A 57,671-nucleotide genomic window follows, 5' to 3' on the forward strand; every position below is an offset into this window, starting at 1 on the left:
GGATTCTGGAATTCTTCAAACGGTCGTCGCGAATACACTGGCGCTATCTGGACAGCGATGAAGAGACGGATAAACAACAACGGATAGAAATCTATTAAATACCATATTGTTAACCCTTAATACTAAATTTGATGAAACAGAAACGTGCACCTTAAATCTAAAAAAACCATGCGGAAGATATGGGCGTATCTTCTGCATGGAAAAACGTACTCTTAAGGCTTGTTTCCCGACAAGCCAAGTTAACCTTTTTATTTATCTTAGTCTTTACAAAATTATGCAAAAATCATTTAGCATCCAACTAATCCGGATGATAAACTCATCATGGCTATCGTTTAACAGAACTCCATTGTTTATGAGACTATGTATTTTATTCCTTTTCTGCTCTTTGAGCCTGGCTCATGCAGCGGACACGTATGCACAGAAAACAAGAATCAGCATTGATGCCAACCGTCAAACTGTTGAGAGTGTGCTGAAACAAATCAAAACCAAGACCGGATTTGACTTCTTTTTCAACAACAAGCATGTGGACTTGAACCGCCGCGTGTCGGTTTCTGTCAACGAAGGCAATGTATTCGACGTGTTGTCGAAAGTCTTTGCCGGAACCAATGTAAAGTATTCGGTGCTGGACAAGAAGATTATCCTTACCATCGACGAAGCAGACGGCATACAACAAAATGTGACCGTCAAGGTCAGCGGTAAAGTAGTGGACGCCACCGGCGAGCCCATAATCGGAGCATCGGTCATAGAAAAAGGTACCACCAACGGCATCATGACCGATATTGACGGAAAATTCACACTGACCGTGAATTCGGTCGAATCAGAACTCGTCATTTCGTATATCGGATATAAGACCCAGACCCTGAAACCACAGGCAGGAAAAATGATGGCAATTACCATGAACGAAAATGCCGAACTGCTGGACGAAGTGGTAGTAGTAGGTTATGGCACCATGAAGAAGAAGGATTTGACCGGCGCCGTTGCTTCCATCAAAATGGAAGATGCTCCGGTAGGTACGGTATCTACCATCAGCAATGTGTTGGCAGGTAAGGCAGCCGGACTACAAGTAAGTGCCGTAAGCGCCCAACCGGGTGGCGGTTCCAGTTTCCGCATCCGCGGCGCCGCATCAGTCAAGGCAGGCAATGACCCGCTGATCATTATCGACGGTTTTCCCATCAGCCCCACTGATGAAAATAAGATCAAGACCGGAAAATATGAAACCGGCAGTTCGGACAATATCCTCGCTTCTATCAACCCCAATGACATCGAATCCATCGAGGTGCTGAAAGATGCCAGCTCTACTGCCATTTATGGTGCCCGTGCCGGTAACGGTGTCATCATCATCACCACCAAGAAAGGCGCTACCGGCGCTCCGAAAGTAACCTATTCGGGAACCGCTTCCGTCCAGACGCTGGCAGGTGAATATGACATGTTGAATGCACGCGACTTCATGCTGCAATCCAACCGTTATGCCAAAGAAGAATGGATGCGCTCGCAGAAGATAGGTATCTATGGCGGCAAGACAGAAGCTGACGCTTCCAAGCCATACGCACCTTATTATACCGACGCCCAAATCAATGCACCGGCATACGACACGGATTGGTTCGACGCAATAACCCGTACCGGTTTCCAGACACAGCACAATATTTCTGTAAACGGCGGCACGGAATCCACCAAATACCTGGTTTCTGGAAACTTCTTCAAACAGAATGGGGTAGTGAAGAATAACGACATGGAACGCTATACAGGACGCATCAACTTGGAACAGAAAGTAAGCAAGTATGTAAAAATGGGCGTAAACATGACCATCTCACGCAATCAGACCAACAATGTGCCATTGGGCGCAGGACAGAACCAGGATGCCAGCATCATGGTAGCGGCAGCCCAGTTCAGCCCTATATTGCCTATCAAAGATGAAAACGGCGACTATACATTGAACTCCCAGGCAGCCTTCCTGCCCAATCCCGTTTCATTGCTCGAAATTACCGACAAGACTACCAAAGAAAGACTGCTCGCCACGGCTTTTGTGGAGGTGAAGCCCATCAACGACCTGACTTTGAAAGCTAATTTCGGTATCGACCGCAACTACCAGAAGCGTAGTGTATATATGCCCAAAACCACCTTGTATGGCCAGAAGAAGGGCGGACAGGCAGATGTCGCCCAATATGACAAATCGGATTATCTGATGGAACTTACCGCCAACTATACCAAGAGATGGGGCGAACATAACTTCAGCGCATTGGCAGGTTACTCTTTCCAGCGTTTCACTGACGAATCACTGGGAGCCGGCAACAGCCAGTTCCTCATTGACGGTTTCCTGTTCAACAACTTGGGTGCAGGTGCTTATCCGAAACCCTCAGTAAGCTCTTCGGCTTCCAAGGACGAAATGGCCTCTTTCTTCGGTCGTGTGAACTACTCATTCAAAGACCGCTACTTGTTGACAGCCACGCTGCGTGCCGACGGTGCATCGAACTTTGCGAAAAACAATCGTTGGGGTTACTTCCCCTCAGTGGCCTTGGGATGGAGATTTACCGAGGAAGAATTTATGAAACCACTGGAATCCGTACTTTCCAACGGTAAATTGCGCGTCAGCTATGGCCAGACAGGTAACTCGAACATCGGCAACCGCGCCATCAGTTATTACGAAACCGGTAACAACAATGAATTCGGAGGAACAGAAACCGTAGGTGTTTATCTGAGCCAGCTGGGCAATCCCAACTTGAAGTGGGAAACCACCACCGAATGGAACATCGGTATCGACCTGGGCTTCTTCAACAACCGTGTCAATGTAACGGCTGAATACTTCAATAAAATCGTTTCCGACTTATTGAGCGAACGCACACTGCTTACCTTCAATGAGGTAGATAAGATCTACGCCAACATCGGCAAGACGCAAAGCCAGGGATTTGAACTGACAATCAACACTACCAACTTCAAGACCAAGGACTTCAGCTGGAACACGGACTTCACTTTCTCTTTGTATCGCGACCGTTGGAACACACGTGACGACAGTTGGAAACCTGCGGCTTATTCACAATATAACTCACCCATACGCTATAAATATGGCTATCTGTCGGACGGACTGATCCAGGCAGGCGAAGAAGTACCCTGGATGAAGGGCGCACTTCCCGGACAAGTGAAGATTAAAGACATCGACGGATATGTATATAACGAAGACGGCTCTTACAAGGTGGACGAGCACGGTATTCCTTTGAAATCGGGCAAGCCCGACGGCAAGCTGAACGAGGCCGACCAGGTGATTTACGGCAGTTCCGACCCGGGCTACCTGATGGGCTTGAACAATACTTTGCGTTACAAGAATTTCGATTTCAACATCTACTTCTACGGACAGTTTGATGTATTGAGCAGCGGTTCCTACAAAGACCTTTGGTTGACAGGCTCCGACGGAATGACGGGTATCGTCAACATGTATCGTGGCTACAATATGCCGGTCAGCGCCAAGGATGTATGGACCCACGACAATACAACGGCTTCACGCCCGGGATATTTCCAGGACAAAAGCACATACGGCGTCGGTGACTATTATCTGCAAAAAAGCTGGTTTGTACGTTGCCGCAACATAACGCTGGGCTATACCATCCCGGCAAAGAAGTTGGTTTCGAACATCCGCGTATATGCCGACATCAACAATCCCTTCACCATCACTCCATACAAGGGACTCGACCTTGAAACAGACAACTCGGTTTGGGCTTACCCCAACGTGAGAAGTTTTAGCTTGGGATTGGATATTACATTTTAAAAACCTATTAAAGAAACAATGCAATGAAAAAGATATTTTCTATATTTTCGATAGCGTTAACGACGGCTGCCTGCTGCATCTCGTGCACAAATCTGGAGTCAGAAATGTATGATGTGATTAATCCGGGTATCTTCCCTACCACAGAAGATGATGCAAACTCTTTGGTGACCTCTGCGGCCTACGCTCCTTTCCGGTCCAACTGGTATTCGGGTTTATATGCTTCCTCGCAGGGAGGAATCCATGTAATCAGTGACATGACTACAGATATCGGCTACTGCCAATGGAACGATGTCGTATGGCCGGATATGCTGCAAGTCAACTTCACGGCCAAATCCTTTGGAGTCACGGATACTTATAAAAACTACATCCGCGATATCAGCAAGATGACCTTAACAATGGACCGCATTGCCGGCATCCAGATGAAACAGGAAACTAAAGACCGTCTGAACGCCGAACTGCGTTGCGGACGCGGTTGGCTGGCTTATATATTGTATGACATGTATGGTCCCATCCAGATTGCATCTTTGGAAATGCTGAAAAATCCCACATCGGATGAAGTGGCTCCACGCGTTTCGAAAGAGGAAATGGTGAAATTCATCGAGGATGATTTAACGGCCGCCACTGCCCTGCCCGCTACCTATAAAACGTCCGACACCAATTACGGACGTTTCACCAGGGGATTGGCTTATACCGTACTTATGAAGCTGTATATGCACGAACAGAACTGGGCAAAAGCAGTAGAATGCGGTCGCGAACTGATGAAACCGGAATATGGATATGAACTGATGGATAACTACAAGGATATCTTTACACTGGAAAATGAAGGCAACTCCGAAGCTATCTGGTCCTGTATATGCAGCCGCAGCGTCAATCAGCAGATGTGGCTGGCCCATGTGCTTTCAAGCGAGTATCCTACCAAGAATCCTGCTATCCAGAAGTGGGGCGGCTATCGTGTAATGTGGAACTTCTATCACACCTTTGACGCGAAAGACAAGCGCCTTGAAGTGCTGATAGGTGACTTTATCGGTGAAGACGGCGTACACTATAACGAACAGAATCCGGGTTCGGTACTCATTGAAGGAGCAATGCCCGTGAAATATGGTGAAGACCCCGATGCCACCGGTGAAGAAAGCCAGATAGACTGGATTGTATATCGCTATGCCGATGTGCTGACTCTGTTATCAGAAGCCATCGTCCGTCAAGGAAACGCAGTGACTCAGGAAGCCGTTGATTTATTGAACAAGGTACACACCCGCGCAGGACTGACCGCTTATGCCACTGCCGACTTTGCCAGCCCGGCCGCTTTCCTCGACGCCGTATTGATGGAACGCGGACATGAGTTGTGGTTCGAAGGTACCCGCCGGACCGACTTGATTCGCTACGGAAAATACATCGAGTATGCCCGCAAATACAAGAACTCGGTTACAGCACAGGATTACATGAATGTGATGCCGTTGCCGCAGGCCGTAATCAATGAAAGTAAAGGCAAGATCGCTCAAAATCCCGGATACTAATCAATAAGTAAAGGCTGCTTGAGGATTTACCTTGGGCAGCCTTTTTTTACACCAACCTCATGAAAAACAATCAACGCCTCGTCGCACTTGATGTAATGAGAGGGCTCACCATTGCCGGAATGATTCTGGTGAATACACCCGAAACCTGGAGCTATGTATATGCCCCGCTACAACATGCCCGGTGGAACGGACTGACTCCTACCGATGTCATTTTTCCTTTCTTCCTGTTTATGATGGGAGTGTCCATGTATATCTCTCTGAAGAAATGTTCGTTTCATTTGAGTTCTCATCTCCTGATGAAAATTATTCGCCGCTCGCTGATACTGTTTCTCATCGGTACAGCGATCTATGCACTGGCTACCTTTTTGGGTACGCTGCGCGACGCCTGCCGGCAACCCGGTTTTGAAGGCAATCCGTGGAAAGAGGCGTTTGCCTCCTTACCCGGCACCCGCATTCCGGGAGTACTGCAACGTCTTGGAGTCTGCTACGGAATCGGTTCCATTATAGTGCTTACCTGCCGGCATCGCTATATTCCTCATCTGGCCGGAGGCATATTAGCGGGATATTTCCTGATACTGCTCTTTGGAAACGGATTTGTACACAGTCCCGAGAACATTCTTTCTGTGGTTGACCGGACTTTGTTCGGAGACAATATGATTAACGACGGAGGAATAGATCCAGAAGGAGCATTGAGCACGCTGCCGTCGATAGCACAAGTACTTATCGGCTTCTGTATAGGCAAAATCTGTATAGAGACGCCGGATATGAGAGAGAAACTGAACAAAATCTTTCTGTACGGCTCTTTGATGCTGATTGTGGGCTGGCTGTTCAGTTATGGTTGTCCGCTGAACAAAAGGGTCTGGACCCCCAGTTTTGTTCTGGTCACTTGTGGCTTTGCCTGTCTTTTATTGGGCATACTGATATGGTACATCGACCTGCGGAAAGTATATAAGCAGACGTGGACTTTCGAAGTATTCGGAGTAAATCCTTTGTTCTGCTATGTTCTCAGCGAAGTATTGGCTATTTTAGTCGACTACCTGCCTTTGCATTCGGCTACTTTGCACGAACGGTTCTATAGTGGCTTTCTAAGCAACTGCTTTGGCGATAATGAATGGACCTCCTTTCTTTATGCCTTCTCACTTCTGTGTTCCGTGTGGTTAATCGGAGTATTACTCTATAAAAAGAAAATATATATAAAGATTTAAGTATGAATAAGAAATGGATTATTTTAGGCGGCTTATTGCTTTCAATGAACGTAGCCGCACAATCTACCCTGTGGAAAAATAAAGCCTGGGAATGTAAGATATCAGATAAAGGTACACTGGAACAGATTATCTTTAAATCAAATCAGCAGAATGATACGGTTCCCTTCTTCCATAAAGAGAGTAATGCCGGCCCTCGCTTCTATGCCAACCTGGGAAAGGAGAATCGAATTGCCGAATGGATTCCCGACGGGTATCGCTCTTACCGGGCTACCATCGATCAAGTGGAGTGCCGCCTGACCTATAAAGCATGGAACGGACAACCTGCCGTCGAAATCACACTCGTAAATAAAGGAAACGTACCCTTCCAGCCGGTAAAGGCAGGATTGAAACTGGGCATCGATACTTATATGGATAAATACCCCGACTGGTTCGGCAAGTATTTTCCTACCTTGATGAAGAATGAGAAAACGCATTTCTACGGTTATCTTCAGACTCCTTCAGGACATACATTGGGAGTAGTATCTCCACAACCCATTGCCTCGTGGAGTGTCGATTATAACTTAGGTTATCAAGATCCTGCCCCTCACTGGTTTATGGGGCATCGCATAGAATCGCTGAATCTCGACTTAATGAACGCTTTACCGTTGCCGGCACATAATCCGCAGGATTTATGGCAACTGAAGCAGGGTGAGGCAAAGACATGGACTATCGCTTTTGTGGATATAAATACGCCCGACGAATTTGAAGAAACCATTCATAAGGTAGCCGGTATTCCGATGCTCCGTATCGGACAGACAGTTTATCAACCCAAAGAAACGGCCGTATTCGAAGTGCTGGCCACCGCACCGGTTATCCAGGTAACGGATGATAAAGGACAATCGCTGTCCGTATCAGTAAAGCCCAAGCGGGATGGCGTGAAAGAAGTTTCGTGCCAGTTGCCAGCTGCCGGATTATATTCCGTAAAGGTGACCGATGGAGAAAAACAAGCCGAAGGAGTGCTCTCGGCACACACCTCCTGGCAATGGACGCTGGAACAAGCAAGGAAAGGCGCCTTGAAATATCATCAGAAAGCCACTTCGCACATCGAAAGCTGGTACGGTTTCTACTCCGCCTTTATTGCGGCCAAGCATTTCCCCGAGAAGACGACGGATGAAGCGTTGCGCCAACGCTTCGACTATCTGTTCGGACTGCTGCACGACCCCATCAAGATGGAACCGTTATATCACGCCTCGCGCATCCAGAATACTTCCGGAACCATCAGCCTGTTGGTTGACAAGTATGAAGCCTACGGTAATGTGGAAGACCTTACAAAAGCGTCACGACTGGCAGATTGGCTGATAAATACCTGGCAACGCAAAGACGGAGCATACGTCAATCATGGTACCGTATATACCAGCGTGATATATGTTGCCAAGAATATACTGGAACTCGTACTGGTGGAACGTGAATTAGGCATGAAGGACAGTCGTTGGAAAGAAATCGCCGACCGTCATTACGCCTCGGCAAAACGTGCCATCGACCAGTTGGTAGCTTCGCAAGGAGACTTTGAAACCGAAGGAGAACTGACCTTTGAGGACGGAATGATTTCTTGCTCCGCACTTCAAATCGGCATGCTTGCCTTGATGCAAACAGATGAAAAAGAGCGCAGACACTATACCGATGCCATGCTGAAGATATTGAACAGTCACGACTGCCTCACCCAGTTGCGTGTGCCCGACGCCCGACGCCGTGGAGGCACCATGCGCTATTGGGAAGCACAATATGACGTGCAGATGCTCCCCAACATGTTCAACTCTCCTCACGGATGGAGCGGATGGCGTGCGTATGCCACCTATTACGCCTATCTGCTAACGGGCGAAGAGCGTTGGTTGCAGGAAACGTATAACGCCATGGGCGCCTTCGCCAATCTGATCGACTTCCGTTCGGGCGATTTGCGCTGGGCTTTCGTGGTCGATCCTTATCTGAAAGTGAAACAAGCATGCAGTGCCGACACACACGTAACAGCCGACTCATTGAGTTTCGGCAATCCGCACCCGGAACTGTATGATACTCGGGAGTTCGTTATAGGCGAGCAGTACGTGAACATGATAAGCGACTGGCAAACCGTGAATACCCAAGACAACGATGTACACGAAGTCTTTAAATGTATGGGCGAAGCCATGCTGACCAACGCCTTTGTAGTGGAGCAACCCAATGGCGAACTGAAAGGCTATAACTGCCGGATTACCCGCCAAGGAAATGAGTTGAAGGTGACGGCAAGCGAGAAACAGATCGTGAATCTGCATTGCAACCTGAAGCATCCCTTCACCGTATCCTTCAAAGGAAAGTCCCAACCACTGAAAAAGGATTATCTGGGATGGGTTTTCGGAGGAAACGGGTTATATTCACAACCACTAATGAAGTAATATGAGAAAGACACTATTGATTTGTTTCTTTTGTATAGCCGCGATTGTGCATGCCGCATCGCCTATACAAGGCTTGTTGGAGCGTATCGACAAAGGCGCTTCCCGTAAATTCATCGTTGAGCAGGTAAAGAGTCCCGCTGACTTTTTTGAATTGGATCAGAAAGGGGATAAAGTAGTGATTCGTGGAAACAACTACGTGAGCATTGCTACCGGATTGAACTGGTATCTGAAATATCATGCCGGCATACAGTTGTCATGGAACGGGATGAAAGCAAAATTACCCGATGTCCTGCCCGCAGTAACACAGAAAGAACGTCATGAAACGGACTTGAAATATCGCTATGATCTTAATTACTGCACCTACTCCTACACCATGGCTTTCTGGGATTGGAAACGTTGGGAGCAGGAAATAGACTGGATGGCCTTGCACGGAATCAATCTGCCGCTGGCCATCATAGGGACGGACGTAGTCTGGCGCAATGTATTGATGAAACTGGGTTATACCCAAGATGAAGTCAACCAATTCATTGCCGGTCCCGCCTTCCAGGGATGGTGGCTGATGAATAACCTCGAAGGATGGGGAGGTCCCAATCCCGATAGTTGGTACACACAGCGCGAGGCTTTGCAAAAGCAGATATTGAAACGCATGCGTGAGTATGGCATCCAGCCCGTACTGCCCGGCTATTCGGGTATGGTACCTCATAATGCCAAGGAACGTTTAGGACTGAACGTGTCCGACCCGGGCTTGTGGTGCGGCTATCCCCGCCCCGCGTTTCTGCAACCTACGGACCCTCGTTTCGGTGAAATAGCCGACTTATACTATAAAGAAATGACCCGCCTCTACGGCAAAGCCGATTTCTACAGCATGGACCCTTTCCACGAAGGCGGAAGCATAGCCGGTGTTGACTTGAACGCCGCCGGACAAGCCATTTGGGGTGCCATGAAAAAAGTAAATCCCAAAGCCGTATGGGTAGCCCAGGCATGGCAGGCAAACCCACGGCAGAAGATGATTGAAAACATACCCCAAGGTGACTTGATAGTTCTTGACCTCTTCTCCGAAAGCCGTCCTCAATGGGGCGATCCGGCATCAACCTGGTATCGCAAAGAGGGATTCGGCAAACACGACTGGCTGTACTGTATGCTGCTGAACTATGGCGGCAACGTAGGGCTGCATGGAAAAATGAGACATGTAATCGACGAGTTCTATAAAGCCAAAACGTCTCCCTTCGGAAAAACGCTGAAAGGTGTAGGCATGACGATGGAAGGCTCGGAAAATAACTCGGTAATGTTTGAATTGCTGTGCGAACTGCCTTGGCGTCCGGCTCAGTTTGAGAAAGACGAATGGTTGAAGAATTACACTGCCGCCCGTTACGGCAAAGCCGATGCCACCGTTCAGCAGGCTTGGCTGCTGTTGAGCAACAGCATCTACAACTGTCCGGATGCAAACACTCAGCAAGGTACGCACGAGTCGGTATTCTGCGCCCGTCCGGGAATGGATGTTTACCAGGTATCCAGTTGGTCGGAAATGGTGAAATATTACGAACCCGAAGAGGTGATTCGTGCAGCAGGCATCTTGCTTTCGGCTGCCGACCGGTTCAAAGGGAACAATAATTTCGAGTATGATTTAGTGGACATCGTCCGTCAGGCAGTGGCCGAGAAAGGCCGGTTGGTCTATCCTATCATGATAGATGCCCTCAAAGCCGGTGAAAAGGAACTGTTTGCAGCAGCTTCTCAGCGCTTCCTCAACTTAATTCTGTTACAGGATCGTTTGCTCGCCACTCGTCCGGAATTCAAAGTGGGCACTTGGATAGAGAAAGCACGTAATTTAGGGACTACTCAAGAAGAGAAGAAGCTGTATGAATGGAACGCCCGTGTACAAATCGCGACCTGGGGCAACCGTACTGCTGCCGATGAAGGCGGATTACGCGACTATGCCCACAAGGAATGGAACGGAATGTTGCGCGACTTCTACTACCACCGTTGGAAGTTATGGATAGATGCCCAGACGGCCCAGCTAAACGGTGCGCCGGCACAGGGATTTGACTTCTATGCTATCGAAGAACCGTGGACGTTGCAGACAAATGATTATCCTTCACACCCCGAAGGGGATGTGATAGAAGTGGCTCGCACTGCGTACAAAGAAATCACTCGATAACCTTAGGTAATAAGAAGAATTTATGAATTATGGCGAATCAAGTTCATAAATTCTTCACGAGTCTTTGCCTGATTGAAAGCGCCCGTGAAATCGGAAGTAGTCGTAACCGAATTCTGTTTCTCCACCCCACGCATCTGCATACACATGTGCTTAGCCTCTACTACAACCATGACACCCAAAGGATTCAACGTTTCTTGAATACACTCTTTGATTTGTAGTGTCATGCGTTCCTGCACCTGCAAGCGATGGGAAAATATATCTACGACACGGGCTATCTTACTCAACCCCGTTATATAGCCGTTAGGAATATAGGCTACATGCGCCTTGCCGTAGAACGGAAGCATGTGGTGTTCACAGAGTGAAAAGAAATCAATGTCCTTCACAATTACCATCTGACTGTACTCTTCTTGAAATTTGGCGGAACGGAGTACTTCATGAGGATCCATATAATAACCTTTTGTCAACGAAAGCATGGCCTTTGCCACTCGTTCCGGAGTTTTCAACAAGCCTTCACGACCCGGATCTTCACCCAACAAAGTAAGAATACGCTGGTAATGTTCTTTCAGTTCATCCAATGAAGGAGATACAATTTCTTCTTTTCCTAACATGAGAGGATTTATGATTTATGATTTATAATTTATCCCTCGACAATTATAGAGGGATGTTGATTTGATCCTTTACTATGGAAACTTCCTTAAACACGCCGGTAGCACGCAACTGGCGCATCATGGCGTCCGCCTCTTCAATACTGCGGAAATCTCCGGCACGGCACAACCAGCGGGGAAGATTAAACGAAGTATAGACAGTGAGTTCCGGAAAACGCTCCTTGACCCGTGAAGCTACCGAATAAGCTTCGTTTTTAGATTCGCGGGTATTATTACCGGCATACACTTGTATACGATAACCCGAACTTTTAATCACCTTCCGGTCATCGGTACCGGCAGGAACATACTCCGTACCTATCAGTGCCGCAATACGGGCATCTTGCCGTATAGTGACCTTGCCTTGTCCGGGTACGTTGCGTTCCAGGCTCTTCACAATATTATTCTGTGCAACAGAAAGAGTTGCGAAAGCAAAGCACACTACTAAAAATAAACCAAGCTTCTTCATGAGTTAATGTTTTTATAAAATGGGAAACAGAAAGTTGAAAATGGCTATGCAGTGTAATAGCGCAACTCATTTTCAACTTCCCAATTTCAACTTTCCATTTAATTGAAAGCGTCGATAATGCCCTTGAAGTCAGCAACCTTCAAAGCGGCACCACCAATCAAACCGCCGTCAACATCGGGGTTGGCAAACAATTCCTTCGCATTGGAAGGCTTACAGCTGCCACCGTAAAGGATAGAGCAGTTATCAGCAACTTCTTTTCCATATTTTTCATTGATCAATGAACGGATGAAAGCATGGATTTCCTGTGCCTGTTCAGCGGTAGCAGTCTTGCCTGTACCGATAGCCCAAACCGGTTCGTATGCCAGAATAATCTTGGAGAAGTCTTCTGCAGACAAAGAGAATACAGATGCCAACTGGGCGGCAACAACTTCATTCTGCTTGTTTGCTTCACGTTCTTCCAAAACTTCACCGATACAGAAAATCGGAGTCAAGCCGTTAGCCAAAGCCAATTTTACTTTTTCTTCCAGGATAGCCACTGTCTCACCATAGTAAGCACGGCGTTCCGAGTGACCCAGAATTACATACTTGGCACCTGTAGAAGCAACCATAGCGGCAGAAACCTCACCGGTATAAGCGCCGGATTCTTTATCTGCACAGTTCTCTGCACCTACACCGATCTTAGCGGCATCTACCAACGGAGTAACGGATGCCAGGTGGATAAACGGAGTACAGATGATTACATCACAGTTAGGCTTTTCATTAGCCAATGTCTCATTCAATTCTTTTGCAAGAGCAATACCCTCCTGGAGGGTTTTGTTCATTTTCCAGTTTCCTGCAACAATGTTTTTTCTCATTTTGTTTTTATTATTAAAAGGGTTAATGTATTTACAAATTACCGTTTACAATTTATTATTCAGTATTCGGGCCGCCTGCCGTTTCTTCTCTCTCCGTTTTATAACCAGGATATCCACCCCGATAACCATCATCAACGGAATGATGAACCAAAGCAACACATAACCGATGGTGCGCCAGTCATTCACCTGTTTCAGCTTACCCAATTCTATGTTCTCCAAACTGTCATTCAGCACATATTCGTCAGGCAAGTCCCCGTCACTCCATTTATTCAGAATAGTCCCCCCCTTTATCAACAGGAGTCCGGGGTTGGAACGGATGATGGTTTTCAGCGTGATGTCATCCATCTGGCAGAACGGGTATTCCGCTCCGGTCTTGTCACGCCACAATTCTATCTCATCTTCCGGAGAGGAGGTCATTGCATAAAAAGCATAACCATGCTCCACACTATAATCATAAATCTCATTGATAAGATCAATATTGCTGTCATCCGCATTCTCTATGCGATGAGCGATCAGCAAAAAGGTATATCCCTTATCCGACAGTACACTGTCTGTTATATCTTCCCCCGTTTCCAGATTCATCATGGAAAAATCATGAATAGGAGGTTCATATCCTTTTTCTTTCAGCACCGTACGTGTTTCAATGAACTTCCAGGTACTGTCCGGATAGTTCTCCAATGTAAACTCCCGGCGCTCCCCTTCCTTTTCCAGCACAAAGCGGCTCTCGAACACGCTGGGTTTGGCACCCTCCGGAATCTCCATACCTGCTTTTATGTCCGTTCCAATCCTGTAAGGGCGAAAATCCAGAATCGGCAACTTCCCCAAACAATAGAATGAAAGCGCAAAGACAAAAAGTAAAGTGTACATGGAAACCATCCACTCCATCTTAGCCGTGATAAAACGTATGATCCGGTCCTTCCACTTAAAAACGGATATGGCAGCCACCAATAACACTATATTCTTACCGAAAGTCTGCCAGTTGGTCAATACCCAAGCATCGCCGAAGCATCCGCAGTCGGATACCGGATCGGCTAAAGCCAGATACAAAGTCAACGGAGTCATCACTCCCATCAACAACAAAGCCAACGTCGATGCCAGACTCTTGCGTATGCCCAGAAACAAGAAGATACCTGCACTGAATTCTACAGCAGACAAAACTATGCCGAAGAATAAAGGCAAGTAAGAAGGAAACCAGGAAGCCATGCCAAATGCCGTCAGATAATCCTGAATCTTATAGAATGAACCCAACGGGTCAACCGCTTTTACAAAACCGGAAAATATAAAGACACCTCCCAACAAAAAGCGGCAGGCATTCACCCACACTTTCTCAATAATATGTTTCTTCTCAGTCTCCAAATTCAATCTTAATCAAACCGAATACGGAATAATTAATCATATCCATGTAATTGGCATCAATGCCTTCTGAGACCAATGTCTGTCCCGCCAGACTTTCAATCTGCTTGGTCCGGTAAATCTTCATCAGTATCAGATCCGTATAAGAACTGACACGCATGCTGCGCCACGCCTCATCATAATCATGATTCTTGGCAAGCATCAACTCCAAAGACACCTTGGCATACTTGTCATAAAGCACCATTGCTTCTTCATTCGTGATATCAGCAGATTCGGCATATCCCAATTCCAGCTGTATCAGCCCGATTATTCCATAATTGACAATAGCGATGAACTCGGAACGAATCCCTTCATCCACCAGAGTCACCCCTTTGGTCTCGATACTTCTAATGCGATTGGCTTTAATAAATATCTGGTCTGTCACGGAAGCCGGACGAAGAATACGCCACGCCGGACCGTAATCATGAAGTTTCTTGGAGAACAAGTCACGACAAATTGCAATGACATGTTCAAATTGTTGCTTGGTATCTTTCATTTCCTTACATGCAGCCTATTTTCGCTGTGCGCTGCAAAGATAGGAATAATTAAAGAAAAAGAAAAAGAGGGCACTCTAAAATCTATTAAAGTACCCTCTCTCCTATCGAGATTGTTTACGTTTTCATGAACAACGCAATACCTGTCCCGGACGCAGAATGGTTTTGCGCGTAATCCGGTTCAGTTTGCAAAGCTTGTCTATACTTGTTCCCTGACGGGCGGCAATCCTGCCCAATGTATCACCCTTCTTGACTTTATAGAATAACCCTTCACCGGACGCCATGCTGCGGGCCGTACCGGAAGAGCCTTTAGTCTTGCGGAAAGTATAGGAGTCAGCAACGATATCTTGCTTTTCAAAATCAAACAGAAGTGCGGGGTTGATGGGAATTCCCAAGAAGCGAGTCTCAAAATGAAGGTGCGAACCCGTAGAACGTCCGGTATTGCCTCCCAACGCAATGGGTTCTCCCGCCTTTACCAACTGGTTTATTTCCACCAGTTGCTTGGACAAGTGTCCGTAAACGGTCTCCAACCCGTTGTCATGACGAATAACGACATATTTCCCATAGCCACGGCGTCCTTGATTTTTCACGACACGTACCTTACCGTCGAAAGCTGCACGGATCGTATCTCCGACATATACTTTGACGTCCAGTCCATAGTGCGCCCTTCTTCTGCGGGGACGGTAACCGAACACATCCGTAATGCGTGTATTGGGAGTGGGCATGCAGAAACCTGTCAAATCAAACGTGTAACTTTCCGGTACAATGGCATCACCATAGGCCTGCACAAACTCATTGTTCCAGTTCGGATATAAATCCAGCCCCGGATACAAAGACTGTTCAGCACGTATCTGTTTTTGTAAAGCCAGTGAATCTACACTTTTAAGTTTTCTATCAATGGGAGCCTGACGTGCGATCAAATCCTGCGAGAAAGAATTCAAGCTAACTGTTGCCGTCGCAGCCAATAAAACTGTTTTAATCCAATTAAAATTCATTCCGTTTCGTCATTCATTTTGATATCCGTTGCAAGCATTGCCGGTAATCATCACCACCTGTTCTACGCGAATATCCAGATTGATTTTTTAAAAAATTCTCCCAAAGGTAACGTTTCTCTCTGAAAAACAGCGTCAGTCATTAACTATTTTTTCGAAGTGGAAGGTTTTATCCGGTCGTACGTCCTATCTTAATCCCCTATAAATAGGAAGAATACGAACAAACATGTTTTACAACATAAAGTGTAAATAAAGCGTATGTTTAACCGTTTTTTAGCTAATGGCAGCCCAATTAACGTTCGTTTTTCTCAATGCCTTCAACTGCCTCCACAGGATTTCATTCTCGGGAAGTATGCCATTAGGATCAACATCGATCACTTTCTGTGCCACTTCACGGACATATTGCAGCAGTTGCCCGTCACGGACAACATCCGCTATTTTCAGATCAAAAGCAATGCCGCTCTGCTGAGTTCCTTCCAAGTCACCGGGACCGCGCAATTTAAGGTCCGCTTCAGCAATCTCAAAGCCATCGTTGGTACGGACCATTATTTCCAGACGCTTCCGGGTATCTTCCGCCAATTTATAACCTGTGACAAGAATGCAATAAGACTGGTCTGCGCCACGCCCCACCCTGCCGCGGAGCTGATGCAACTGTGACAAGCCAAAACGTTCGGCATTCTCTATAATCATTACTGATGCGTTCGGGACATTCACCCCCACTTCAATGACAGTGGTAGCCACCATTATCTGCGCCTCACCGGCCACAAACTGCTGCATCTGCGCATCCTTCTCGGCCGGCTTCATTTTGCCATGCACTTTGCAGACTTTGCATTCGGGAAACTCCTCACAAACATGCAGATACCCTTCTTCCAGATTCTTTAAATCAATCTTCTCACTCTCCTTTATCAACGGATAAACGATATAAACCTGCCGTCCTTCCGAAATTTGCTTACGTACAGACCGGTACAAACTCTCCCGCCGGTTATCAAACTGATGAATGGTAGCAATAGGCTTGCGTCCGGGAGGAAGTTCATCAATGACAGAGACGTCAAGGTCGCCATACAAAGTCATAGCCAATGTCCTCGGTATAGGAGTGGCAGTCATGACAAGCACATGGGGCGGCTGCACATTTTTCGTCCATAAACGGGCCCGCTGCGCCACCCCGAAACGATGTTGTTCATCAATTACCACCAAACCCAGCGAGGCAAAATTAACCGTATCCTCTATCACGGCATGAGTCCCGATAAGAATATGTATATCCCCCGTCAATAAGCCGGCAAGAATCGCTTCGCGACGTTTACCCTTGATGGAGCCTGTCAGCAGTTCGACCCGCACGTCCATACCGTACAGCAACTCACGAATGGTTTCATAATGCTGGTTCGCCAAAATCTCAGTCGGCGCCATCATACATGCCTGAAACCCGTTATCAAGCGCCATCAACATACTCATCAAAGCCACTAAAGTCTTTCCGCTGCCTACATCCCCCTGCAGCAGACGATTCATTTGCTTTCCCGAACCTACGTCCCGACGTATTTCCTTCAGAACGCGCTTCTGTGCATTCGTCAACTCAAAGGGAAGATTGCGGGAGTAGAAAGTATTAAAAATCTCCCCCACCTTTTCAAAGATATAGCCACGATATTTCCGCTGACGGTCTTTCGCATAACGCAAGATGTTCAATTGGACATAAAAAAGTTCTTCAAACTTTAGGCGATACTGCGCCTTACGCAACAAGTCCGAATTGACGGGAAAATGAATATGGGTCAACGCCTCTGTCAAAGGCATCAGGTGATGCTCATTCAGGATGGCGGCGGAAAGAGTTTCCGACAAAGGTTCACTCAATTGCTGGATCACAGTGCTCATCATCTTTTCAATGGCATGCGAATTCAGCGAGCTGCGCTTCATTTTATCCGTCGTACTGTAATAAGGCTGCATCCCCATAGAAGACAGCTTCAGCTCTGATGCCAGGTCAATATCCGGATGGGCAATGTTAATCCGTCCGTTAAACGCCGTAGGCTTACCGAAAACGATGTATTCCTGATGCACCTTATACTTGCCCACTAAGTATTTAATCCCCTGGAACCAAACCAGGTCGACAATACCCGTACCATCCGAGAAATGGGCTATCAACCGTCGCTGGCGCCCTTCACCGGCAGTTTCAAAACCCAATATTTCTCCTTTCAGCTGAATATAGGGCATAGTACCGTCAATCTCCCGGATGGAGTAGATACGGCTACGGTCAACGTATTTATAAGGAAAGTAATATAATAAATCGTGAAGGGAATAAATGCCCAGCTCTTTATTAAGCACCGAAGCGCGCTGCGGCCCGACGCCCGACAAATATTTTATGTCACGCGTAGCTAAATCGAACATGAATCTATAAGTGCTGTAGCAATTCTTAAATCAAAAGGAGTCGTTATTTTAATGTTTTCCCGGTTCCCCGCTGTCAGAAAGACAGGGATACCCAAAGCCTCTACAACGGAGGCGTCATCAGTAAAATGAGATGTATAAGGCTGCTCGTATGCTTCCTTTAAAAGGGCGGCATCAAAGACCTGCGGGGTCTGTACCAATTTATAGTTGTCACGGTTGACGGTCGTACTCCGCTCTCCTTCCAGATGACGGACAGTCTCCACTACATCCACCACGGGGATGACAGCTCTCTTTTCCACCGCCAAAGCATAACAACGGGAAATCACCTCCTGCGACACAAATGGACGGACACCGTCATGCACCCCCACCAGACCGGGAGCCTCGACCAGAGCCAGACCATTCTTTACCGAATGGAATCGGGTATCCCCTCCATCCGCTATGGTATGACAAACAGAAAAACGATACTCCCGGCATAATCGCTTCCAGTATTCTTGTTGGCTGCGCGGGAGTACCAATATAATTCGCATCTCCGGATCGTAAGTATAGAAGGCTTCCAAAGTACGCATCAACACAGGTTTCCCCCCAACAGGAAGAAACTGTTTGGGAAGTTCCGTTCCCATACGTAACCCTTTGCCACCCGCAACTATAAGAGCTGACTTCATGAATTATGAATTAACAAACACACATTGCCTCTTTCAGTTCCTTCACTTTCTCTTTGCCTAGCAAAAGTTCCACAACCGCCAATGCGAACTCCATGGCGGCACCCGGTCCCTTGCCGGTTATGATATTACCGTCCTTTTCAACGATTGCACCGGTATATTCAGCCCCCTCCAGATATTGTTCGAAACCCGGATAGCAAGTAGCCTTCCTACCTTTCAGCAAGCCCAACTTACCCAATACCATAGGTGCGGCACAGATAGCCGCCATCGGCTTCTCCTGTTCTGCAAAACGCAACACCAGCTTACGCAAATCATCGCACTTCTCCAATGTAGCGGCACCCGGCATCCCCCCCGGCAACAAAATCAAGTCCGCATCAAAAAAGTCACAATTCACGATATTCTTGTCGCACAAAACCGGTACGCCATGCGCACCCGTTACTATCTCATCAGGAGTTACTGTCACCATTTCCACATTCAACCCCGCACGTCTTATTACATCCACAGCAGTGAAAGCTTCAATCTCCTCAAATCCGTCAGCAAAAAAGACATAAACTGTACCCATAATTGATCCTCCTCTTATTTTAGATTAAAATAATACGTTATAGTTCCCGTTTGATTATTCAAGCCGCCCACTGCATTGAAGCGGGCTTTTTTAGCGGCATCTTCCGCAGCTTTGCGCAAAGCAGGGTTCACGGTATTCGTCTGGCGATTGATACTGGTCGCAATGACGTGACCTGCCGGATTTACCGTAATCGTCACTACTACCCTACCTTCATCCTGTACATTATATATAGGGCGTGGCAGCCCCCCTTCCCCTAAAGAGCGCCCTCCAAGGTTGAAAGAGCCATAACCGCCCGTACCGCTAGTGGCCCCGGCCGGTGCATTCCCCTTAGGACTTCCCTGTATCCCTTGTCCTTCCGTATTCCCTTTGCTACCCATCTGCGCCCCCTTGCCAAAGGCACCGGAAACCCGTTTGCGCGCTGCTTCTTCAGCTTCCCTGCGCTCCTTCTCCGCTTTCGCCTCTGCCAGTTTACGGGCCTCCTCCGCTTTTTCAGCGGCTGTCTTTTCCGGTTTCTTCACCTCTTTCTTCTTAGGTTCAGCCTTAGGCTTCAGCACAACGGTCTCTTCAGTTTCCTGCGTAATGATATCTTGTTCGGCAGCCTCCTCCACTTGAGGAGCGACCTCTTCCGGAATCACATCTACTTTCACCAAAGAAGGATCGGCCATACCCGACGCATCGGGAATTTCACCCAACATCACAGGCATACCGTCTTCTTCCGAAGGTTTGGGCACTGTAAATCCTACCAGTATCAGAAAGGCAATAAACGCGACATGCACCAGCACCGCACCTATAGCCCCTACATATTTACCTCTTTTTTTCTGATCTACCATGATATCATTTGCCATTTACAATGTACAATTCGACCGCGCCATCGTGCTGAAAAGTTAAACCGCACATTGCAAATGGCACACTTTCCTTTCATTTATTTGTTCCCTTCCGGCGGGCGTGTAGCCAGCACCATCTTGAACTTGTTTTCATTCGCAATATTCAGTATCTTGACAATCTCCCGATAAGGCACTGTCTCGTCAGCATACAAGGCAACATACATTTCGGGTTCCTTTACCGCACATTCCTGCAGGAACGGAGTCAGCTCTTCCAAAGACAGCATCTTTTCCTTATCATTGCCGAAAGCGGCATAATAATTCAAGTCCTTATCAATAATGACCCTCGTCAAAGGCTTGGCAGAGGTCTGCTGTTTTCCTTGCGGCAACAAGACCTTGATAGCATTCGGCGATACCATGGTAGATGTTATCATAAAGAAAATCAACAGCAGGAATATCAAGTCCGTCATGGACGCCATGCTGAAATTAGGTGATATTTTAATTCTACGTTTTAACACTTTATAAATTACCTATTATAAATTACTACTTAGCCGGTTCATTCAGCAAATCCATAAATGCCATTGTCTTGGCTTCCATCTTATTGACCACACCATCAATCAACGTCACCAGATAGTTATAGGCAAACATGGCAATGATACCGACAATCAGGCCACCTACCGTAGTAATCATCGCTTCGTAGATACCACCGGAAAGCATTGTTATATCAATGTTGTTCCCGGCATTTGCCATCTCCCAGAAAGCCCGTACCATACCCGTTACCGTGCCCAGAAAGCCCAGCATCGGCGCACCGCCGGAAATAGTAGCCATGATCGTCATCCCCTTTTCCAATTTCGCCACCTCAATGTTACCGACATTTTCAATGGCTGCCTGCACATCATTCACCGGTCGTCCCAGACGGCTGATACCTTTCTCAATCATACGGGCCGAAGGCGTGTCCACACTCCGGCAATAAGCGATGGCAGCCTTCAGTTCTCCACCCAGAATATAATCCTTGATTTTGTCCATGAACAGAGGGTCCTCCTTTCCCGCCTTCCGGATTACATAATTGCGTTCAAACAGGATATAAAAGCAAAGTATGGACATCAGACCTAACACGATCATAATCCAACCTCCCTTGACAGCCATGCTCCACAAATTCATCTCATCGGGAGCGGATATCGGAGTCAATACGGGATTGGCACCTGCAATAGAATCAGTGAGTGCCGGAGCCACTTGGGCCAATAACAACATTGCATTCATCAGCGAAGACAGTTTTTATATTCCTGAATGGTACGTTCCAGTCCCAGATACAATGCATCACAAATCAGTGCATGCCCGATAGAAACCTCATCCAACCATGGAATGTTTTGATAAAAATAATTCAAATTCACTAAACTCAAGTCATGTCCGGCATTCAGTCCCAACCCTAAACTACGAACCACCTTCGCCGCTTCCACAAAGGGGGCTATCGCCGCTTCTTTCCCTTTAGGATAAGCCGTCGCGTATGGTTCCGTATATAGTTCTACACGGTCGGCACCTGCCTTTGCCGCATATTCTATCATTTCCGCGTCAGTTGAAACAAAGACAGACGTACGGATACCGGCATTATTGAACTCATCGAGCACCTCACTCAAAAAATCAAGATTAGTCTTGGTATCCCAACCGGCATTCGAAGTCAGTTGTGTAGGGCTGTCAGGCACCAGAGTCACCTGATGCGGCTTCACCTTCAAAACCAAGTCTATGAAATCCGGAGCAGGATATCCCTCTATGTTAAATTCGGTACGCAGCAACGGACGCAAATCATAAACATCGCTCCGGCGGATATGCCTTTCATCCGGACGAGGATGCACGGTAATACCGTCAGCACCAAAGTTCTCACAATCCAATGCCACTTTAACTACATTAGGTGCATCGCCTCCACGGGCATTACGCAACGTTGCAACCTTATTTATGTTTACGCTTAATCTCGTCATAATTTGATTTATAGTTTGGGGCAAAAGTACAAATAATAGCGATATGTTGGCAGCATTCTGAGAAAAAAATAGCATCTTTGCGCAGCATAACAACAGAATTGACTATGAAATTTGCCCTATTTGGAAATACCTATCAAGCAAAAAAATCTTCGCATGCAGAGAACCTTTTCCGCATATTGGAACGGCACGGTGCACAACTCTGTATCTGCCGGGAGTTCTATCATTTTCTGACTGCCGACTTACACCTTAACATACCGTCCGCAGAATTGTTTGACGGAGATGATTTTTATGCCGACATGGTCATCAGCATCGGCGGTGACGGTACATTTCTGAAGGCAGCCAGCCGCGTGGGAAAAAAGGACATTCCCATTTTAGGCATCAACACCGGCCGTTTAGGATTTCTGGCGGATATCTCTCCCGAAGAGATGGAGAATACTTTTGAAGAGATTTACAACAACCGCTATAAAGTAGAAGAGCGCAGTGTGCTGCAACTGAAGTGCGACGACGAACAGTTAATGAAATCCCCTTACGCGCTCAATGAGATTGCCGTACTGAAAAGAGACAGTTCCTCCATGATCAGTATCCATGCGGCCATCAACGGCGCCCCGCTGACCACCTATCAAGCCGACGGATTGGTCGTCTCCACTCCCACAGGCTCTACAGCCTATTCGCTCAGTGTGGGAGGTCCGGTCATCGTACCCCACAGTAAAACGATTGCCATTACCCCTGTAGCTCCACATAGCCTCAATGTCCGTCCCATCGTCATCTGTGATGATTGGGAAATAACACTTGATGTAGAAAGCCGAAGCCATAATTTCCTGGTCGCCATCGACGGCCGCAGCGAATCATGCAAAGAATCCACCCGGCTTACCCTCTCACGGGCAGACTATTCCATCAAGGTGGTGAAACGATACAACCATATCTTCTTCGATACATTACGGAATAAATTGATGTGGGGAGCGGATATCCGTATCTGATTGTCATACTTCCGCACTTTCCTAGAAAAGAATTCCATTTATAAAATAGTTCTTTCTTATCAGCTCCGAAAAGGTCTGTATCCCTATTGGATAAAGTTTCTGTTGCACTTCCATATGGTTCCTCCATTTTTGCTTCTTGCATACAAAGTAACTCTTATTTGAGCACAAAACAAAATAAGGATGTTCTTTCTTAGGAAAGTTGATGCATAAGTTCATGCCAACTAGGCTTACAGCAAAATACAATCGTTCATAGCCTCTTCATTCAATAGTTAAAAAAAACAGCCGAAACCATTCCTAAAGGATTAGTTTCGACTGCGCCTAAAAACAAAGTAACCGCTGTTACCTGTCGTTAATCTTCATTTCTCTTCTTTCGAACAATAGATGGTGCTCCAAGTTCCTCACGTTTTACTACTTCCAGCCATCCACTCTGCTCCAGCTCAAAAAGAGCAGGATATACACGGAACTTGTCGGCACCGGAATAGAGGATAATGTCTTCTACAGATACTTCATTGGATGAAGCAGATATGTAGGTGATGATACGCTGAGTATCAAGAATTTTATAATTTACATCCATAAAATCAATCGTTTTATTATTTGAATATACCCATAAAATAGAGTCCGGTTCATACGCTTTTATACCATTCGCATACCCCTTTGGTACATGTAATACGGTACTCTTTACAGCAGAAAGTTGAAAGATTTCCGGCTTCAGTTCTAAAGAAAAGTTATATCAATTTTCACAAATGCAGTAGCAAATGAACCTTTCACGGCATAAAACCATTTCTTTTCATTTCCAAACCACTCCATCAATAAGCTTTATAATCATCTTCCTATTAAACACAGTTTCGCACAAACAAGCCGCATTATTAGCAATAGCCTTCTTCTCTTCATCCGTTAACTTCACAAAATGATTAAAACCAGCTGCAATATCGCCTAAATCAGTAGGCGAAGCCCCGAAACCTATTTGATACTTCTCTACAATATTCCTTACCTCACCATTGAATATCGCATAAATAGGCTTTCCTGTCGCTAAATAAGTTTGAAATTTAGATGGCATCATGGTCTCATAAAGCGGGACATCCTTTAATGATATAATCAAAGCATCCCCCGCTTCATAATAATCAGACATTTCCGATAAAGGTTTACGCCCCGTAAAATTCACATTTGGAATACATTCATTCTTCGCTATATCCATCAATTCAGTCAAGAATGAACCATCTCCTATTATATTTAAGCAAGCGTTCGGACAGTCCTTTACAAACTGCCCAAACCCACGTAAAACGTTCTCCAGGTTTTGTACCTTACCAACATTACCTGCAAAAACGAAATTATAAGTTCCTGGCAACTCTATTTTTTTAGTCGGCTTATACTCCATAAGCGACCAATTCGGAGCAAAAAGTATATCCTTTTCAGGAGTATAATGATGAATTCTTTCTATAAAGCCCTCACAAGACACTAATATTGAATCACAGTTTTTATAAATCCATTTTACAAATCGATCCAAACAAAAACTAAGTAATTTGGTTTTCTTGAAACCATAAGCATATACAGTTTCCGGCCATAAGTCCTGTGTCCAGATAGTAACCTTTGCGTTAAAAAGCTTTTTCAGAAAGATACCTGCCGTAGCCAAAGTCAAAGGTCCTGTTTGATAGATAAACACTCTATCAAAGCGTTTCCCAATGAACAAAACAATCAAGCAGCTCCAAAAAACGAAAGAAAAATAATTCAATACTTTTATTATAGTGCTTTTCTCATATCCTTGCAGCACGGGGAAACGATGAATCTTTATCGTATTAAAACAAGTAGTTTGATAAATTTTGTTCTTATACCCTTCATAAACCTTTCCAAAAGGATATGAAGGTGCACGAGTTAATACCTCAAATTGATATCCATCCTTTTCCCATTCCCTCACTAAATCATTAATAAGAAAATCTTCAGGATAGAAAGCCTCCCCCAAAACCAATACCTTTTTTCTTTTCTCCATTTCTAAAAATATTGCATATACAAAGACTTATGACTCTCCATCCATGCAGCTTGTTCTATCAACATCTGTTTATAACTTGGCACATCATAGTCAAACCGTTCCGATTTAGCAATAGATTTGTCAATCCCATTCCCATCATAAGGCATTATATCAATATCCTGCCTGTTCCATATTTCTTTGAACAAGCCTAACAAATCGTACTTAGAAATTCCTACTCCGTTACTCAACTGTAACAGCCCTGTTTTATTTTGTAACAAAGCAGCATCAATAGCTTTTGCCAATTCTAAAGTTGTCACACCACCCCATATAGCTGTTTTAAAACCATTTACCTGTCCATGCTGATTCATAAACCAATGAAACAATCCTTCACCATTTCTTTTCAGTTCCGGACCGATAATGGAAGTACGAATCGTCAAGTCCTTGTCATTTATGACTTCGCCAAGAGCTTTACTACGTCCGTACACATCATCCGCATCTCTGAAATCCTCTTCCGTATAGCCCCCCTTTTTACCGGAGAAAACGCAATCTGTACTGATATGAACCAATTTCGCATCAACTTCATCAGCTAATTTCTTCAATAAATGCGGGAAATAAGCATTGATTAAAATCGCATTATCAGGATGCTCTTTAGAACCTTTTATCAGTACTCCAATACAGTTGATAATGACTTCCGGCTGTTCTTTATGCACAATTTCGGCCACTGCATCTCTATTTGTCACATCAACAACTATGCTATTTTCATTCAGCGGGGTACGAAACACAACATTAGCAATGTTATATTTCCCGGTACTTCGCAGATAGGAATAGACGATGTGTCCGGCCATACCAGTGGCGCCGAACAACAAAATTTTTCTCATGAATTACCCAAAATTATCAGATGTTCTTATGCCATACCGTACGGTTGACATAATCCGTATAGGAAAGAATAATACGCACTACTTTTTTTGATACATTATCTGCCTCATAGTCAGGAATTGAATGTATAACATCTCTCCCCTCGGCATATTGTGAAGTCACCACATCAATGGAATCTAATATACGATCGCTATTCAGCCCGGTCATTATCAGCGTACCTTCATCCATACCCTCGGGACGTTCGTGAGCTTGACGTATAGTAATGGCAGGAAAGTGGAGAATAGACGATTCCTCTGTAATCGTTCCACTGTCCGAGATAACACAAAAGGCATTTTGCTGCAACTTGATATACTCTAAAAAGCCAAAAGGTTTCATGAACTCAATCATCGGATTCGAATTAACAAAACCCATAGCCTCCAGTTTTTTGCGTGTACGTGGATGTGTAGAAACAATTACTTTCTTATGATATTTATCGACTATTGCATTCAAAGAGTCCAGCAGATCAGTAAAATTCTTTTCCGAATCTACATTCTCTTCACGATGAGTGCTGACAATGAAATACCCTCCCTTTTTAAGTCCCTCATTTTTCAAGACATCACACTTCTCAATATCCTCTTTATGGTAAAGTAAAACCTCTGTCATTGGTGAACCGGTCTTGATTACTGTCTCAGGCTTTAATCCTTCGGCAAGCAAATATTTACGGGCATGTTCAGAAAGGGGCATATTGATATCACTGAGGTGATCTACAATTTTTCGGTTAATCTCCTCAGGTACACGTTGGTCAAAACATCTGTTACCAGCCTCCATGTGGAAAATAGGAATTTTCTTACGTTTGGCCGAGATAACCGATATACAGCTATTCGTATCTCCATACAGCAATATGGCATCCGGCTTCACTTCTTCCATCAGATCATCCGACTTACGAATGACATTAGCAATCGTTTCAGCAGCGTTCTTTCCTGCTGCTTCCAAAAAATAATCCGGCTTACGAATACGAAGTTCCTGAAAGAATATTTCATTCAATTCATAATCAAAATTCTGACCTGTATGCACTATTATGTGCTCAGTATATTTATCAAGTTCTGCCATGACCCGGCTCAATTTTATAATCTCCGGACGGGTACCGACAATAGTCATTACTTTCAACATAGTATTTGTATTAACGTTATTCACTGCGAATTTCTCTGGCTTTAGCTCTTGCTTCCAAGCCCATATCTTCACGGATAAAGCGTAACTTCATCAATAGTTCTTTCATACCTTCTACATCAAGTCGACGCGTATTATGACTATGGTAATCTTCTATCTTAGATACTTCTTCATTTCCTTTAGTGAAAAACTTGTCATAATTCAAATCACGCGTATCACAAGGAATGCGGTAATAATCTCCCATATCAACAGCACGCACCATTTCTTCGCGTGTTACAAGGGTTTCGTACAGTTTCTCACCGTGACGAGTTCCTATGATTTTAACTTCCGTATCTGTTTTATAGATTTCTTTCAAAGCTGTTGCAAGAGTCTCCAAGGTAGCAGCAGGCGCCTTCTGTACAAACAAATCACCATTATGCGCATGAGTAAAAGCATAAATCACCAAATCAACAGCATCGTCAAGCGTCATCATAAAACGAGTCATATTGGGATCGGTAATTGTAATATGTTTACCTTCCATCATCTGTTCTACCCACAAAGGAATTACCGAACCACGACTAGCCATAACATTCCCGTAACGTGTACAGCAAATTGTGGTCTTTGCTCCTTCGCCCAGTTCACGCCCTTTTGCTACCGCCACTTTTTCCATCAAAGCTTTACTCATCCCCATTGCATTGATTGGATAAGCTGCTTTGTCAGTAGAGAGCACAACAACACTTTCCACACCGTGCTCTATGGCAGAATTTAGCACGTTTTCTGTACCCATTACATTCGTATTCACCGCTTCAATAGGGAAGAACTCACAAGAAGGAACCTGTTTCAATGCAGCAGCACTGAATACATAATTCACTCCTTTCATAGCAACATCTACCGAGCCTTTATCTCGTACATTCCCAATATAAAACTTTACTTTAGGATTTTGTAATGCATGGCGCATGTCATCCTGCTTCTTTTCATCACGAGAAAATATGCGGATTTCCTTGATATCGGAATCAAGAAAACGACGCAATACGGCATTACCGAAGGAACCTGTTCCACCGGTAATTAATAAGACTTTGTCTTTAAATATGGACATTATTTTTATATTATTGGAATTAAATGATTATCCAAATTAAGATTCAAAAAGAATAAGAGATACAACATCAACCAACATAATAATAGCTTAATGGGAATATATATACTGCTTTATCTGCTTATTAGAATAGCTAAGAAGAAAACTCTTTTTAAATTCGATTCTTTTATCTAAAGATAGATTAAGTGTTCTCATGACACATAAAAAGTCATTTGGAGTTTCAGCTTGAATCATAAATTCACCAAAATCTTCTGCAATACCTTCAAATGATAATTGCGTTCCTATTATGGGTGTTCCACACGCCAATGCTTCGATGACTTTCACTTTTACTCCTGCGCCCGTAAAAAGAGGAGATATTAAAGCCTTTGAATTAGCTATAATTGGATAAGGATTCTCTACAAAACCTAAATATTCTATATTATCAAACTGAGATATTATCTCCTTAAGCTTTTCATGTAATCCTGCGCCAATAATTTTAAAACTGATACTATTATCACATTGAGGCAATACATTCTTAATAAACCATTCCAATCCTTCATAATTATCATCACGTTTCCACATTGCAAAAAACACGTAATAGTCTCCTAAATATTCAGGAAATGTGTCTACAATATCTTCAGATAAATAAAATGTAGTGACCCTTGAAGAAATACCGAAATAAGTATCTATGAGATCCGAATCTTTTTGCGAAAATGTAAATATATTTCCATTACTAACTGAAAGTATCCATTTCTCTGTTCTAAAACAAAATCTCGATAATAGTGGATTTCCCTTTCTCGAATAGCGCTGGGTTATAACATCATGAGACATTAGTACTTTATTCTTATGCCTTAGCAACTTTGCATAGAGAAACATCTGACTAAAATCAAAATAAACAATGTCATAATCTTTCTGCTTTAGCAGTTTTTTCAAGAAAACATATACAAATAAATTGAATTTTGCTGTAAATAGAGGAAATAGAAAAAATAAAAAGGCACAGTTAAAGAGCTTAGAAAAGACGCTTGTTTTAAACTCCTTTATTATTCTTATATGAGAATTACATGGCGTATAAGAGTCCTCACCTTGCATTTTGAACAATACAACATCCACAATATTCTCATGTGATATATCCTCTATAAAGAGTCTTGTATAGTTCACGCCGGCCCCGATTTTACTTGGTACAAATGGAGTAATTAGAAGAATATGTTTCATCTCAATAACCTATAATAAAACTTACGACTTAAAAGATAAATTGCTCGGTACAACGAGCCTAAATTTTCCGATATTCCAAACACATAAATAAAATAAAATCTAAAAAATCCTAATTGACTTAATGATACAGATTGCTTCATATATTTATTATAAATTAAATTGGATAGATCTGCACACATAGCAGGTACTCCTCCATCTTTCAAGAATGAAAAATATTCTCCTAATATAAAACAATTGTAAGCTTTCTCATAATCACCACAGAGTATCTGACGAGAAGAAAGGAAATTATTAATCCATTGTAAATATAATAATCTCGCTGTGGCAGTTTTAACACTATGAGCATTAACCATTGATGAGTCTCTTTGTATATAATGATAAATACATTCATCAATAGAAGAATATTTAACATTACCTTTGTCAATTATCTGAACATTTGTGACAACATCTTCACCAATTGTTATGCTGGATGGAGTATTTGTTTCTTCGAAAATATTTTTACGTATCAATTTCCCCCAAATTGTGGGACCAAACGTTTTATATAATAAATTATAATACATACCCTCACGATTTTTCCCATATTTAAAAGAATTGTGCGTTTTACCAATAACTCCTCCTCTTTCTGTCTCAATCCAGAAATTAGCAATAACCATATCAGAGTTTTCTTTTTTTTGTTCATTTACCAATAGTAAAATAGCATCATTGGTTATAATATCATCTGAGTCCAAAAAGAAAATGAAATCAGCATTTGCTTCTCTTACTCCAGTTTTCCTAGCCTCAACTAAACCTTCATTTTTTTTATTTATAATCCGAAATCTATCATCTTTCTTCATAAACTCTTCAACGATTAAACATGAAGAATCCGTACTACCATCATTTACTATAACTATATCCAAATTAACGTAGCTTTGCCTTTCACAGCTTTCTAAACAAGCATACAAATATTTTTCCGAATTATATACTGGTATAATTATTGAAACTAACATAATTTTCTTTTTTTTGTAGATAAATAGTTAAAGAAATAAGCCAACAGAAAACCAAACAAAAGAAATTTCAAAAGGAAAAACAATGAACTTCGCACAATATACACAGAAAAACCTGCTATTATTATATATAATAAAGATGAATAATATGAAACTTTTAAATGTGATTTTATAATACACAAAATATAACCAAATAAAAAAGGGAATATAATCACCCCAAGTATACCAAAAGATAAATAAAGATCAGCAATAAAATTAGTTCCCATTCCTGCCGAAGAGCCTAAATAATCAGTAAACAAAGTTGCAGAATTTGTTTGATGAGGACCTATAGAGAACACACTTTCCACATATCCCTGCAAAAAAGGTATAACAGACAAGATAGAAGCCAAACTCGACACTCCATACGTAATTCCCTGCTTATTAACTATTTCAATCGACAAATAAGTATTAGTATTAGGTATAAACAAGTCAGAAATCATATAATACCATTCTAAATTCCAATTAGTATCATAACCTGCTCGAAAAGATTGAAGAATCCACATTAGCATAATTCCTACTATCATAAATACTAGAAATCTGCAAATTGATTGATTCTTTATCAACACAGAATAAGCTACAATAGAAGATAAAAGAATTATAGATGCATTTGTACGAGAGCCAACTATAGCGAAATGTAAAGATATCCAAAGTACCAATAGAAAGGCAATCCAATTATAATGATATCCAGCTACATTACTCTTATTCCAAAATTCATTAAAACACATAATAGGACAAAGTACCTGAAGTAAAACTAACACATAATTTGCAACAGAGCTCCCCCCACTTTCTCCTTTGTACACTTTCAAAAAATTATCAAATCCTCCGAGTAAATAGAAAACGATATACAAAACTAAACTAGCAGTAATAACAATACCGTTGCTCACCCTCACTCTCTGCAATGAATTACGAATATGTGGCTGTTTTTTTTCAACTAAGTTTCCAATAAAAAAACAAAGAATAGCTATAGTAGATAAAGCTACACCTTTATTTATAGTGGTTAAATCATAATACTGATTAAATGAGAATAAAAAAGCTGTTTGATCATCAAAAACAAAAAGTGGGAAAATATAAACCATTAAAAATGTTATAAAAACAAAAAACGGTTCAAAATCAAGGAAGTTTTTTATTTTCTTGTTTCTAAAATAGATAATAGAGGAAAATAAGAAACTTATAAATAGAAAAAAATTATAGTTGAAAGAAAATGAAGTCGGACACCAAAACAGAGATAAAATAACTACGATTGTTATTATAGATATAGACAGTTGATTATAAGCAACTTTCATTTTTTTATCAAATTAAGAATTGAATCCATCATCTTAAAACCCACAAATTTCAATAAAAACAGGACGCATTTTACCTTAAATGGAGAATCACTATATAATATATCATATAGCGAAACCTCATCAAGCACGGCAGCATAACCCAAATATGTTTTCTTACTAAGTTTTTCTACTAGAATTTGAGGCATAATTATTCTATAAAATAGATTAAAAAAAATAGTATGATCTTCTATTTTGTTTTTTCTAATTATTATTTGCAGTATAAACAAGTTATAATCCACTGCCATTTTTTTATGCATTACTGAAGTGTCTCTATATCTATAATAATAACAACCTTCTTTTACAACAAGATAAGATTTACATCTTTGCAATGCTTCCATAAGAAAGACAACATCTTCTCCTACCGTAAGCATCTCATCAAAACAAATTCCTTGTAATAAAGAACGTTTAAATAAATGTCCCCAAACTTCAAATCGTGGATTAGTAAACCAATAATTAAATATGGAAACAGGCTTTGATAATTCAAGATTACACTGAATCCTATTAAGATATTCTTTTTCTTTGTTGCCTGCGAAATATAAACCCGGAAACTCAATTATTTCATATTTTATATCACTTAAATATAAGTGATATAATTGAAATAACATATCATCTTCCATGAGCATATCATCTCCGTCAACAAAAGTCACATAATCCCCACACGCATATTGCAATCCTATATTTCTTGCGGAACTTACCCCACCATTCTTTTTATGAAAAACTTTAATGCGACAATCAATACTAGCATACTTATCACATATTTTTCCCGAGTTATCCTTGCTACCATCATTTATTAATAATAATTCGAAATCACTATAGTTTTGGGATAATATACTTTCAATGCATTGGCATAAGTACTGTTCAACATTATATACAGGAACTATAATTGATATTTTAGGCTGCTCCATTAGTTCTATCTTAAAGAAGAAGTAAGAAAATTAATTGACTCTGTACGTAATCTATTTAGATTTATATCGATTTCACCATTATCTAAATTAAAATTAAAATCAAAATTAATCTCCTCACCAAGTACAATTAAATGTCTCTCTAATCCAAACATTCCAAGAAGGGATTTCAAACGGGCCCCCCCCCTTTCCTCATTACATATCACAATAAAAGGTTTCTTAAATAAAATAGAAAAGACAGTAGCATGAAACGAATCCGTAACAATGAATTTTGCATCATAAAACCCTTTTAACCATTGCTCTACTGGTGGTTGCACTCTTTCTGAGAGAGGAGCATCAAAATCCTCATAATGCGAATTAGCACGAAAAGGTCGATAATCAAGATTATTAGCTAATTGATATACAAAATCTTCAGTTTCAATATTTTCATCAAGAATGTAAGTCAACAATTCTCCTTTAGTTGGTGGTAATTGTTTATCCATAAATAACTTACAATAGTCATTAACATCAAGTAGCATAGTAGGATCCAATACATGCAGAACATTGCAATTCAAATGTTGCCTACAAAGTTCTACAGCAGAATACTCACGTACAGATATCGCATCAAAACTTTTAATTAATTTACTACAACATATTATTTGCTTTCGTGTATACTCCCACTTATCAGTACCAAAAGAAGCAGCATAGGCAATTCGTTTAACATTACCCCAATCTCTAGTAAAAGAAAGATAAGCTATGTCTATTGATTGCTCAAAATATATAGGTCGCCAAATTTGATCACTCCCTACAATGAAAGCTTCATATTCATCTTCTTTGATATCTGTATATCTACTAACTAATCTAATAGAGATGTATTCCTCAATAAAGCATTTCATATGCTTTACCAAAGAAGGATCTGTTATATTATACCACTGCTCAAAAAACACTCGAACATTTCTACCAAATATATACTTTAATATAAAGCGCTTTATATAAGTCAATGGTTTTCTCCATAATGGTATCCTTTTAAAGGAAGGGGTTTGTATAGTTTCAACCGTATGACCCATTTGTTTAAGTACATTTTGCAAAGCATAAGCCTGCAAAATTCCACCATAATTGGCATGTAAAGGAAGGGTAATTATAGCTATTCTCATTATCAAATAGATTTCATTCTAAATATCTGATCATTCATGTTTTTACATTTGTATACATATTCTAGTATTATTAAAATTTCATTCAAGTATAAGTAAACCAGAGCGTTCCAGTAATAGTACCGTTTTATATCATATATTTTGCATAATTATTTTCACATTTCAACTTGAAATTCTACATCTTAAGAATTGCATAAGAAACCTATTCAGGTACAAAACATTAAATATCTTCTGCTTTAATTTACCTACTTTATTTCGCAATTTATCTCCAAGAGTAGAACGACAAATTTTAGTACAAATTCATTTATCATTATACTCTTCTACTAGTATATTAATTTGCAAAGGTCCGTTGCCATAATGCCGATTGGTAGTTTACGAACCTTTCAAAATTTACACAGCCATATCATTCACATAGCAAATCAGCAACCGCATTGCTTCAAAAAATCATTAAGGCATTTAACTTGAATATTTTTATACTTTTTCGCAAAATTCATCAAACTTTCAGAAGTTTTCAATGGAACTAAAATTAAGTCCAAATCTCTTTCTTTTAAAAAAAGTGCTATATCCTCAATAATTTTCATGTTGTTATCAGCATTGCATTTATGCTTTACATACATTGAAAAAGTTCTAACACCATAGCACTTTAATATCCAAAGAGGCGAAAATATACAAATTCTCCATAAAGCAATTCTTTCATATAGCCATGGATGAAATATAGTGCGGTGAAAAGGCAAACAAATTCTTTTATCTTGTAGTAATAACTCTTTTTCACTAATAAGAATATAAACTTTCCCGTGCTTTTTAAGAATTCCAAAATAATGCTTTATACACTGAAAGCACATTAAAAAATGCTGTTCAGGCAATGTCCAATTCATAAAATTCTTATTTATAGAATGTTTCCTAACTGTCATATAAGCACTACTACCCCCAATTATAGCAAAGTCATAGTTCCTTTTAAGATTTTGATTAAAAATTTCCCACGATGGGTAATTAGAACGTAATTGAGTAATCTTCTTATAGGCAAGATATAAATATACACCTAACAGCAAATAAAATAATATTAAATAATAGCATATACAAACAGATATAACAATTACAACTAACAATAATAACTCCAATATTTTTTTCTTCATATTATTTAAAAGCCAGGACAGCCCCATGACTCAATCATAAATTTATAATCTTGGTTTAATGTGTTTATGTTGATCATATCCTGTTCACTTATTTCTAATGAAATACAGTCTAAATTAGAAATAATTCTAAGTGGATTTGTCGATTTCGATATTGGAACACACTCCCTTTGTATATGCCATTTTAGGATCAGTTGAGGTATAGAACAAGTATACTTTGATGCCAATCCTGCAAGAACTTCATTATCTCTTATCTGTGGAATCATCTTACAAATCGGAGAATATGCTTGTGTTACAATACCCCTACTTTTACAAAACTCCAAAAGAGTAGTACAAGTTCTTAAAGGGTGAATTTCTATTTGACTTATATGTGGTATAACTTTTATATCAGAAGAGAAGAAAGAACTCCAATGCCGTTCCCTAAAATTACAAACTCCTATGCTTTTAGCTTCACCTGAAATATAAAATTCTTCCATTTGCCTCCAATTCTTTATATAATAATCAGGATATGGCCAATGCATCAAATAACTATCAACATATTCTAATCCTAACCTTTCAAGAGATAATTTAAAAGCTCCTTCTACATTATTATTTATTTGATCTTTCCAATCAAGCTTTGTTTGTACAAAAAAATCTTCTCTCACATATCCATATTCTGACATTAACTCTTTAATAACTCTTCCCAAGTATCTTTCTGATATATAATTAGGAGCTGTATCAAAAGCAAAAAAGCCACGAGATATAGCCGCTGTAACGACGCTTTTTAATATTAAATAATCCATTCCATTCGTACCTACCATTACAACAGGTATAGAAACGCCATTGGAGAGTTTTATTCTATTATTCATTATTTATTCAAGATTCGTTTTGCGATGTTTCTAACTTCAATTAATATCTTTTCTGCATAGGTTTTTCGGTTTATAGTTGCATAATACTCTTTTATAGAATTTACATCAGTATTGATAGTGGTGAAAACCTCCAAAAAGATAGGTTGTTCAATAGTCACATCGCAAAACACTTTTATGGTTTCATCCACTTCATTCTTATTGTGGGCAGACAAATACTTAAAACCAACAGATTCAACCCAACCACGAGCAGACATTGCATGCCCAGCACCAATATGGGCAGGTAAAGTTTTCCTTGTTTCATCACTAAGAGGAGCATACATAATGGCTCCTCCTCCATTATTTACGAGCATAATTCTCATCTTTTTTGAAAGATGTCTAACCCACAAAGAATTCATATCATAAAAAAAAGATAAATCACCCGTAACATAAAAAGTAGTCCGCAAATTATCAGCGGCAAAACCAACTGCCGTAGACATACTACCATCAATACCATTCACTCCACGGTTACAATTCACACGAATCGAAGCATCAATAGGAAAGAAATGAGCCATGCGAATAGTACAACTATTCGCTAGTTGTAAATCAACATTTTTAGGAAGGTTATTCATTAATGCTCCTATAGCATATAATTCATTATATGTAGGAGTAGGAAGTGCCGGTAATTGAGAAATATCAATCCAACTTTTCGCATACTCTCCCCTATGACTAAATGAACAATTATTGGTAATAACTCTAAAAAAGAAACTCTCATCCATTTCAAAAATTTCTGTAAGTTTTCTGAAAGGATCACAGACTTTATCTTCTTTACCTACTTGCCAATGTTTTACATTAGAACCACGCAAATAAGCTTTTAGCTCATTATTAAAGATATAATTACCGCCAATTGTTATTACTATATCAGGCATCAAGTTCAAACGTTCCATTGGACGAAGAATACCCAGTACAACAGTCGTATTATTTATAGCATATGGGTGATGACAATTAGACATCTTATCAGTCAAAATTATCGCATCAAAATTATTACAGAATTTTGTAACAGCCTCTTCCATTTCCTTAGTCATAGTAACTGACTGCCCCCACACAATCATTACTTTTTTACCCTTCAGTTTTCCACTATAAACTTGCCATTGTTCAGATGTAAGTTCAGATGTCGAAAGATTTATTTTTCTAACCAAAGGTATTTCTTTCGTTTCAAATTTATCTGAGTTATGAGCCTCAAAAGGAATATTCAAATGTACTGGACCGTTCCCATGATGAGTTAACTCCAACATAGCCTCATTTATGATACGATTACAATACCATTCATCAATAGAGTTGCTAATAACAGGAAGCTGTCCTTGATATTTTGTACAATGGGTAAATGTATCTAACTGATCATACATTTGATCCTCTAATTGATTTAAAAATTGAGGCAAACGATCACTTGATAAAACTAATAAAGGCAAACGTTGATAGAAGGCTTCTACTATGCCACTACCATAATTCATACAAGCTGTTCCCGAAGAACAAGTCACTGCAACAATTTCCCCTGTCTGCTGAATCAAGCCAAGCGCAAAGAATGCGGCACTACGTTCATCAACTACTGAATAAAGTTTAAAATAATCATCCGCCTCCAAAGAATGCACAAAAGCAAAATGACGACTACCAGGAGAGACTACAATTCTACTTATACCATATTGCTTCAACAACGAAAGTAGTTGAAGTACCATTTTGTTATCTGAAAACATATTAATTAATTATTTTTATTTTACTAATTCTATCTTTTATATTAGATGAAAGAAGCATTTTTTCTTTTCGGGTAGCTCCTAATAAGAAAGCAGATAAAAAAAACGTTATGAAACTTACAAAAAAGATGAAAATTGTAGTCATCAAAGATGGTTTCATGCAGGAATGAAATAATAATGGCAATAATAAACCGATAAACGTAGCCCCAAAACAACGAATTATGACATTACTATAAAAAGTCCAACAAGATAATTTTATAGAAATGCAAACATAATTTATACGAACAATTTGTATAACACAAATAATAACCAAATAAACATACATTGCCGCTTGAGGTTCATATCCTAAATTATAAAATAAATAGCTAATTGGTAAATGAAGCAAGCCAATAGAGGTAAGTATAATTTGATAATTCTTAATTTTACCCGTTGCTCCCTGTGCTGTTGCCAACAAACTAGCGAAAGACTCACATAAAGACAATAACAATGTTAAACGAACAAATATTATAGCATATTCTGGTACTATTTTCAACCATATTCGTAATACGCTCGGAGCTTCTAAAATCAAAGGAATTGTAAAAAAAGCCACAAGAAAATAAGATATTTTAGAACCAACTAAAACTAGTTTATGCATGCTCTCCATATCATTTTCAGCATAAGTCTTCACAACTTGAGGATTAAGTGCCTGCAAAAAGTTAGTAACGACTCCCTTCACCACAACACTTACCTGAGTAGCTATACCTTGCGCTGCATTTACTGTAACACCGAAAAACATATTCATAACAATAGCAATACCCTGTGTATGAAAAATGTAGCTCAAATTTCCAAGAATTGTCCACGAGGAGAATGAAAGCATACTTTTCAACAAAGGCTTATCTACTTGCCAAGATTCTATTCTACATTCTTGGAAGTTTCGTTTACAATAGATTCCATAAATAATACGAATTATTACACCTACTATAAAAATCAGAAAAGCATATAATATAAGTTTATCAAATGGAGACAATATCAAAACATAAACGATTACCAATTTTAGTACAGCTTCCAAAATGCTGATATAAGCAAAAGCAGACATTTTTTCGTGAGCAATGATTGTCGCATTATAAGGCACACTGATCACAGAAACAATAAAAGCCGCAATAGAAAACTGATATACCCAATGAGCTGCATACATACGATCAGGTGTAATATTCATTTGAGTACTAAGAAACCACACTCCAACAGTCTCAGCCAATAATACAATAACTAATGCAACTCCAAAATGAATCAGTAGGCTGGTAGTAAATACCTTCTTAAGCTTTTCATAATCTTTACGTCCTAACTCTATATTTAAATAACGTTGTGTAGCACCTGCCATCGCACCATTCAAGAAAGAAAGTACAATAACAATACCACCAACCACATTATATATTCCATAATCCTCCACTCCCAAAGTATTCAGTACAATCCGGCTAGTATACAGAGACACTCCCATGATAAGAATCATACGGAAGTAGAGTAATAATGTATTTTTTGCTATTCGCTTATTATTAACAGTAGTAGTTGCCATTATTTATTATAGTAATAAGCATTTAACGAAAGGCGGTCCATGTTCCCGTCTAGAAAAGAACCAAAGACATATATAATGTCTCATTCCTTCAGACCAGGAAAAAGAAGATTAACACCCTCGCGGTAAATGCGATCTGCCTCTTCAGGGGTTGTAAACTCTCTAAAAGCACTTAGAATGTGCTCATAGAAATCAATTTCATAATTGCCTACCCCTTTTTTATATCTTCAAGATAAGCTTGTTTCATGTGGCAAATGTCACGAAAACTCTCTCTGCTCAAATTCAGAGTTACTAGTTCTTTCATAATGAATTCACCAAACTCCGGATGATTAGAAGATTTTCTAGCTCTTTGCATGATTTAAAACAGTTATTAATAGTTAAAATTATAAAGATCCGTACCCACTATATGGGTACGAAGCATGTGAAATATTCAGAGTAACTTCGTTGCGTTTTTTAAATAACAAAAAAAATGAAAGCACTTAAAACAACCGTATCTATCACAGAACTTCAAAAAATCATCAGAATGTGGAGAAGCCGCAATATAACAGATTCAAACATTCCTAAACTACTGGAATTGTATCTCGGACAATCCGCCTATATGAATGCGGAAGGAGAATATCCTATTGAAAATTTTTACGACCTTTGTCAATCTTTAAGATTCAGACATACATCGGCTATGCTAAACAGCATCAAGCAATGTAATTCATTCTGCATCCGTCCGGCCGAGAATACTTACACACTTTCGGCTTTCTATTCTCCACTCTGGAAAAAACCTGATCCAACTGACAATTTACCGGGCACTTTGCCGGGCAAATGCCCGACCGATACTAATATATATAATACTATATCTAAAGAGAGCCTTTCTTCCGAAGAAGTTCAAGCCATCGCCAAAGAGTTTTTTCATCTCATCAATCAAGATGCTGTGCAAAAAGCGCAAATCTTCACTCCGTTAATAGACCAATTCGAGAAGGAGGAAGGACTGAATCGCAAGCATGCTTGCGAAAATCTCATTATCTTGGTCGATGAATTGCTGATTCCCTACTTCGTCTCTCAGTCTAAATTTTCAGAATCCAACCATGCAGGTCGTATCGCCTGGCTCAAGAATCTGCTGAAATCTGCCCATGGCAAACATCTGATAAACCAGGCGGTCAAAAGCGGACGCGAGAAACGCGCACAGTCCAGACTCGATAATCAAACCAATCAACGTAATAACCGTCCACTCTGCGAATTTGAATGGACAGATCCTGAATCAGGAATGCGCTTTTACGACGACGACATTGAAGGAGTCGTAAATATTCCTAAGGACGCTCTACCACGTCCATCGGCAGAAGCCGTATGGAATGTCTTAAGCCAAACATGGATTTAATTAATTACGAATTATATATTACAAATTACAGAAATGAAACCATTTTATTATCTATCAGATTTTCCCGATCGCAAGAATGCGGGAAAGAATTATTTGGCTCAATGTCCGCAATGCGGAAAAAAACATCTTTCCATAGCCAAGTCTACAGGACTTATGCACTGTTTTACCTCCGGATGCGGATTCAGCGGTAAGCTGAGGGATTTCTGGGAGAACAAACCCTACATCGAATCATACTATCCTAGCCCTAGCAAAAGATACATTGCGAAAGCATGCGTTAGTAGCACAAGTATCACAAAAGGCAGTCAGTCCGAAGTACTAATGATTCCGGAGGATTACAAAAATCTGGCACCGGAAATTTTCAGTAAAATCAAGCCTCTCACCACCGATCCCGACACTACTGATCCTGATCAGCTGGCTGCCCGCCGATATCTCTCAGACCAAAGCATTTCCTTGGAGAGTGCTATTAAGATGCATGTAGGATGTCTCACACACCGATGTTTCGGTAAAGGCGAAGAAGACAAAAAGTCTATGGGAAATCTCTATCATTGCATCGCATACGTAAACTACGTTAACGGGCAACCCGTCAATGTGAAATATCGTTCTTGTGATCCCACTTCAACCGCCAAGGCCGACTCAAACGACGTACAATCAGTAGAATACACCAAATTCTGGTATCAGGACTCTCCTACCACGCCGTGCGCCCCTTTCAACATCGATTGCTTAAATCCGCTACTAGTAGCCGAAGAAAACATCCGAAAACTGATAATCACCGAAGGCGGAAAAGATGTACTCACCATCAGTCAGGCAGGATATCCTTTCGTTATCAGCGTGCCCAATGGCGCTGCAAGCGACCTATCCAAAAGCTTCGAAGCCTTTGAGCCTTGGCTGGAGCAAGTACAAGACATTGTGATCTGTGGAGACACCGACCTGCCAGGACGAACCTTAACCAAACATCTCACCGACTACTTCGGCAACCGATGCCTGCTCACCACCCTACCCGGAGACTGCAAAGACATTTCAGATGTACTGACCAAATATGGCGTAGAAATAGTGCACGAAATTATTGAATCGGCCAAACCCCGACACACAGCGGACATCATCACCGTAAACGAACGTACTGACGAAGTTCTGAGTGTGCTGCGTGGAGAATATGACCATGGCTATAGTGTAGGACATGGTCCCTTGACCGACCACATCTTCCACCCCGACGACCAAGGTGGACTGATCATTGAGACCGGACAGCCTAACAGTGGAAAAACGGACTTCCTCAATGACCTGACTTGCCGCCTCATGGCAAAAACAGGACGGTACGTCTGCTATCTCTCATTTGAGGTGCCGGACAAGAACAAGCATATCGCCCAGCTCATCCACTTAATGTTGGGCAAGGTCAACACTACCGCTTATACCCAAATCCAACTACAATCCATCATTGACTATCTGAACACGCACATGGTGCACTTAGACCTGCATGAGGTATCTCCTACACCGGAGCACATCCTTGATCGTGCCGATATAGTGCGCCGCACTTCTCCGCTAAAATATCTTATCATAGATCCCTATCTCTTCATGGAAGTAGAAACGGGACAAAATAGCACCGAAACCCAAGCCATTAAAAATATGTTGACCCAATTACAGTCTTGGGGACGCAGTAATAAAATATGGGTCATCATTGTAGCCCACCCGCGCAAACTTCAAAAGCTGAACGGGAAAAACGAACTGGAAGACATTGATATGTACACCATTGCCGGCAGTGCCAACTGGGCGAATCTCGCAGACTTCATCTTCTCACTGACACGCATCAACGAACAAGACCGTGCCTACACCAGACTAGACATGCTGAAAGTTCGCGACCAGGAATTGTGTCAAACCGGAAGTGTACTTTATGTACGCCAACCTTGCGGACGCTACGACGAACGCGAGTCCGAAGAGCAAGTCATGACCGAAATGCAAGGTAAAATACTTGCCAAAGATCAGCTTCCCTGGGTATCATTGATTGGTGAATAAACACTTGTACAAGCGAGAGGCTACACTACTACTAGTGTAGGCCGACGCTTGTACAAGCGTAAGCCTACGATCGTACAAGCGTAAAATCAAGGCCTGCCCAGATACTCGAAAATCAGTCCCACTTGTTTGCAAGTGAAAATCTGCTGGGTAGGGCGATAGCCCGTCTGTAACAAAGCCGAATAAAGCTCTTCGTTCCGGCGCATCCAGCGCGAAAGACGGTTTAGAGCCGAACGATCGCCGATTTCAGGAGCGTATGCCCGTGCCAGCTCACTCTTAGAATAAGGATGGACAGGCAATTCTTCTGCCTCATCCCCCATCGTTTCACAATTTGAATTCTTCATTTCCTGATCACTTTTTAGTTCTTTTATAGGCTATAAAGTTACGAAAAAGTCATCAATATTCCTCCAATCCGAGAGAGTTTTATCATACCTCAATGTCACTCATTTTCATCGCTTTCCGCTGTTGTATCTTTGTTTCATCGGAATAAGGGAAGCACCGGTGCCCTCCTCTTATTTCATTCTTTAATTATTCACGCTTTAATTTATCTATTATGTTGAACTACAGTATCGCAATGCTCAAAAATCCGGTTAAGCCGAATGAAGAGCCGAAGGCTTATGCCAAGTCACAAATTGCGGGTGAACTCACCCTGAAAGAATTGAGCCAACGAGTGGCCAAACAAACCACCGTAAGCAGGGCAGATGTGTCCGCCGTACTCATCTCCACCGTGGAGAATATGATTGACGGGCTGCACGAAGGCTTGCAAGTGGACTTCGGAGAGCTCGGCAAGTTCCGTTTGCAAATTTGCAGCAGCGGAGCCCTATCCGCCGAGAAATTCACATCGGCCAATATCACCGGAGTAAATATTCAGTTCATTCCCGGTGAGGATTTGAAAGATGTGTTCACCGGACTGGAATTCTTGCCGGTACCTACCCGTGCCGCCACACGTGCTCTGCTCAAAGCGCAAAAAGCGGGAGAAACCTCCGTGGATATTTCCAAAAAGCCAACTACGGGCGGCGGTAACAAACCCGGCGAAGGTGAAGGCGAAGGCGAAGGCAACGACGGAAATGAAAACGAGAATCCGCTGGGATAAAGGCTAATTACTAATCTAAAATTATCATGAAAGAAAAATCTTCTTCGGTATGGGGCATAGTCCTCAAAGTGATTATTGCATTATCTACCGCTTTGGCAAGTGTGTTTGGCCTGAACTCTTGTATGCACCAACCTTTATGAGAACAGGCAGTTTCTATCAGAACTATCGGGAGGTACGCCTCCTGGTAGTTCATTGCAGCGCAACGCGCTGTGATCGTGATTTTTCAGTGGAGGCACTCCGGCGCTGTCATCTTCAGCGGGGTTTTGCCGGTATCGGTTATCATTTCTACATCACTCGTGACGGCGAAGTACATGTATGCCGTCCTGCGAATCAGATCGGCGCCCATGCCGCCGGATGGAATGATAAAAGTTTGGGGATCTGCTACGAGGGCGGCCTCAATGAAGAGGGGCAACCCGCTGATACGCGTACCTATGCACAGAAGTGTTCACTTCTCGACCTCTTACGACAACTGAAAACGGATTATCCGGATGCTCGAATCTTAGGACATTATCAACTCAGCTGTTCGGTACATAAGGCTTGTCCGTGCTTTGATGCAAAAGGGGAATATCAGGAACTATAAATTCATAATCGGATTATTTGCATGAACTCACATTCTATCCAATTTTTGTTGTATCCACAAGTATCCTCCTTTGCGTTCGATGTGAGACAAAACGCCCAAAATGCGCAATACACGCAACAGAGAACTCGTTTTGGATAATGATTTCACGTAAGGGTACAAGCCGAACGTAAACAGCAAGCCCATTAATATAACCGCATACAGCTGTCCTTCTACCGATACGCCAAATTTCCACAACAACAACCAAATCAATACTACCAAAGCATTCAAAACAAGAACACAGAGTGCTGTTCCGGCATGTGAAAAGCCTAAATAGATAAACAGATGATGTAAATGAGTCCTGTCAGGCATAAAAGGTGACCTCCCCCGGAAAACACGATTGGACATCACTCTCACCGTATCAAATACCGGAATAACAAGTACCGCCATCGTAAAGGGAATGAGCCCGATACCCCGCTCCGATAAATCGGTCATCTGCGATTTACTATCAAGTACATGAATTACAAAAACGGACATTATTATCCCCATCAAGAGTGTGCCGCCATCACCGATAAACATACGCGAAGTCTTGCCAAAAACGTTGTGCAGAAAGAAAGGAATCAAGGCTCCGACACAAGTGGCAGCTAAGATCGCCATGGAGTAGTCACCCACATAATAGAAAAAGTAACCGAAAATGATGGAAGCCATCATACAAAATCCGGAAGATAATCCGTTGACTCCATCTATCAGATTAATGGAATTAATGATGCCTACTGATATAAAAACAGTAAGCGGTATCGCTATCCAGATGGAAAGTTCCGCAATTCCCCAAAGCCCATGAAAATCATTAATAGAGTTTTGACATACAAAGATGAGCAGTAGCACGGAAATTATTTCAATAACAAAACGTATAGAAGTAGAAAGTCCCATGATGTCATCAATTGTACCCACATAGAGCATGACAATCATTACGCCAAGAATAACACACAAAGAGGCACTATCATAAAAGGGACTAACAAGACCTAAACCTAAAGAAATTCCGAAGAACACGGCAACTCCTCCCAATACCGGTACAGGAGTCCGCTGTAGTTTACGGGAATTCGGATTATCAACAATGTCTTTCATTAAGGCTAATTTCACCAATCGCGGATGTATCACCCAAACGGCAAAAGTGGCAATAAAAAACGCTGCAATCAACAATAGCCAACTATCTGAAATAAATAATTGCTCTAAAAATGAATTACACATGTCATTATTACATTTTATTTTTTTCAACCCTTCCGCAAGTCCTCTCCCAAGCCGGACGTGCCAATACTTTCTCCATATCTATATTTCAGCCGGTTTACTACAACCGGCAGTAATCTGAAAGGGTGGATTCCACGAATCCCGATAAAATTTATTCAATCAATATATTCCCATGGATAAGGATTGTCTTCTATATTCTGAAGTTCTTCAATAATTTCTTTCTGATCAGAAGTTAACTGATCCGCATTCCAGGTGGCAATGATCGCATGGGCTTGGTCAGCAAGTTCTTCTTCATAGCATTCGCTATAACAATAGGTCAGCAAACGCACTTTCAATAACGGATCACTCATATGAGGCAGTACTTTCCAGCTATGTTCCAATACCTGCTGGATGCGTTGTTGCTTGTCACCATGATCGCAAAGGGTGGCATTGTACCCTAAAAGAAGAGCAAGACATAATGATGCTTCTTCCTCCGGACTGGCGCCATGAAGTCCCCCATCATACAGTTCATTACACAATCGAAAGGTTTCCCCACTCATACGCGCCAGTTCATCACTATAAATAGGACTTCCATCCATCCCTAAATAGAGAAGGTTATGAGAAAGACGCAGTAAAGCGTCAATTTGTTCAGAAAAATGCATGTCGTTATTTTTAAGATTCGAAGATATATTACAGTTTACTATCTATGACTTTACAGTACCAACGTGAAATGCGAATCATTACACCGACACCCGCCAGTGTCTTAATGAAAAAATAATTGTTATTGACGCGGTGAAGTTTACCCGTCATTCCCGCGAATTGTCCGTGAACGATACGAACTTCCTTTCCCGGTTTGGCATCGGCCTCATCATGAGTAATGAATTGTTTGTCTTCAAAATCAGGATCGCATAAAGCACGAAATTCAACCATTTGACTATCCGGTATCTCATAACAATCGCCACTGCCCTCCTTACGGAGCACGCTTATGGGAGTCATGCACTCGCCAAGAATACTGAGTATTTCTTTTTGAGATTTATCCTTACGCAGAAAGATTAGATTGTGGACTACAGGAACAAGAACTCTCTTCACTTTTCCCTCCCGATTCTTTCTTTCAACATAGGTCATCGGAATGAAATGCACCATCTGCCTATCCGTCAAGAAATCACTAATTTTTATCTCTTGACAGTTATAAGTACGCAGAGCATACCAAGTTACAAATTTGCTTTGTTTGTCCAAAAGTTTAAATGTAATAAATAAAAGGTGGATGTGGTTGGCATATATACCCTTAAAGCAAAATCTCCCCATCCCTGATATTGCGAATAAATATCGGAGAGAATAAAAATGTAATAAGGATATAGCCTTTTATACCACCTCTGTACAAGAGGAAAGATTATTCTACTACATAAGATGCTGAATGAGAGTTCAATGTTGAATAGAAAAAAAATATCCTGTAAAAAAGGATATTAACAGAAGGAAAAAAAGAGAGCCCATGTGTAATGAGAAATGAAAAAATGCTGTAACTTGCATGCAATCAGAAAAGTTATCATTTACAGCCGATAGCTTGTGACGCATTGTAGAAAAATAATATTTTTTCTCTTGGTTGTTTAAATGGTTTTCAATACCTTTGCCTCCGTTATAGTACTCTATTCCTATTTCCGTGAGTTCAAGCTCTTGTACAGAGGTAGAATTCCAGCAATTCCATTCAGCAGTTCTTTATTTACAGTATCTTGCTTATTACTACCAATATCTTTCACATAAATCCGAGTAGTCTTTGTATCGGTATGCCCAAGTGCCTGTGATATGACCAAAAGGTCAGCAGCAGAGCGAAAGGCTAAAGTAGCCCAAGTATGGCGGGGAACATAAGAAGAAAGGCTCCTGCAAATACCCACCTTCTTGCCAAGTATTTTCAGTGTCCTATTGTAATAGGACATTTTTTGTTGATATTCTTTATAGGCAATATCTTCATCTGAAGAAGAAAGAAAAGGAAATACGTATTCACGATCATTGGATATGTAACGGTTTATAATTTCCTGCATGCAAGGTTCCAATTTGATTCTAACCGGTTGGTCGGTCTTGTGGCGATTATAAGTCATAAATCCACCTTCCAATTGTGACTTTTTCAGAAAAGCGACATCAATAAACGGCATGCCGCAAGCATAAAAACAAAACAGAAAGACGTCACGTACCAGACGCATAAAAGAACCGGGAGGAAGAACCGCTTGCTGCAATTTGCGAATATCTTCTTTTTCAATCGCTCTCTTACGAGTGCGGGAGATTCCCGTAAAGACATTACTGAAGGGATTGCATTGCTGTACATACCCTTTTTTCACCGCTTTATTATAAAGTGCACGCAAAGAACGCATATAACAGGAAAGGGTGTCTTTGGAAACATTATTTTGCAGAAGCCATTCACCATAAGAGTCCATCAACGTTGAATTTATATCAACAAGGGGGATATCCTCCCCCTTGTTAAACTTTATAAATGAACGGACTGCTGTCCTATAATTACTCGCTGTGCTATGCTGATGTCGCTTACGAGTTTGCTCTATCTCTTCATGAGCGTAATCAGAAAAACTAAGTGATGATACATTCATCGGTTTAGCAGACTTCTCGCCATGATCCATCACGGTATTGTCCCGATGGATAGATATATGTATAGAAAAACAGACTTTTAGCTTCATGTAAATTCATTCATTTCTTTGCCGGCAACTGTTTCAGCAAACAATCTACCGCTGCTTTCAATTGTGCGTCATCACCTTTCAAAGTAGCTTCCGGCTCGTTATAAATCAATATATCCGGTTGCAATGTATGATTCTCAAGATAATTTCCCTGCATATCCATACATCCTACCTGAGGAATACCGAACACAATGCTCGGGTCAATCTGACGTTCCCACCATACGGCAGTCATCGTTCCGGCGACCGGTGTACCTACCAGCTTGCCGATGCCCAAAGTCTTATAGACAAACGGAGTACCGTGGGCATTACTGTAGTTGTCTTCACATACCAGCATGCAAGACGGCTTCAGCCATTTGTTGAACGGGTCACTGCCGATGTATTGTCCGCGCGGCACAAAACGCTCATACTCCTTTCCGCTCAGCAATGTCACGACATCGTCGTGCAACCATCCGCCTCCATTATGACGGACATCCACTACCACTGCCTCCTTCTTACGGTTACGGTCACTCAGCAAGTCAGAATACATTTTACGGAAACTCTGACTGTCCATACCTTTAATATGGACATAAGCAAGGCGTCCTCCGGAATATTCATCCACTTTCTTACGGCAATTTTCCACCCAACGCTTGTAAAGCAGCTCATTCTGCGCGCCGTATGTTATCGGTTTCACAGTCTCTTCAAAACGCTTTCCTGTAGACGGATCATAGACTGCAAGAACCACCTTACGCCCGGCCTTGCCCTCAAACAACGGGAAATAATCGGCACCCGCCCGGATGGCAATGCCATCCACCTTTTCAATGATACAGCCCGGCTTTACATCCGTTTTCTTCTTGGTCAGAGGACTTTGGGCTATGATCTCCTTTATCTTCAATCCGTCGCCGGCATAAGTATCATCATAGAATACGCCTAAAGCGGCGGTAGGCAAGGCAGCGCCGGAACCTCCATAACGCGCGCCTGTATGAGAGCCGTTCAGTTCGCCCAACAGCTCGCTCAGCATTTCCGCGAAATCATAATTGTTGTTGATGTGAGGCAAGAAACGTCTATACGTTTCCCTGTATCCGGTCCAATCAGTCCCCTGCAAGTCGGCCACATAGAATTTATCGTCCACCTGCTGCCAGACATGGTCAAAAATATATTCACGCTCCCCATAAGGACGGTAATCAAAGAAGGCCTCAAACTCTACCGGAGTCACCTTGCTTCCCTCGATTTCTATTTTCTTCATTCCGTTTCCGGTACAAAGGAATATATTCTTGCCCTCCTTATCGGGCTGCAAAGCACCCGCTCCTACCTTCTTCAACAGAATCTTGGTGGAATTCTCCTTCAGATTATGTTCCCAAAGGTCATAGCCCCCTTCGAAAGTAGAAAGATAATACAGCTTGTCTCCCTTTGAAGTAAGCATGGCATCGGCCATGTGCGATGAATTCACGGTGAGACGTACAATCCGGTCAAAACGGTTCTCGAGGTCAAACTTCAGCGGTTCCGCCTTTTTCTCTTTTTCCCCGTCTTCCGCATCCTCCGCCTTCTTGGCTTTCTTGCCGTCTTTCTTCTTGGCAGCCTTTTCTTTTTCCTCTTTGGCGGCCTTCTCAGCCTCTTCCACCAATGCAATTTCTTCCTTGCTCATCAGAAAACGGTCGTATGCTTCGGCATCAAAGAACATGATATAGGTATCATCCTCCGATCCCCAGCTGCCGTGACTGCGGTATCCGGCACGGTCACTTGTCCAGATCATGGCTTTTCCGCCCAACACCCACTTGGCATTGCCGTCGGAATACCCGCTCTCGGTGAGGTTCACCATTTCACCCTTGCCGTCGGCATTCAGCAACACAACATCCTTGTTGTTCCAACCGCCGGTACCGATAAAATCAGAAAGAATCCACCGGCTGTCCGGACTCCATTGGAACCATTGGTCACCATCGGCATAGGAATACTGATATTTGGCGTCCATCACTGTACGCACCGCTTTCGTTTTCAAGTTTATCACCCGAATGGCCGCACGGTTTTCAAGGAAAGCGACTTCCTTTCCGTCGGGGCTGTACTGCGGCTGGAAAGAGGCGACATCCGAATGTGTCAACCTTTCTTCCTTCAACTCCGTAGCATAAGTGAACAACTTCTCGTCTTTGCGTACAATGGAGGATGTATAAAGTTGCCAAAGTCCGCCGCGTTCGGAGGCATACACCAAAGAGCGCCCGTCGGGAGCAAAGTTTATGTCACGTTCCTGGTAAGGGGTATTCGTTATCTGTTTCGTAGTCTTGTACTCAACAGAAGTCACGTAAACATCGCCGCGCAGGACAAAAGCCACTTCCTTGCCTCCGGGAGACACAGCCATCTCAGTAGCTCCACTGTTCCTGATGCTGCGGACCAGGTCCTTATCATTCTTATCGGAAACGATGCTGACGGCTACCTTGGCCGGTTGCCCGCCGGGGACCAGCGTATACAGTTCACCGTCAAAGCTATAACAAAGCTTGCCGTCCGCAGCCACGCTCAAGAAACGTACCGGATGCTTGGTATGATGCGTAATCTGCGTAGCCGAAGCTGCACCGGGAGTGCGCCGATATACATTGAAAGTACCATTCTCCTCACTCAGATAATAGAAAGACGTTCCGTCCGGTGCCCATACCGGTTCACGGTCTTCGCCTCCGAAAGTTGTCTGCCGCTGATAGGCAGGCTCCTTGCCCGGTGTGTACATCCATACATCGCGGGCAATGGGCGAAACCTGGTGTTTCCGCCAGTAATCCTCATACCCTTTCTTATCCTGGTACAGCATCACTCCCTCCTTATTGACCGATATACATTCCATCGGCATGGAAGAGAACATGACCGGACGGCCCCCTTCTACAGGTACCTGATAGACTTGGCGGAACTGCCCGTTGGAGGGAAAGGTCACAGCCTCTGCGGAAGGCATGATGTCTGCCGAGAACAGAATATGCCCCGCATCACTGAAGGCAACGGGTGTCTCGCTTCCCGAATGTGTAGTCAGACGGCGCGGCTCGCCCCCTTCCTTAGCAACCAGATAAACATCCATGCTTCCCAGGCGGTCTGATGCAAAAGCTATCTGTTTGCCATCGGGGCTCCATACAGGAGCCGTATCGTACGCCGGATTCGTAGTAACCTGTGTAGCACGTCCTCCGGCAACCGGTACCGTATAAATATCTCCCTTATAAGTAAAAGCAATTGCAGTACCGTCCGGAGAAATGGCACTGTGGCGCAACCAGAGCGGCGCGTCTTGCGCGGACGCAATGCCGGACACACATAGCACGGCAATAGCGGATAGTAGTTTTTTCATAATAAATCTGTTATTTAAAATTTAAGGATTATACCTAATAGCCAGGGCCTTCATAAAGAAAAACCTCACGGCCTTCTCCTGTGAGGACCGTGAGGTTTACTTATTCTTAATTAAGCCACCCTCAATCAGAGAGCACCTACTTCCTTCAAAGCAGCGTTAGTCTTGTGCACAGCAGCAGCGCTGGCGGCGAACTTAGCCTTTTCGTCTTCAGTCAGCTCCAGTTCAACGATTTTCTCGATACCGTTCTTGCCAAGGATTACGGGAACGCCGATGCAGATATCTGATTCACCGTATTCTCCTTCCAGATATACCGAGCAAGGAATCATCTTCTTCTGGTTGTGGATGATGGACTCAACCACGTAGGCGCCTGCCGCACCCGGAGCATACCATGCGGAAGTGCCCAGCAACTTAGTCAGTGTAGCACCGCCTACCATAGTGGAAGCCACCACTTCATTCAGTTTTTCTTCGCTCAGCAATGTGCTTACCGGCTGTCCTTTGTAAGTAGCCAGACGAGCCAAAGGAATCATGGTAGTATCACCGTGACCGCCGATAACCATGCCTTCCACTTCATTGGCGTTGCAACCCAAAGCCTGAGACAGGAAATATTTGAAACGAGAGCTGTCCAGAGCGCCGCCCATACCGATGATACGGTTCTTCGGCAAGCCCAAAGACTTCAATGACAGATAAGTCATGGTATCCATCGGGTTGGAGATAACCACAAGGATGGCATTCGGAGAGTATTTCAAGATGTTCTGTGCAACCGACTTGACGATACCTGCATTTACACCGATCAACTCTTCACGAGTCATACCCGGCTTACGGGGAATACCGGAAGTGATAACCACAACGTCGGAGTTTGCAGTCTTTTCATAATCGTTAGTACAACCAACAACAGTGGTGTCGAAGCCCAGCAACTGAGCAGTCTGCATCATATCCATTGCCTTACCTTCTGAAACGCCTTCTTTCACGTCCAGCATTACCACTTCGTCAGCCACCTCATTAAAGGCCAACACATTAGCGCATGTAGCACCTACGTTACCTGCACCTACTACGGTTACTTTTGACATAATTCTTAAAGTTTTTTGTTTATAAGTGTTCTTTAAAGATGATGCAAAAGTACAGCGAACTTCGTTATTAAAGAAATATTTCCATAATAATTTTAGTTAAATAAGAGAACAACTCAATATTGCAAAAGACGCAACTCCGCACTTAATTACAAAAATTAATGTAAACGAAGAGGTCCAATTAACGATTAATGCTTATTTTTGCGGCAGAATAGACTTAATGAATTGACTGTCGGCATTTAATCTTTCAAAAATCATAATTCTAAAAATCAAAAAGATGGCAACTAAAAAAAATACACTTCTCATTGCAGCAGGCACCCTGCTGATTTTATTGTTGATAGGGGTCACCGTCCTGCTGATTTCAGAGAAGAGGACAAACAATGAGCTTGTCCAGGAATTCCAGCTGGAAAAGGAGGACCTTGAAAACCAGTACACCGATTTCGCAAAACAATATGACGAATTGAAGCTGACCGTTTCCAATGATTCCCTGTCCGTATTGCTGGAACAGGAACAGTTGAAGACTCAGCGCCTGCTGGAAGAGTTGCGTACCGTAAAATCCAGCAATGCTACCGAGATACGCCGTTTGAAGAAGGAACTGGCATCGCTGCGTAAAGTCATGATAGGCTACATCAACCAGATTGATTCCCTGAACCGCCTTACCGCTTACCAGAAAGAGGTTATTGCCGACGTAACCCAAAAATACAATGCCGCTTCCCGGCAAATCAGCAACCTCGCCGAGGAGAAGAAAAACCTGACCAAGACCGTAACGCTCGCCGCACAACTGGACGCTACCAACATCTCCATACAGCCTGCCAACAAACGTGGTAAAGTTGCCAAGAAGGTGAAGGACGTAGTGAAATTCAAGATCAATTTCACCATCGTCAAGAACATCACGGCCGAAACCGGTGAACGTACCCTTTACGTCCGCATCACCAAACCGGACAACGACGTCCTGACCAAGAGTCCTTCCAATACCTTCTCATACGAAAACCGTGACCTGGCATATTCCATCAAGAAATATATAGAATATAACGGAGAAGAACAGGCCGTTACCGTGTATTGGGATGTAGAAGAGTATCTCTATGCAGGCACTTACCGTGTAGATATCTTCGCAGACGGCACACTGATCGGGTCGCAGTCATTCACGCTGAACTAAATCGCCGGAAAGATTCCCGCCCCGACACATTCCAACCTCATAACCAAACGCTATACCGGACCCGCTTGTCAAGTACCGGTATAGCGTTTGGCATTTATTATATTCAAAAAACAGGTTAAATTATTTTGCGGTATCGTGGAAAGCCAATACATTTGCATCGTTGTTTATGCAATTATTGTTGTTCTATAAACAAGTGATATGTTACTATAATTAATGTATATACCCAATGAGAAAGTTCTTCTGTTTCATCTGGTTGTCTTGTCTGGCCCTCCCTATGGCCGCACAGGAAGCATTGAGTTTGGATAGTTGCCGTACATTAGCTATTTCCAACAACAAAGAACTGCTGATTAGCCAGGAAAAAATCAACGCTGCCCGCTATCAGAAAAAAGCGGCGTTCACGAGTTATCTTCCCAATATTTCGGCAAACGGCGGCTATATGCGCAGCCAAAAGGAATTGTCCATATTGAGCGACGCACAGAAAGGAGCCTTGTCCGGTCTTGGCACCAGTCTCAGCGCACCGTTGCAACAAGCCGCCCAAGTTATAGCCCAGCTGCATCCCGAGATAGCAGGACAACTCCCGGCCTTGGGACAGAGTCTGGTAGGAGCGCTCAACGGAGCAGGACAGTCATTGGCCGATGCTTTCCGCACAGATACCCGCAACATGTATGCAGGAGCCCTTACATTGACACAGCCCCTCTATATGGGCGGCAAGATACGTGCCTACAATAAAATCACCGGATACGCCGAAGAGCTGGCACGCCAGCAACATAAGAGCGGCATGCAGGAAGTTATCTTGAGTACAGACCAGGCGTATTGGCAAGTAGTGTCCCTTGCCAACAAAAAGAAATTAGCGGAAGGCTATCTGGAACTTCTGCAAAAGTTGGACAGTGACATCGGCAAGATGATCGCCGAAGGAGTCGCCACAAAGGCAGACGGGCTATCCATCAAAGTAAAAGTAAACGAGGCGGAAATGACCTTGACCAAAGTGAACGACGGTTTGAGCCTTGCCAAAATGCTGTTATGCCAACTATGCGGGCTGGAACTCAGTTCCCCTATCACTTTAAAGGACGAACAGGAAAAAGACCTGTCCCCCGGCATAGTTCCTGCGGAGAATATCGACATCGATGCCGTATATGCCACCCGTCCGGAAGTACGCAGTCTGGAACTTGCCGCACAAATCTACAAACAGAAAGTAAATGTAGTCCGTGCGGAATATCTTCCGTCCGTAGCCTTGATGGGCAGTTACATGGCGACCAACCCTTCGGTATTCAATAGTTTTGAGAAGAAATTCAAAGGCATGTGGAATGTCGGCGTAATGGTATCTGTTCCCATCTGGCATTGGGGCGAGGGTATCTACAAAGTAAAGGCCGCCAAGTCCGAGGCCCGCATTGCCCGATACCAACTGGATGACGCCAAGGAAAAGATAGAATTACAGGTCAGCCAGTCTGCATTCAAAGTAAATGAAGCTGCCAAGAAATTGATTATGGCGGAAAAGAACCTGGAAAAGGCGGACGAAAATCTCAGATATGCCACTCTCGGCTTTGAAGAAGGCGTGATTCCCGCAAGCAACGTACTCGAAGCACATACGGCCTGGCTATCTGCCCAATCGGAAAAGATAGATGCTCAGATTGATGTGAAACTGACGGAAATCTACCTGAAGAAAGCAACCGGGAATTTACGGTTGGAGGATGAAGAGAATCTTCAACCGTAAAAAGAGCAGTCAAACCCCAAATTGTAAATCGTCTAATCGTAAATAAAAAGGTAAAATGGCAAAATCACAGAACAGTAACATGCTGCTGGCATTCCTCACACTGACAGGGGTCATTGCCGTAGTGGCCCTTGTCGGTTTCTTCCTGTTGCGTAAAGGTCCGGAAATTGTGCAAGGACAGGCAGAAGTAACGGAATATCGCGTATCCAGCAAAGTGCCGGGACGAATCCTGGAATTTCGTGTAAAAGAAGGGCAAAGCGTACAGGCAGGAGACACACTGGCCATCCTGGAGGCACCGGATGTACAGGCCAAGCTGGATCAGGCGCGCGCCGCCGAGGCCGCCGCCCAGGCGCAAAACGAGAAAGCACTGAAAGGCGCCCGCCAAGAACAGATACAAGCCGCCTACGAAATGTGGCAGAAAGCCCGGGCAGGTCTTGAGATTACGGAAAAGTCCTACAAACGCATCAGGAACCTGCACGACCAGGGTGTCATGTCCGCGCAGAAACTGGATGAGATAACCGCTCAACGGGATGCGGCCAAAGCCACAGAAAAAGCAGCCAAGGCTCAGTATGACATGGCAAAGAACGGTGCGGAACGGGAAGACAAAGCCGCGGCCGCAGCATTGGTGGAACGCGCCAAAGGTGCTGTCGCCGAAGTTGAATCATATATCAAGGAGACCTGCCTGATAGCCCAGGCTCCCGGTGAGGTATCCGAAATTTTCCCGAAAGTGGGAGAGTTGGTAGGAACAGGTGCCCCCATCATGAACATTGCCATCCTGGAGGACATGTGGGTTACATTCAATGTGCGTGAAGATCTGCTGCAGGGATTGGGTATGAATACAGAATTCGAGGCTTTTATTCCGGCACTCGACAAAAATATCCGCCTCAAAGTATATTACATGAAAGATCTCGGAACTTACGCCGCATGGAAAGCTACCAAAACGACCGGCCAGTTCGACTTAAAGACCTTCGAAGTAAAGGCTTCTCCCCTGGAAAAGGCAGAGGGACTAAGACCGGGAATGAGCGTCATATTGAAGAAATAGCGGCAAGACATGAAATCCAAATATCGCCTACTGCTTGATGTGATGAGACGTGAATTCCGCCGTCTCGTCTCCCGTCCGCTCTATCTGTTCTGCATGGTGGTGGCACCGTTGTTCTGCTACCTGTTTTTCACCACGCTAATGGATTCCGGGCTGCCTACCGACATGCCCGTAGGTGTAGTAGATCAAGACATGAGCGCCACCTCCCGGCAACTGGCCCGCAACTTGGATGCTTTTGAACAGACTGCCGTCATCGCCCGCTATCCTACCATCAGCGAAGCACGGACTGCCATGCAGAGGGGAGAAATTTACGGTTTCTACTACATCCCCCAAGGCACTTCCGCCAAGGTCCAGGCCGGACGGCAGCCCAAGCTGTCTTTCTATACCAACAATACCCTGCTAATCGCCGGTTCCTTATTATTCAAGGACATGAAGATGATGAGCGAACTTGCTTCCGGAGCCGCCGCACGTACTTCCCTGTATGCCAAAGGTGCTACCGAAGACCAGGCTATGGCATTCCTCCAGCCGATTGTCATCGACACCCATCCGCTCAACAATCCCTGGCTGAACTATTCCGTGTATCTGTGCAACACTTTTGCGCCCGGTGTACTGATGCTGCTTATCTTCATGGTCACCGTTTATTCCATCGGTGTGGAGATCAAGGACCGGACCGCCCGCGAATGGCTGCGCACGGGAAACAATTCCATCTGGATATCACTTGGCGGCAAACTGCTGCCCCACACCGCCGTCTTCTTTCTGATGGGAATCCTCTATAACGTATATTTGTACGGTTATCTGCATTTTCCCTGCAACAGCGGCATTCTGCCTATGTTGCTTGCTACCCTTTGCCTGGTACTGGCCTCTCAAGGCATGGGCGTATTGATGATAGGCACCCTGCCTACTCTGCGCCTGGGATTGAGTTTTGCATCATTATGGGGCGTACTTTCGTTCTCCATGTGCGGATTGTCATTTCCCGCCATGGGCATGCATCCCGTATTGCAGGCATTGGCCAATTTATTTCCGCTGCGCCACTATTTCCTGATTTACGTAGATCAGGCCCTCAACGGATATCCCATGATTTATTCCTGGGTCAACTACGTGGCGTTGCTTATATTCATGATGCTTCCGTTCCTCATAGCCCGCAGGTTGAAAGAAGCGTTGGTTTACTATAAATACATACCGTGATGAAAAGCTTGACGTTCAAACAGAAAGTCGTACAAGGTATATATGACTTGTTCTATATCTGGAAACGGGAGTTCCGCACAACCTTCCGTGACCAGGGTGTACTCATATTCTTCGTACTGGTCCCGCTGGTCTATCCGCTGATATATGCCTTTATCTACACCAACGAAACAATACACGAGGTGCCTACCGTAGTTGTAGATAATTCCCGTTCC

General features: G+C 42.9%; 51 protein-coding genes (2 of these 51 cut by a window edge). 17 read left to right on the forward strand and 34 right to left on the reverse strand.

Annotation, left to right across the window (positions count from 1 at the left end; translation table 11 throughout):
- The 6 genes from HMPREF9446_RS10840 to HMPREF9446_RS10865 all read left to right on the forward strand — a co-directional run.
- On the forward strand, positions 1 to 98 hold the 3' end of the coding sequence (locus HMPREF9446_RS10840) for a FecR family protein (protein ID WP_039969112.1). 919 nt of this gene lie to the left of the window's left edge; the window shows 98 of its 1,017 coding nt (coding positions 920-1,017); its start codon lies off the left edge, out of view; its stop codon occupies positions 96 to 98.
- Positions 99 to 352: 254 nt separating this feature from the next.
- Positions 353 to 3,757: a TonB-dependent receptor gene (locus HMPREF9446_RS10845; protein ID WP_050797294.1), complete on the forward strand. Its 3,405-nt coding sequence runs from the start codon at positions 353 to 355 to the stop codon at positions 3,755 to 3,757.
- 23 nt (positions 3,758 to 3,780) lie between these two features.
- Positions 3,781 to 5,271: a RagB/SusD family nutrient uptake outer membrane protein gene (locus HMPREF9446_RS10850; protein ID WP_039969117.1), complete on the forward strand. Its 1,491-nt coding sequence runs from the start codon at positions 3,781 to 3,783 to the stop codon at positions 5,269 to 5,271.
- Positions 5,272 to 5,330: 59 nt separating this feature from the next.
- Entirely contained in the window at positions 5,331 to 6,476 is a 1,146-nt protein-coding gene (locus tag HMPREF9446_RS10855; protein ID WP_009125699.1) for an acyltransferase family protein, read from the forward strand.
- 2 nt (positions 6,477 to 6,478) lie between these two features.
- Entirely contained in the window at positions 6,479 to 8,881 is a 2,403-nt protein-coding gene (locus HMPREF9446_RS10860; protein ID WP_009125700.1) for a hypothetical protein, read from the forward strand.
- A 1-nt stretch (position 8,882) separates the two neighbouring features.
- The gene (locus HMPREF9446_RS10865) at positions 8,883 to 11,036 is read left to right on the forward strand and encodes an alpha-N-acetylglucosaminidase (RefSeq protein ID WP_009125701.1); all 2,154 of its coding nucleotides are present in this window, start codon (positions 8,883 to 8,885) and stop codon (positions 11,034 to 11,036) included.
- Positions 11,037 to 11,056: 20 nt separating this feature from the next.
- On the opposite strand, the gene folE is transcribed toward HMPREF9446_RS10865, so the two are convergent.
- The 13 genes from folE to HMPREF9446_RS10930 all read right to left on the reverse strand — a co-directional run bounded on the left by folE (position 11,057) and on the right by HMPREF9446_RS10930 (position 22,260).
- On the reverse strand, positions 11,057 to 11,644 hold the full coding sequence (gene folE / locus HMPREF9446_RS10870; RefSeq protein ID WP_009125702.1) for a GTP cyclohydrolase I FolE: 588 nt from the start codon (positions 11,642 to 11,644) through the stop codon (positions 11,057 to 11,059).
- A gap of 43 nt (positions 11,645 to 11,687) precedes the next feature.
- Positions 11,688 to 12,146 carry an SPOR domain-containing protein gene (locus tag HMPREF9446_RS10875; protein ID WP_009125703.1) on the reverse strand — a complete coding sequence of 153 codons (459 nt, stop codon included), beginning with the start codon at positions 12,144 to 12,146 and terminating at the stop codon, positions 11,688 to 11,690.
- Between the two features lie 98 nt (positions 12,147 to 12,244).
- On the reverse strand, positions 12,245 to 13,000 hold the full coding sequence (gene tpiA / locus HMPREF9446_RS19145; RefSeq protein ID WP_009125704.1) for a triose-phosphate isomerase: 756 nt from the start codon (positions 12,998 to 13,000) through the stop codon (positions 12,245 to 12,247).
- 45 nt (positions 13,001 to 13,045) lie between these two features.
- Positions 13,046 to 14,356 carry a BT_3928 family protein gene (locus tag HMPREF9446_RS19150; RefSeq protein ID WP_009125705.1) on the reverse strand — a complete coding sequence of 437 codons (1,311 nt, stop codon included), beginning with the start codon at positions 14,354 to 14,356 and terminating at the stop codon, positions 13,046 to 13,048.
- Positions 14,346 to 14,888 (reverse strand): DUF1599 domain-containing protein, encoded by a 543-nt coding sequence (locus HMPREF9446_RS10890; RefSeq protein WP_009125706.1) that lies wholly within the window; start codon positions 14,886 to 14,888, stop codon positions 14,346 to 14,348. Before HMPREF9446_RS10890 ends, HMPREF9446_RS19150 begins: the two co-directional genes overlap by 11 nt.
- Before the next feature lie 123 nt (positions 14,889 to 15,011).
- On the reverse strand, positions 15,012 to 15,881 hold the full coding sequence (locus tag HMPREF9446_RS10895) for a M23 family metallopeptidase (RefSeq protein WP_009125707.1): 870 nt from the start codon (positions 15,879 to 15,881) through the stop codon (positions 15,012 to 15,014).
- A 270-nt stretch (positions 15,882 to 16,151) separates the two neighbouring features.
- Entirely contained in the window at positions 16,152 to 18,248 is a 2,097-nt protein-coding gene (recG, locus tag HMPREF9446_RS10900) for an ATP-dependent DNA helicase RecG (protein WP_009125708.1), read from the reverse strand.
- Complete coding sequence (locus HMPREF9446_RS10905) at positions 18,236 to 18,907, reverse strand: 2-C-methyl-D-erythritol 4-phosphate cytidylyltransferase (protein ID WP_009125709.1); 672 nt, start codon at positions 18,905 to 18,907, stop codon at positions 18,236 to 18,238. The genes recG and HMPREF9446_RS10905 overlap by 13 nt, the downstream gene beginning before the upstream one ends.
- A gap of 10 nt (positions 18,908 to 18,917) precedes the next feature.
- Positions 18,918 to 19,466 (reverse strand): DJ-1 family glyoxalase III, encoded by a 549-nt coding sequence (locus tag HMPREF9446_RS10910; RefSeq protein ID WP_009125710.1) that lies wholly within the window; start codon positions 19,464 to 19,466, stop codon positions 18,918 to 18,920.
- 14 nt (positions 19,467 to 19,480) lie between these two features.
- A complete protein-coding gene (locus tag HMPREF9446_RS10915; protein ID WP_039969165.1) occupies positions 19,481 to 20,296 on the reverse strand; it encodes a TonB family protein in 816 nt (271 codons plus the stop codon).
- A gap of 92 nt (positions 20,297 to 20,388) precedes the next feature.
- Positions 20,389 to 20,766 (reverse strand): ExbD/TolR family protein, encoded by a 378-nt coding sequence (locus HMPREF9446_RS10920; RefSeq protein WP_009125712.1) that lies wholly within the window; start codon positions 20,764 to 20,766, stop codon positions 20,389 to 20,391.
- 64 nt (positions 20,767 to 20,830) lie between these two features.
- Entirely contained in the window at positions 20,831 to 21,547 is a 717-nt protein-coding gene (locus HMPREF9446_RS10925) for a MotA/TolQ/ExbB proton channel family protein (RefSeq protein WP_009125713.1), read from the reverse strand.
- Complete coding sequence (locus HMPREF9446_RS10930; protein ID WP_039969168.1) at positions 21,547 to 22,260, reverse strand: pyridoxine 5'-phosphate synthase; 714 nt, start codon at positions 22,258 to 22,260, stop codon at positions 21,547 to 21,549. The genes HMPREF9446_RS10925 and HMPREF9446_RS10930 overlap by 1 nt, the downstream gene beginning before the upstream one ends.
- Positions 22,261 to 22,364: 104 nt before the next feature.
- On the opposite strand from HMPREF9446_RS10930, the gene HMPREF9446_RS10935 reads away from it, so the two are divergent.
- Positions 22,365 to 23,237 (forward strand): NAD kinase, encoded by an 873-nt coding sequence (locus HMPREF9446_RS10935; RefSeq protein WP_009125715.1) that lies wholly within the window; start codon positions 22,365 to 22,367, stop codon positions 23,235 to 23,237.
- Between the two features lie 349 nt (positions 23,238 to 23,586).
- Here the strand turns inward: HMPREF9446_RS10935 and HMPREF9446_RS10945 are convergent, their stop codons facing one another.
- From HMPREF9446_RS10945 to HMPREF9446_RS11010, 14 genes are all read right to left on the reverse strand, one after another.
- Positions 23,587 to 23,811 (reverse strand): hypothetical protein, encoded by a 225-nt coding sequence (locus HMPREF9446_RS10945; RefSeq protein WP_009125717.1) that lies wholly within the window; start codon positions 23,809 to 23,811, stop codon positions 23,587 to 23,589.
- Between the two features lie 213 nt (positions 23,812 to 24,024).
- On the reverse strand, positions 24,025 to 25,221 hold the full coding sequence (locus HMPREF9446_RS10950; RefSeq protein WP_009125718.1) for a glycosyltransferase family 4 protein: 1,197 nt from the start codon (positions 25,219 to 25,221) through the stop codon (positions 24,025 to 24,027).
- A gap of 2 nt (positions 25,222 to 25,223) precedes the next feature.
- Positions 25,224 to 26,078, reverse strand: coding sequence for a dTDP-4-dehydrorhamnose reductase family protein (locus HMPREF9446_RS10955; RefSeq protein WP_009125719.1), 855 nt, complete (start codon positions 26,076 to 26,078; stop codon positions 25,224 to 25,226).
- 16 nt (positions 26,079 to 26,094) lie between these two features.
- Positions 26,095 to 27,225, reverse strand: a complete 1,131-nt coding sequence (gene wecB / locus HMPREF9446_RS10960) for a non-hydrolyzing UDP-N-acetylglucosamine 2-epimerase (protein WP_009125720.1) — start codon at positions 27,223 to 27,225, stop codon at positions 26,095 to 26,097.
- A gap of 16 nt (positions 27,226 to 27,241) precedes the next feature.
- Positions 27,242 to 28,297 carry a polysaccharide biosynthesis protein gene (locus HMPREF9446_RS10965; protein WP_009125721.1) on the reverse strand — a complete coding sequence of 352 codons (1,056 nt, stop codon included), beginning with the start codon at positions 28,295 to 28,297 and terminating at the stop codon, positions 27,242 to 27,244.
- Positions 28,298 to 28,384: 87 nt separating this feature from the next.
- The gene (locus HMPREF9446_RS10970; protein WP_009125722.1) at positions 28,385 to 29,485 is read right to left on the reverse strand and encodes a glycosyltransferase; all 1,101 of its coding nucleotides are present in this window, start codon (positions 29,483 to 29,485) and stop codon (positions 28,385 to 28,387) included.
- The gene (locus HMPREF9446_RS17915; RefSeq protein WP_009125723.1) at positions 29,482 to 30,468 is read right to left on the reverse strand and encodes a glycosyltransferase family 2 protein; all 987 of its coding nucleotides are present in this window, start codon (positions 30,466 to 30,468) and stop codon (positions 29,482 to 29,484) included. Before HMPREF9446_RS17915 ends, HMPREF9446_RS10970 begins: the two co-directional genes overlap by 4 nt.
- The gene (locus HMPREF9446_RS10980; protein ID WP_009125724.1) at positions 30,462 to 31,787 is read right to left on the reverse strand and encodes an O-antigen polymerase; all 1,326 of its coding nucleotides are present in this window, start codon (positions 31,785 to 31,787) and stop codon (positions 30,462 to 30,464) included. The genes HMPREF9446_RS17915 and HMPREF9446_RS10980 overlap by 7 nt, the downstream gene beginning before the upstream one ends.
- Positions 31,784 to 32,731, reverse strand: a complete 948-nt coding sequence (locus HMPREF9446_RS10985) for a glycosyltransferase family 2 protein (protein WP_009125725.1) — start codon at positions 32,729 to 32,731, stop codon at positions 31,784 to 31,786. The genes HMPREF9446_RS10980 and HMPREF9446_RS10985 overlap by 4 nt, the downstream gene beginning before the upstream one ends.
- Positions 32,732 to 32,736: 5 nt before the next feature.
- Complete coding sequence (locus tag HMPREF9446_RS10990) at positions 32,737 to 33,861, reverse strand: polysaccharide pyruvyl transferase family protein (protein WP_009125726.1); 1,125 nt, start codon at positions 33,859 to 33,861, stop codon at positions 32,737 to 32,739.
- Between the two features lie 416 nt (positions 33,862 to 34,277).
- Positions 34,278 to 34,991, reverse strand: coding sequence for a hypothetical protein (locus HMPREF9446_RS10995; RefSeq protein WP_148345786.1), 714 nt, complete (start codon positions 34,989 to 34,991; stop codon positions 34,278 to 34,280).
- Positions 34,992 to 34,996: 5 nt separating this feature from the next.
- Positions 34,997 to 35,836, reverse strand: coding sequence for an aldo/keto reductase family protein (locus HMPREF9446_RS11000; RefSeq protein ID WP_009125728.1), 840 nt, complete (start codon positions 35,834 to 35,836; stop codon positions 34,997 to 34,999).
- Positions 35,836 to 37,563 (reverse strand): 2-succinyl-5-enolpyruvyl-6-hydroxy-3-cyclohexene-1-carboxylic-acid synthase, encoded by a 1,728-nt coding sequence (gene menD / locus HMPREF9446_RS11005; protein WP_009125729.1) that lies wholly within the window; start codon positions 37,561 to 37,563, stop codon positions 35,836 to 35,838. Before menD ends, HMPREF9446_RS11000 begins: the two co-directional genes overlap by 1 nt.
- Before the next feature lies 1 nt (position 37,564).
- Positions 37,565 to 39,109: an MATE family efflux transporter gene (locus HMPREF9446_RS11010; RefSeq protein ID WP_009125730.1), complete on the reverse strand. Its 1,545-nt coding sequence runs from the start codon at positions 39,107 to 39,109 to the stop codon at positions 37,565 to 37,567.
- A gap of 466 nt (positions 39,110 to 39,575) precedes the next feature.
- Here HMPREF9446_RS11010 and HMPREF9446_RS11020 point away from each other — a divergent pair, with 466 nt between their 5' ends.
- Positions 39,576 to 40,472: a hypothetical protein gene (locus tag HMPREF9446_RS11020; protein ID WP_009125732.1), complete on the forward strand. Its 897-nt coding sequence runs from the start codon at positions 39,576 to 39,578 to the stop codon at positions 40,470 to 40,472.
- A 33-nt stretch (positions 40,473 to 40,505) separates the two neighbouring features.
- Positions 40,506 to 42,476: a toprim domain-containing protein gene (locus HMPREF9446_RS11025; protein WP_009125733.1), complete on the forward strand. Its 1,971-nt coding sequence runs from the start codon at positions 40,506 to 40,508 to the stop codon at positions 42,474 to 42,476.
- An 86-nt stretch (positions 42,477 to 42,562) separates the two neighbouring features.
- Here HMPREF9446_RS11025 and HMPREF9446_RS11030 read toward each other — a convergent pair whose 3' ends face one another.
- A complete protein-coding gene (locus HMPREF9446_RS11030) occupies positions 42,563 to 42,817 on the reverse strand; it encodes a DUF4248 domain-containing protein (RefSeq protein ID WP_009125734.1) in 255 nt (84 codons plus the stop codon).
- 209 nt (positions 42,818 to 43,026) lie between these two features.
- Here HMPREF9446_RS11030 and HMPREF9446_RS11035 point away from each other — a divergent pair, with 209 nt between their 5' ends.
- From HMPREF9446_RS11035 to HMPREF9446_RS11040, 3 genes are read left to right on the forward strand one after another with little or no spacing between them, the layout of a single operon-like run.
- Complete coding sequence (locus tag HMPREF9446_RS11035; RefSeq protein WP_009125735.1) at positions 43,027 to 43,566, forward strand: HU family DNA-binding protein; 540 nt, start codon at positions 43,027 to 43,029, stop codon at positions 43,564 to 43,566.
- A gap of 26 nt (positions 43,567 to 43,592) precedes the next feature.
- Positions 43,593 to 43,706 carry a smalltalk protein gene (locus HMPREF9446_RS18730; protein ID WP_172634250.1) on the forward strand — a complete coding sequence of 38 codons (114 nt, stop codon included), beginning with the start codon at positions 43,593 to 43,595 and terminating at the stop codon, positions 43,704 to 43,706.
- A complete protein-coding gene (locus HMPREF9446_RS11040; protein WP_039969174.1) occupies positions 43,703 to 44,146 on the forward strand; it encodes an N-acetylmuramoyl-L-alanine amidase in 444 nt (147 codons plus the stop codon). The genes HMPREF9446_RS18730 and HMPREF9446_RS11040 overlap by 4 nt, the downstream gene beginning before the upstream one ends.
- Before the next feature lie 27 nt (positions 44,147 to 44,173).
- Here the strand turns inward: HMPREF9446_RS11040 and HMPREF9446_RS11045 are convergent, their stop codons facing one another.
- The 6 genes from HMPREF9446_RS11045 to mdh all read right to left on the reverse strand — a co-directional run bounded on the left by HMPREF9446_RS11045 (position 44,174) and on the right by mdh (position 52,374).
- Entirely contained in the window at positions 44,174 to 45,370 is a 1,197-nt protein-coding gene (locus HMPREF9446_RS11045; protein ID WP_009125738.1) for a glycosyltransferase family 4 protein, read from the reverse strand.
- Between the two features lie 152 nt (positions 45,371 to 45,522).
- Positions 45,523 to 46,008 carry a UpxZ family transcription anti-terminator antagonist gene (locus HMPREF9446_RS11050; RefSeq protein WP_009125739.1) on the reverse strand — a complete coding sequence of 162 codons (486 nt, stop codon included), beginning with the start codon at positions 46,006 to 46,008 and terminating at the stop codon, positions 45,523 to 45,525.
- Positions 46,009 to 46,036: 28 nt separating this feature from the next.
- Positions 46,037 to 46,582, reverse strand: a complete 546-nt coding sequence (locus HMPREF9446_RS11055) for a UpxY family transcription antiterminator (protein ID WP_039969180.1) — start codon at positions 46,580 to 46,582, stop codon at positions 46,037 to 46,039.
- Positions 46,583 to 46,995: 413 nt separating this feature from the next.
- Positions 46,996 to 48,027, reverse strand: a complete 1,032-nt coding sequence (locus tag HMPREF9446_RS11060; protein ID WP_009125741.1) for a tyrosine-type recombinase/integrase — start codon at positions 48,025 to 48,027, stop codon at positions 46,996 to 46,998.
- Between the two features lie 10 nt (positions 48,028 to 48,037).
- Complete coding sequence (locus HMPREF9446_RS11065) at positions 48,038 to 51,307, reverse strand: S41 family peptidase (protein ID WP_009125742.1); 3,270 nt, start codon at positions 51,305 to 51,307, stop codon at positions 48,038 to 48,040.
- Between the two features lie 125 nt (positions 51,308 to 51,432).
- Positions 51,433 to 52,374 (reverse strand): malate dehydrogenase, encoded by a 942-nt coding sequence (mdh, locus tag HMPREF9446_RS11070; RefSeq protein ID WP_009125743.1) that lies wholly within the window; start codon positions 52,372 to 52,374, stop codon positions 51,433 to 51,435.
- 274 nt (positions 52,375 to 52,648) lie between these two features.
- Here mdh and HMPREF9446_RS11075 point away from each other — a divergent pair, with 274 nt between their 5' ends.
- The 5 genes from HMPREF9446_RS11075 to HMPREF9446_RS11095 form a co-directional block, all read left to right on the forward strand.
- The gene (locus tag HMPREF9446_RS11075; protein WP_009125744.1) at positions 52,649 to 53,527 is read left to right on the forward strand and encodes a hypothetical protein; all 879 of its coding nucleotides are present in this window, start codon (positions 52,649 to 52,651) and stop codon (positions 53,525 to 53,527) included.
- Between the two features lie 226 nt (positions 53,528 to 53,753).
- A complete protein-coding gene (locus tag HMPREF9446_RS11080) occupies positions 53,754 to 55,238 on the forward strand; it encodes a TolC family protein (protein ID WP_039969133.1) in 1,485 nt (494 codons plus the stop codon).
- A 55-nt stretch (positions 55,239 to 55,293) separates the two neighbouring features.
- Positions 55,294 to 56,277 (forward strand): HlyD family secretion protein, encoded by a 984-nt coding sequence (locus tag HMPREF9446_RS11085; protein WP_009125746.1) that lies wholly within the window; start codon positions 55,294 to 55,296, stop codon positions 56,275 to 56,277.
- 9 nt (positions 56,278 to 56,286) lie between these two features.
- On the forward strand, positions 56,287 to 57,459 hold the full coding sequence (locus tag HMPREF9446_RS11090) for an ABC transporter permease (RefSeq protein ID WP_039969134.1): 1,173 nt from the start codon (positions 56,287 to 56,289) through the stop codon (positions 57,457 to 57,459).
- Positions 57,459 to 57,671 carry the 5' end (the start) of an ABC transporter permease gene (locus HMPREF9446_RS11095; protein ID WP_009125748.1) on the forward strand. 1,029 nt of this gene lie beyond the right edge of the window, so 213 of the gene's 1,242 nt are visible here — the first part of the coding sequence; its start codon is at positions 57,459 to 57,461; its stop codon lies beyond the right edge, outside the window. The genes HMPREF9446_RS11090 and HMPREF9446_RS11095 overlap by 1 nt, the downstream gene beginning before the upstream one ends.

The sequence above is a fragment of the Bacteroides fluxus YIT 12057 genome (genome assembly GCF_000195635.1).
GTDB classification, from domain to species: Bacteria; Bacteroidota; Bacteroidia; order Bacteroidales; family Bacteroidaceae; genus Bacteroides; species Bacteroides fluxus.

What these genes read in the sequence shown, in the direction of transcription:
- HMPREF9446_RS10905 (WP_009125709.1), bottom strand. Translation starts at nt 18,907, where the DNA reads ATGAAGTCAGCTCTTATAGTTGCGGGTGGCAAAGGGTTACGTATGGGA.
- HMPREF9446_RS11020 (WP_009125732.1), top strand. Translation starts at nt 39,576, where the DNA reads ATGAAAGCACTTAAAACAACCGTATCTATCACAGAACTTCAAAAAATC.
- folE (WP_009125702.1), bottom strand. Translation starts at nt 11,644, where the DNA reads ATGTTAGGAAAAGAAGAAATTGTATCTCCTTCATTGGATGAACTGAAA.
- HMPREF9446_RS11035 (WP_009125735.1), top strand. Translation starts at nt 43,027, where the DNA reads ATGTTGAACTACAGTATCGCAATGCTCAAAAATCCGGTTAAGCCGAAT.
- HMPREF9446_RS10845 (WP_050797294.1), top strand. Translation starts at nt 353, where the DNA reads ATGAGACTATGTATTTTATTCCTTTTCTGCTCTTTGAGCCTGGCTCAT.
- HMPREF9446_RS10855 (WP_009125699.1), top strand. Translation starts at nt 5,331, where the DNA reads ATGAAAAACAATCAACGCCTCGTCGCACTTGATGTAATGAGAGGGCTC.
- recG (WP_009125708.1), bottom strand. Translation starts at nt 18,248, where the DNA reads ATGTTCGATTTAGCTACGCGTGACATAAAATATTTGTCGGGCGTCGGG.
- HMPREF9446_RS10985 (WP_009125725.1), bottom strand. Translation starts at nt 32,731, where the DNA reads ATGGAGCAGCCTAAAATATCAATTATAGTTCCTGTATATAATGTTGAA.
- HMPREF9446_RS10915 (WP_039969165.1), bottom strand. Translation starts at nt 20,296, where the DNA reads ATGGTAGATCAGAAAAAAAGAGGTAAATATGTAGGGGCTATAGGTGCG.
- HMPREF9446_RS10945 (WP_009125717.1), bottom strand. Translation starts at nt 23,811, where the DNA reads ATGGATGTAAATTATAAAATTCTTGATACTCAGCGTATCATCACCTAC.
- HMPREF9446_RS11030 (WP_009125734.1), bottom strand. Translation starts at nt 42,817, where the DNA reads ATGAAGAATTCAAATTGTGAAACGATGGGGGATGAGGCAGAAGAATTG.
- HMPREF9446_RS10850 (WP_039969117.1), top strand. Translation starts at nt 3,781, where the DNA reads ATGAAAAAGATATTTTCTATATTTTCGATAGCGTTAACGACGGCTGCC.
- HMPREF9446_RS10955 (WP_009125719.1), bottom strand. Translation starts at nt 26,078, where the DNA reads ATGAGAAAAATTTTGTTGTTCGGCGCCACTGGTATGGCCGGACACATC.
- HMPREF9446_RS10895 (WP_009125707.1), bottom strand. Translation starts at nt 15,881, where the DNA reads ATGAATTTTAATTGGATTAAAACAGTTTTATTGGCTGCGACGGCAACA.
- tpiA (WP_009125704.1), bottom strand. Translation starts at nt 13,000, where the DNA reads ATGAGAAAAAACATTGTTGCAGGAAACTGGAAAATGAACAAAACCCTC.
- HMPREF9446_RS10970 (WP_009125722.1), bottom strand. Translation starts at nt 29,485, where the DNA reads ATGAAACATATTCTTCTAATTACTCCATTTGTACCAAGTAAAATCGGG.
- HMPREF9446_RS10910 (WP_009125710.1), bottom strand. Translation starts at nt 19,466, where the DNA reads ATGGGTACAGTTTATGTCTTTTTTGCTGACGGATTTGAGGAGATTGAA.
- HMPREF9446_RS10995 (WP_148345786.1), bottom strand. Translation starts at nt 34,991, where the DNA reads ATGAAGAAAAAAATATTGGAGTTATTATTGTTAGTTGTAATTGTTATA.
- HMPREF9446_RS10890 (WP_009125706.1), bottom strand. Translation starts at nt 14,888, where the DNA reads ATGAAAGATACCAAGCAACAATTTGAACATGTCATTGCAATTTGTCGT.
- HMPREF9446_RS10920 (WP_009125712.1), bottom strand. Translation starts at nt 20,766, where the DNA reads ATGGCGTCCATGACGGACTTGATATTCCTGCTGTTGATTTTCTTTATG.
- HMPREF9446_RS17915 (WP_009125723.1), bottom strand. Translation starts at nt 30,468, where the DNA reads ATGTTAGTTTCAATAATTATACCAGTATATAATTCGGAAAAATATTTG.
- HMPREF9446_RS11025 (WP_009125733.1), top strand. Translation starts at nt 40,506, where the DNA reads ATGAAACCATTTTATTATCTATCAGATTTTCCCGATCGCAAGAATGCG.
- HMPREF9446_RS10935 (WP_009125715.1), top strand. Translation starts at nt 22,365, where the DNA reads ATGAAATTTGCCCTATTTGGAAATACCTATCAAGCAAAAAAATCTTCG.
- HMPREF9446_RS11060 (WP_009125741.1), bottom strand. Translation starts at nt 48,027, where the DNA reads ATGAAGCTAAAAGTCTGTTTTTCTATACATATATCTATCCATCGGGAC.
- HMPREF9446_RS10990 (WP_009125726.1), bottom strand. Translation starts at nt 33,861, where the DNA reads ATGAGAATAGCTATAATTACCCTTCCTTTACATGCCAATTATGGTGGA.
- menD (WP_009125729.1), bottom strand. Translation starts at nt 37,563, where the DNA reads ATGTTTTCAGATAACAAAATGGTACTTCAACTACTTTCGTTGTTGAAG.
- HMPREF9446_RS10965 (WP_009125721.1), bottom strand. Translation starts at nt 28,297, where the DNA reads ATGTCCATATTTAAAGACAAAGTCTTATTAATTACCGGTGGAACAGGT.
- HMPREF9446_RS11085 (WP_009125746.1), top strand. Translation starts at nt 55,294, where the DNA reads ATGGCAAAATCACAGAACAGTAACATGCTGCTGGCATTCCTCACACTG.
- HMPREF9446_RS11050 (WP_009125739.1), bottom strand. Translation starts at nt 46,008, where the DNA reads ATGCATTTTTCTGAACAAATTGACGCTTTACTGCGTCTTTCTCATAAC.
- HMPREF9446_RS11065 (WP_009125742.1), bottom strand. Translation starts at nt 51,307, where the DNA reads ATGAAAAAACTACTATCCGCTATTGCCGTGCTATGTGTGTCCGGCATT.
- HMPREF9446_RS18730 (WP_172634250.1), top strand. Translation starts at nt 43,593, where the DNA reads ATGAAAGAAAAATCTTCTTCGGTATGGGGCATAGTCCTCAAAGTGATT.
- HMPREF9446_RS11040 (WP_039969174.1), top strand. Translation starts at nt 43,703, where the DNA reads ATGAGAACAGGCAGTTTCTATCAGAACTATCGGGAGGTACGCCTCCTG.
- HMPREF9446_RS10950 (WP_009125718.1), bottom strand. Translation starts at nt 25,221, where the DNA reads ATGGAGAAAAGAAAAAAGGTATTGGTTTTGGGGGAGGCTTTCTATCCT.
- HMPREF9446_RS11090 (WP_039969134.1), top strand. Translation starts at nt 56,287, where the DNA reads ATGAAATCCAAATATCGCCTACTGCTTGATGTGATGAGACGTGAATTC.
- HMPREF9446_RS11000 (WP_009125728.1), bottom strand. Translation starts at nt 35,836, where the DNA reads ATGAATAATAGAATAAAACTCTCCAATGGCGTTTCTATACCTGTTGTA.
- HMPREF9446_RS10875 (WP_009125703.1), bottom strand. Translation starts at nt 12,146, where the DNA reads ATGAAGAAGCTTGGTTTATTTTTAGTAGTGTGCTTTGCTTTCGCAACT.
- HMPREF9446_RS10980 (WP_009125724.1), bottom strand. Translation starts at nt 31,787, where the DNA reads ATGAAAGTTGCTTATAATCAACTGTCTATATCTATAATAACAATCGTA.
- HMPREF9446_RS11010 (WP_009125730.1), bottom strand. Translation starts at nt 39,109, where the DNA reads ATGGCAACTACTACTGTTAATAATAAGCGAATAGCAAAAAATACATTA.
- wecB (WP_009125720.1), bottom strand. Translation starts at nt 27,225, where the DNA reads ATGTTGAAAGTAATGACTATTGTCGGTACCCGTCCGGAGATTATAAAA.
- HMPREF9446_RS11045 (WP_009125738.1), bottom strand. Translation starts at nt 45,370, where the DNA reads ATGTGTAATTCATTTTTAGAGCAATTATTTATTTCAGATAGTTGGCTA.
- HMPREF9446_RS10860 (WP_009125700.1), top strand. Translation starts at nt 6,479, where the DNA reads ATGAATAAGAAATGGATTATTTTAGGCGGCTTATTGCTTTCAATGAAC.
- HMPREF9446_RS10865 (WP_009125701.1), top strand. Translation starts at nt 8,883, where the DNA reads ATGAGAAAGACACTATTGATTTGTTTCTTTTGTATAGCCGCGATTGTG.
- HMPREF9446_RS10930 (WP_039969168.1), bottom strand. Translation starts at nt 22,260, where the DNA reads ATGACGAGATTAAGCGTAAACATAAATAAGGTTGCAACGTTGCGTAAT.
- mdh (WP_009125743.1), bottom strand. Translation starts at nt 52,374, where the DNA reads ATGTCAAAAGTAACCGTAGTAGGTGCAGGTAACGTAGGTGCTACATGC.
- HMPREF9446_RS10925 (WP_009125713.1), bottom strand. Translation starts at nt 21,547, where the DNA reads ATGAATGCAATGTTGTTATTGGCCCAAGTGGCTCCGGCACTCACTGAT.
- HMPREF9446_RS11075 (WP_009125744.1), top strand. Translation starts at nt 52,649, where the DNA reads ATGGCAACTAAAAAAAATACACTTCTCATTGCAGCAGGCACCCTGCTG.
- HMPREF9446_RS11080 (WP_039969133.1), top strand. Translation starts at nt 53,754, where the DNA reads ATGAGAAAGTTCTTCTGTTTCATCTGGTTGTCTTGTCTGGCCCTCCCT.